Here is a 57,671-nt window from a genome sequence, read left to right as displayed (position 1 = left end):
TCAGCTTGGCATCGCAAAAGAAGTACTGTCAGAGTTGGGTCTTCTTAATGATACATTGCTCATCAGTGTGGCAAAAGGTGAGGGGCGCAAGGCCGGACTTGAAGTATTGCACTTTATCGATCATGAGCCGCTTGATTTGCCAATGGATAGCAAGGCGCTACATTTATTGATGCATATTCGTGATGAAGCGCACCGTTTTGCCATCACAGCGCACCGTAAGAAGCGTGATAAGCGCCGTTCATCGTCAGTGCTAGAGGTTATACCGGGGCTGGGTGAGAAGCGCCGTCGTGATTTGCTGAATCATTTTGGTGGACTGCAACAATTGCTTGGCGCCTCGCAACAAGAGCTGGCAGGCGTGCAAGGAATTGGTCCGGTATTAGCAAAAACGGTTTATAAAGTGCTGCATGAGTAAGTTGATTGATTATAAAAAGGCGGTCTTAGAAATGTCTAAGACCGCCTTTTTATCATTTTTTTGACGAAAGAAAAGAGTAATATTATTTAGCTTCTTTTTTTAAATAAGTCGCAAATCTAAAATCTAACCCACTTTTTTCATCATGTTCTTGAGCAGATTCTGCAGATATTTCAAAGTCGCTTGGTAGCTCAGGATAAAAAGCGTCACAGTCAGTGATTTCGATATCGACATAAGTCAGCTCAATACGATCGGTATACATGAATGCATCACTAAACACGCGCTCGCCGCCTATCACCCAAATCGTGTCAAGATGGGCACCGTGTGCAAGGCTCGCCGCTTGCGTCAGAGCATCATCTAAATTATGCACGACGTAAACATTATCTTTACCCACCAGCCCTTTTTTCTCAGCGTAATCTAGTTGCGTTGTAATGATAAAGCTGACACGCTTTGGCAATGGTTTGCTATTCATCGACTCGAAAGTCTTACGACCCATGATGACGATACCTTGAATAGCACCATCATTTGCTTTGGTCGTCATCCTTTTAAAATGCTGCAAATCTGCTGAGATATGCCACGGCAGCTCGTTATCCTTACCGATACAGCGATTGCTACCGATAGCGACGATTTGGGCAACTTCAGTATGGGCATAACTCATAACGTGTCCTTATTGTTTTCATCAAAATAAAGTAAAACCAGTTTTAGTATGGATAAACTATACCGCAACTTTTGCTTTGATAGTAGGATGGGATTCATAGCCATTGACAGTAATATCTTCGTATTTAAATGCAAAAATATCATCGACATCAGGGTTAAGCGTTAATGTTGGCAGCGTGTAAAGCTCACGTGACAGTTGCAGCTCGACTTGCTCGCGATGATTTTGGTAAATATGACAATCACCGCCCGTCCAGATGAACTCACCAACATCCAACCCACAAACTTGCGCGACCATATGAGTCAACAATGCATAGCTGGCGATATTAAACGGTACACCCAAAAACAAATCTGCTGAGCGCTGGTAGAGCTGGCATGACAGCTTATTATCGGCGACAAAGAACTGAAACAGCGTGTGACAAGGCGGCAGGGCTACTTGCTCCGCTTCACCTGGGTTCCAACCAGAGACGATTAGACGTCGAGAATTGGGATTGGTCTTTATTTGCTCTACGACTTGGGTAATTTGATCAACGCCATCGTTATTGTAGCCGCCTTCTTCGTTCTTTGTCGCGCTATAATTGCGCCATTGATGACCATAAACTGGCCCTAAATCGCCAGCAGGACGATTAAAGAGCGCTGTTTGTTCGCTCGTTGCCCATTCATTCCAAATACGTACGCCATTCTCTTGCAAGTAATCAACATGGGTACTACCGCTTAAAAACCATAATAGCTCATAGACGATTGATTTAAAGTGAACTTTTTTAGTGGTTAACAACGGAAATCCTGACGCCAAATCAAAACGCAGCTGCGCACCAAAATGACTTAACGTACCAGTACCAGTACGATCACCTTTTTCAGTACCATCAGCCAATACTAGTTTTAATAAATCAAGATAAGCCGCTTCGTTGTTAGTAGTAATCATGACTTTTTAGATTCCATAGTCTTTGGTTTTAATGTATATCAATTTTAATGTCTCTCAATTTCCATACGTCTTAATAAGCGGATTGACGACCCCAATCATAAATATCGCGCTTGTAAGCATAAATGATTAAGAAAATACCGATAAGAATCATTGGTGCGCTTAGTATCTGCCCTTTAGTGACCCAGCCCAATAAGATAAAGCCTTGATCAGCATCTGGCTGACGGAAGAACTCGACGATGAAGCGACTAAACCCATAACCCAGCATGAAGACGCCAGTGATTGCCATACGTGGACGCGGCTTGGACGAATACCACCACAATAACAAAAATAATAGCAGACCTTCAGTAAGCGCTTGATAAAGCTGTGAGGGGTGACGGGGCAGTAAGTACTGTCCATTTACTTCCATCATCAACTCTTGCAGCTGAGGGTTGGCTTGCAATTGCTGCATATCAAAGGCGGCGGCTTGTGGAAAATACGTCAGCCAATTATAGCCGCCATCAGATACACGTCCCCATAGCTCGCCATTAATGTAGTTGCCGATACGTCCAAATAACAGCCCTGTTGGCACACAAGGCACAATGAAGTCGAGCACTTGAAAAGGCGTCTTTTTATATTTACGGGCAAAATACAGCATACCAAGCCCAACACCGATCAGGCCGCCATGAAACGACATTCCGCCTTCCCAGACTTTAAAGAGATAGGCTGGGTTTTGTAGTAATTCACCGAACTGATAGAACAAGACGTAGCCGATACGGCCACCTAAAATAACCCCAAGCGCACCAAAAAACACTAAGTCTGAGACCATGTCACTTGACCAGCTATCACGCTTAGTACTGCGATACCAAGCCAAACCATAAGCGGCGGCAAAGGCCAATAAATACATTAGACCATACCAATGCACTTCTACTGGACCCAAGGACAGTGCCACGGGATCATACTGAGGATGAATCATCATAAGGGTGTCATATTTGTTGATAATAGAATGCTGGTCATAATAGCAAAAATAGCTACTTAGGCATACCAAATTACTGTCAGGTTAGGTTCATCGTAACAACTTATCTGCCGCTGGCAACATCTAGAAAGAAAGACAGAAAACCGCTAAGATATAAAGCTGGGTTTAGAATAAGTACCATCTAGAATACTGGATAAAAATACTGTACAACAATAATAAGCAGATCAATAAGTCATTTTATATAGCGTCAGATCACGTAAGCTTGCGCTAACCAGCGATATTAACGGATTAATATTATTTTTGAGGATTATTATGCGCGCTTACTTTTTAACAGCACCAGTTTTTACCGATCACAATGATTCAAAAAAACCGAGCAGGTTGGTATTAAAACGGTTCATGATACCGCTAAGTCTAGTTAGCCTAGCAGCTTTAAGTGTGTATCCTGCTCAAGCTGCCATGAGTAGCGTTGAACAAGTGACCATTTATCAAGGCTTAGCAAGTGTGACCCGTGCCTTGCCAATAAATGGTACCGGCGAGCAGACGCTGATATTTTCATGTTTATCGCCGTCTATTAATCAAGATAGTGTCAGCGTGCAGGCACTTGGCACTGTAAATGTCGGCGAAGTCAGTATTGAAACCTTGAGCGGTGAGCAAGCCGCGCAATGTCAGTACCAAGGTGATACAAAAGTACAAACGCAGCAGAATAATTTGGCTGATATTACGGCAGAGTTAGAAGCGGCACGCTTAGCCAAAGCGTACTTGCAAAATCTGACCAAAGTCACGCAAATAAGTACGGATGGTACATTGGCGAACAATGCGCGTGATTTAGAAACGCAAGCGGCAAGCATTAATAAAAGAATTTTGGATATTCAGCAGCGCCAAGCTCGCGCGCAAGATGCCCTTAATCAGCTGATGGCAGGCAGTGCGACCTCAACACGTAATAGCGTGACGCAAGTAAGTGTGCGTACGGCTAGCCGTTCCCCAAGCTCAGTGAAACTGCATTATCAAGTACGCGGCGCAGGTTGGGAGCCGACCTATCAAGCACGCCTAAATACTGAGAGTAAAGAGCTTAGCATCACAGCTTCTGCCGTCATCGCCCAACAAACGGGAGAGAACTGGTCAAATATACCCGTTACTTTGAGCACTGTTAATCCCAATCAAAATACTACTAGTCAGCTGCCAAAAGTACAGCGTTTGTCTTTATATGAAGCGCTGCAAGCTAAACGCGCTAGGTATGCGCCAGCTGCTATGGAAGCTGTCCCTGTGGTTGTCTCTGCAAGCGATAGCTATGGTGGCGCCGAGTCTGCTGCGAACATGGCGCCGCTGCCAAGCTTTACTGTTAGTAGCCAAAACAAAAATGGTATTACCGAGTATCGTTTGCCGCAGCGCGTCAGCATCCCAAGTGATGGAAGACGGGTACGGACGGTCATTGATGAGCAATCTGGTAATAGTAAGCTGTGGCTACGCAGCACACCAAGCGTCGAGCAAGCCGCTTATTGGTACGCATCAGCACCGTTTTTGACCCCAGCTTGGGTTGATGGCTCATTACAATTATATCGCGATGACAACTATGTCGGGCAGTCGCGCTATAGCTATCAATCGTTAAAAGAGCAGGGCATTGGTTTTGGGATTGATCCTAACGTGTTAGTAAAGCAGCTGACCGATGAAGACAAACAAGGCGATAAAGGCGTGTTCAATCGTTTGCAAACCTTGACGACCAAACAGGCCTATCAATTTACCAATCAGCACAATCGTAGCGTGCGTTTGCAAGTTTTAAGCGCTGAGCCTATCAGCCGCGATGAGGATATCAACGTTACAGCGACCCATACACCAGCAGTTACTGAGCAGGACTGGAATGACAATAAGGGCATGGTCGCTTGGGAGTTTGATTTGCCAAGTAAGCAATCGCGAGTGGTACAGTCTACTTATCAAATTAGCTACCCTGCCGATAAGAAGCTAAACGCTAATTAATTATTAAAAATATAAAATAACAGTCGCGCTAAATGACAGGCTTTTAGCAACTATAATTTTTAACATATAAAGGAATTTTATGTGCATCGTGGCCATCGCTTGGCAACTATTTGATGAGTTGCCATTAGTACTACTGTCTAATCGCGATGAGTTTTTGCAGCGTCCAACTGAGCCCCTGCATCAGTGGTCTGATAACTCTATCTATGCTGGACGGGATAGCCAAAGTGGTGGTACTTGGCTGGGTATTCATCAAGAACAGCATACCGGTTTTAATGAGCAAAATGGACGCTGGGCCGCCGTACTAAATTTTCGTGATGGTGTGCAGGGAAGCTTGGATGAACGCTCACGTGGTGCACTCGTCACAGATTTTTTGACCAGTAATATAAGTCCAATGGATTTTGCACGGCAAATCAGCTTGCAAGACTACGCGGGTTTTAACCTCATTATTGGTGATGCAGCGCAGGCTGTCATTGTTAATAATCGCGGGCATGCACCAACACCCTTATATGCAGGCTTGCATGTTCTCTCTAATGGTCAGCCAGAAGATAGCTGGTTTAAGACTGAGCGCTTGCGTGGTCGGCTACGACAAGAAGTACTGCCGCTAATTGCAGAGGATAACTCGTTTGAGTACTGGCGAGATGCTGCTTTTAATGTGTTGTCAGACAATACTCCAGCGCCAGCAGATAAACTACCAAATACTGGTATGACTGCAAAGATTGAGCAGATGCTATCTTCTGTTTATATCAAGCCTGTTGCTTTTGGTGATACAGAAAAAAATGTACCAACTTATGGGACTCGCACGCAAAGTATTTTGACGCTACGTAATGATGCCAAAAATACAAAAGTTACTGCGAATATTATTAGTCGCGAATTTGATTATCATTCACATCTGCAATAAGAAATGCTCACATGAATATCTAAATGTTCTAGATATTCATGTGAGCATCTGTAATGCGTTTTGGATTGAATGGTTCAATTATTCCATCAATAAATGATTATTTTGCTCAGGAATAATTAGCTCTTGTCTAAGGGGTAATTCGCGTGCCAGCTCTTGCAAAGCACGCCGATATACCCCGCGTTTAAAATGAATCACTTGTCCTAGTGGATACCAGTAACTGACCCACTGCCAGTGATCAAATTCAGGTTTACCCGCATCAAAGCGGATGTGTTGCGCGTTCGGCTCATCTAAGCGCAGCAAAAACCATTTTTGTTTTTGCCCAATACACAGTGGATATTGCCCATGGCGCACGTAGCGCTTTGGCAAACGGTAACGCAACCAATCTTGCGTTACTGCCAATAAATCTACGTGACGAGGATATAGACCGACCTCTTCCCAGAGCTCCCGATACATTGCATCCATCGGCGTCTCCCCGCGGTCGATACCGCCTTGAGGGAACTGCCAAGCGTTGTGACCAATACGTTTCGCCCACAGTACTTGCCCCTGTGTATTTGCCAGGATGATGCCGACATTGGCGCGAAAGCCGTCTGCATCTATCATGAACAAACCCTTAAAATTGTTTAAAAATAGCTTATCTCAATAGCATAAAAATATAGCAATCATAATTATTGTTAGGTGAACGGTATATTCATACTAGTAAAACAAGCTTTATTACCATCATTAAACCAAGAAATAGACCAAATGTGTAACAGTATTTTGCTATAAAATGTTTCGTGAATTTAAACGTTAAAAATCAGTCACTTAAACAAAGGGTTTTATAGGGTTTATAAAACCTTCAATTTTATGAACACAGAGGAAAAGTACAGTAAGATTTAGTGATATCGTTAAAGTAATAAAATGACTTGAGTTATATGACAGATCGTCTATAAAACCTTGTTTTATCCTATGCTAAACTAACCTTGTACTGTTAGTATTCTCAAATATAAAAATATCTAAGCGTTTTAACCAAAGTTTATGAAAGGATAGCAAACAATGGCAGAGTCAAAAGCGAGCGTTACCTGGCAAGAAAACAAAGCATTTATGGGTGTGTCGCCATCGGGGCATAACGTCCAAATTGATGCCGATAAAGAAAAAGGCGCCAGCCCAATGGAGTTGATATTATTGGGGTTAGGAGGTTGTGCCAGTTATGACGTTGTTGCAATTTTGCAAAAGTCTCGCCAAGACGTGACGGACGTGCGCTGTGAGTTGACGGCACAACGCGCTGAGACTGTACCAGCAGTATATACTGACATTCATATGCATTTTGTGGTCACGGGTCAAGATATCAAAGATAAGCAAGTTGAAAAGGCCATTCAATTGTCAGCAGAGAAGTACTGCTCTGCCAGTCGAATGTTGGTGCAGGGCGGGGTAAATGTTACTCATGATTTTGAAGTCATTGCAGGGTAAAGGTAGAGACAATTATGAGTGCATTATTTGGGTTAATACCTGATACCGCTGCCGCTGCAATTTGGGCAATGGTGGTTGCAAGTTTGCTTCCACTGGTCATGGCGCTGATAGCAAAAGCTGTTGGTGGCTTTAAATTGGCTGACAATGCACATCCACGTGATTTTTTGCAACGTACGACAGGAGCGGCAGCACGTGCCAATGCAGCACAGCAAAATAGCTATGAGACCTTACCTGTCTTTTTGGCAGCAGTCTTGGTTGCGATGTTATTCTTTGTGCCGCAATCGATTATCAATACCTTAGCATGGCTTTATGTGCTGATTCGTATTGGGTATGGCATGGCTTATATTGCCAATTTATCGATGTTTCGTTCAGTGCTTTGGGTATTGTCAATAATATGCTGTTTGATGTTGTTTTATCTTGCAATCCGGATTAGCATTTAATTTGTAGCCAATCTCTATTAGCTACGCAGTTATCTAAGCTGTTTTATCTTTGTAAAAAGTTATATAGTTATTGAACAGATAAATGGCTAATTATGACTGCGTACTCAACTGTAATGCAGCTATAATAGCCGCTTTACTTTTTTCTCGTTTAACCTTCTCCCACAGTATCTGCGCTTCACTATAGCCTTTAGTGAGCATACCAAGCCACTGCTTATAACGGCCAACTAATACAAGGTCGTTTTTGGCTTGACCTTTCAAAAACTGAATCTGATGCGTAATTAAATCTTCCCACAATAGGGTTGCGCTACTTTCTAGATTCTGCTGATGGCCATGATCAATCTGTGCAATCAGATCTGGGCGAGTAACAGCGCCGCGTCCTAACATAAGATGTGTTGTTCCTGACTGTACCATACAGCGTTGCGATTGTTCCACGTTCCAAATCTCGCCATTGGCAATGACTGGAATTTTAAGTTGATTAAATGTGTCAATCTTGTCCCAATAAGCAGGTGGCTTATAGCCTTGAGTTTTAGTACGCGCATGAATAGTAAGCCAATCTGCACCACTATCGCTAATTGCGCCGCGAATGTCATCCATGCGACTGGTATCGGTATAGCCTAGACGTATTTTGGCTGAGACAGGAATATGACTAGGGACCGCTTGACGCACAGCACTGATAATCTCATACATGATCTTAGGTTCATCTAACAATACTGAACCACCTCGATGATTATTAACCGTCTTGGCAGGACAACCAAAGTTGATATCGATAGCAGGTGCGCCAAGCGTGCAGGCAAACGCTGCATTTTCAGCCATCAGCTGTGCTTCACTACCTAATAGTTGTACATGGATAGGGGTACCCGAAGCGGTCTTGGCGTTATGATGCAATTCTGGCACGTATTTATAAAATACATGGGCTGGTAAGACAGTTTGAGTCACCCGAATAAACTCGCTGACTGACCAATCATAAGGACGCCCCAAATCTGACGCAATTTGAGTTAAAATTTGCCGCATTAACGGATCGGTCAGCCCTTCCATGGGGGCGAGAAGGCGGACGGGTTGTTTAAAAAATTGCTGCTTAATTTCCATAAATTACTTTTTTGCCAGTCTGTAATCCTGATATTAAATCTTGAATATTATGTACATCTAAGTTGGCCTGTGCGCGCGTACAAGCAACGTAAAGTAAACGCAATTCTTCAGGATTAATTTTCACGCCATTGGTTGTGACATCATAATAGAAGTCATCGTCAAGCTGAACGCGCGACCACTCAAGTCCCTTCGCTTTGTGCGCGGTTGAGATCACATAATCAGCATTTTCAATACTGGTCAAGCTATTGACTGCTTGGCTTAAAACATTGGTGCCGTGATCATCGACCAGTTTCACCAAAGTCTTAAGATCGCTACCTTCGTTGGTTTCAGAGTACTCTTGCACATCGCCCCAATGATAAAAATAAGCCAGTTCAGGGACACCATAAGCTGATTTACCGTTTTTTAGATTTTCGGCAGCTTGGCAGAACTTGAGCATACGGTCAGTATCCGCTTGTAGCGCAACGCGATGTCCGAGTTTAAGTCCCGTTAGTAGTTGCGCCATGGCGGCGGCGTTAGTCCGGCAAAGGATGGCATCTTTTTTACTGTGTACCATGCCTTTTTCAGTAGATGAGTGTTTGTCTGGGTTGCCCTTGAGAGGCACATCTTCTTGTAATGCCTTTAATAAGGTATTGGCCACTTCTGCAATCGGTTCACCAAAGCGAAAGGATTGAGTCAACAACGTTTGTGGCAGCGGTAGCTTTTTCATCGCATTGACTGCACCGCGCCACTCATAAATCTGCTGATGGGCGTCACCAACATAAATAACCTGCTTTGATTGCTGAGTCAAAATGCCCATCATCAATGGGTCGGCATCTTGCGCTTCATCGAATAAAATGAAGTCAGCAGGAATGCTGGGCTTAGACAACGCCCACAATTTTAGATAGATATCATGACCGATACCAGCAGGATGGCGCGCATCAATAGACTGTAACCAGCGTTGTTCGACAGCAGGGTAGAGCATCTCGCGCAGCTGCTCGGCGTCAGACTCATCAAGCCAGCTTGGAAATAAAATATGTCTTGGCGCCGGGTAGCTGGCATGAGTACTACAAAAATTGCTAATCGCGTCACTCACGAAACGCGCTAATCTGGCGGGCGTTAGTGTAATATATTTATTAATCCCATCCATCTGACGCCGTACCTGTACTGGCTGCAAGCCCAAATCGTCACCGAGGCGTTTGGGTGAAAAGCGCGGTAAAGATAGCTTGGCTGTTATATCACGAGCAACATGGCGATAAGCAAGCGAATGAAAGGTGCGGCAGTCCACATGACCTGGGAATTTTTGCCGTGCATCATTGGCAATGGCTTTATTGAATGCTAGGTATAAGCCGCGTCCCCGCAGGCGCTCACCGATAAGCTTTAACGTGGTGGTTTTACCAGCACCTGCATATGCGACTACTTTGAATGACTTGTGATCCATCGCCATATTAAGCGCGCTGAGCTGCTCATCAGTGGGATCGCTCATATAAGCTGGCATAGATGCGGACATAAAAAGGCTACCTAAAATGCAAAAAATGATTAAGAACAACTGGGGTAAAAAAAGCCACTGGATATTACCAATGGCTGGCTGGCAATTTAGTGATCATAACAAATGAAAAGAGCTACGTATGAAGGGAAAATGGATAACTGAGGTAGTGTCGGTTTAATTTAAGTCAGACACGCTGCCAGATTTACTCAGTTTGCTAACTGTCGTGTTTAAAGATGTATATTATCGTATTTAAAGACATCTGTTTTAAACGGTACGCCTTTAAAAATAAGACTGCCAAGCTAGTCATTATCAGATGTTAAAGCCACATTTTTGTCTTCTTTAATCAATATTTTGGCCAACAATAAACCAAGCTCAAACAGCAACCACATGGGGATTGCTAACATCAGCATAGACACCCCATCCGGCGGTGTTACTACTGCTGCAATGGCAAAGCAACCAACGATGATATAGCGGCGCTTATCTTCTAAACCCTGAATGGAGACAATGCCAACCAATATCAATAGTAAGGTGACTACAGGAATCTCAAACGTTAAGCCAAATACCATAAATAGTTTGAGCGCAAAACTCAAATAACTGTCGATATCAGTCATCGGTAATACGTTTTGCGGCGCAAACACGATAAAGAACTTCAAAACACCTTTAAGCACAATGAAATAAGAGAAGGCGACACCAGCATAAAATAAAAAGATAGACGATGTCAGCACTGGTATAGCGATTCTTTTCTCTTTTTTATACAAACCTGGAGCGACAAACGACCAAATTTGATAAAGAATATAAGGCATCGCTACGAAGGCGGCAACGAACACAGTTAGGCGTATCGGCGCCATAAAGTTGGAAGTAATGTCTGTCGCAATCATGGTCGAATTAACTGGTAGCTGCGCGACCAACGGATCTGATAGAAAGTTATATAGCTCGCGTGAAAACCCAACCAATGCCAAAAATATGACCAATATCGCCACACAGATTTTGATTAAATGGCGACGCAGCTCTATCAAATGCTCCGTAATGGGCATATCGACAAGCTTGCTCACTATATCATCAGGATTGTCATCGAGCGACTCATTTGGCTGATCTAATGAGCTGTCTTCAATTGCTGCTATTTTCTCTTTGCGACTCTTTTGTCGTTTAAACAAACTCATTTAGGTGCCTCGCGTTTTGATAACGAGAGGGGAGTAGTTGAACCGTCTTGATCTGTATTATGGGCAGAAGAGTTTTGTGACGCATGCCTCTCTGATTGCTCAAATTCATCCTCATCAAATTCAGACTCCCAATACTCATCAATAGGTGGCATTTTTTCATCTAAATCATGATGTGAAAAACTCGAATGTGAAAAGTCGTCATGCAACAGATGGTCTGCTTCATAGTTGGGCAGGTAGGGCGGTGCAGGTAGGCGACGTGACTGATCATAATCACTAAGACGAAACCACATTTTTTCCCATGGTCTGGTGATAAAGCGCGGCGGTGTATTGCTAGAAGCACCTAAGGAGTCTTTAGTGTTGTTAGCAGTCTGATCAAAGCTTCCATCAACCGACTCTGTAACTTTGTATGGATCAGATGAAGAAACATCAGATGAGTAGTTTGACAGTCGATCTTGCTCATAGTCATAAGCAAATTCAGCTGGCATGTCTGAGTCTGAGAACAAGCCTTCCTCCGACATATGCATCATATGTTCATCATAGTCGTCTTCGAAGGGCTCATCATTTGAGTTATAGCTATTTGGATTATTGATAGCATCCATGCTTTGGTGCTGCGAATATTCAAAATCTTGCATACTACCACGCAATTCTGCCATTTCGCGCTTCATGTCCGCTTCAGTTTGACGGATTTTAGCAAGTTCATCCTGCATTTGTTTGCGTGTCTCAGCCAAGTCAAGCTCAGCTTCAATTTCAGACTGCAAGGTTGAGACTGTACGGCGCAGCTTAGCGTACCATTGTCCAGCAGTACGTGCAGCCTGAGGTAACTTTTCAGGGCCAAGCACGATTAAGGCAATGACACCAAACAAGAGTAGTTCAGAAAATCCAATATCAAACATAATTGTCAAATATAGTCATAAATATACTATTCAATGACGTTATTTATAAATAACATCTCTTATACTTTATGTTCATCATTAGAGGTGGTAGGGCTGATTTCTACATCATCAACCTTAGTACCAGTCTGTGAATTTGCTGAAGTAGTCGATTGAGTATTTGAGCTGGCATCGTGATCGAGTACACGGCGTTTACGCGCATGTTCTGTCTCTTCGTCCTTGACAGCTTCTTTGAAGCCCTTTACTGCGCCGCCCAGATCTTTGCCAGCGTTTCTAAGCTTGGAGGTGCCAAAAACGACAACCACTACAACCAACAAAATTAGCCAATGGGTGATGGAAAAACTGCCCATAACGGTATCCTTATGTCTTAATGAGACCAATATATCTTGTATTGTCTTACATTTATTACTTGACAATAAACTGTTATTGCCAAATAAGAAGCAAGGTATTAAAGATACATTATAACGCGCACTGACAATAAAAAGTTGAAAACAACAATAATTACACAAGCTTATTTCAATTAAAGCTATCTTGCTGCTTTCTCATCAATACCCGAAAGTCCAAAACGTCGTCCCAGCTCGTTCAATACAGCATCAGATTCGATATCGAACCACGCCAGTCCTACTAATGTATGAAACCACACATCAGCCACTTCATAAATGAGCTCATGTCGCGCAGCGTTGTACTGTGTCTCATCTGTAAGCTGATCACAATTAGCGAAGTCCTTGGCAGCAATGATACTCTCAGTCGTCTCTTCACCCACTTTTTCTAGTATCTTGTTAAGTCCGCGAGCATATAAACTTGCTACATAAGAGCTGTCTGCAGATGCTTGTTTACGTTCAGCTAACACACGATCAAGCTGAGACAATATTGCAGTCTGAGTCTCTTGGCTTGATAAACCATTAATATTAGAAACAGTATTTTTATGAGCAGTGCTATTTACATTGCTATTAGTATTTTTATTTGCCTGATAAATATCAGCAGGATCCTTTAATACAGCATCGACTGTTTGCCAGACGGGCTCTGCACCTGTCATGTCTAAACGCTGATAAAAACAAGACTCACGTCCAGTATGACAAGCGATACCACCGATTTGAGTAACGCTTAACACGATGACATCGGCATCACAGTCCAAGCGAATATCGTGTACCTGCTGAGTATGCCCTGACGTTTCACCTTTGTGCCACAGCTGATTACGCGAGCGCGAAAAATAGACGGCAGTTTGCGTTTTTGCCGTCAGCTGTAAGGACTCAGCGTTCATCCACGCCATCATTAGGATGCGTCCTGTCTTGTAATCTTGAGCGATTGCAGGAATCAGGCCATCAGTATTGAATTTTATAGAGGTTAGCCAATTAGGTGTGGTCATAATCTATCTTCTTATAGTTATAGACGTTTAGGTTGATAGAGAAATGGCAAGCATAAGGGTTATAAGGATCACGTAATCGACGCCATTATAGCTCAAATGATGCTTGTTGGTTTAGTGCCTCTTTAATATCATTATTAAAAACTATACTTCTATTGGAGCGATAATCATATTGAACAAAAGATTTGCGGGCTTTTGCTACTAGTGAACCATCATACATACGTGTTACCTTGATAGCCATCTCGCCATCTTTATCAGATATGTGCTCTATACCGACTTCAAATAGTAGCTCTTCACGAGCGCGTACACGACTAATAACGTTCAGCTGTAAATTGCTAACAATCAAACCTTGGCATTCTGCATTGATCTCTTTGATACCTTTAGAGTACAAAAACCTCGCCCTTGCCTCGGCCAATAATGCAATGAGTGATTCTAACGTTAGATGCTGCCCAACATCAATCTCTGTGTTACGGACACGCATAACTGTCTCAAAGACGAATACTCTATCATCAAACTCTAACTCACGGTCTATCAACGTTATCTCCTACATAAGTTTTCATAACGTCTGAGACGCCATTGTCATCAATAAAACATAGCTTAAGCAGACATTCAATCAATTTAGGAATAAGCGGTAGTATTATTTTACTAACTGCTTTAATTATGAGCAAGATTGAACATTTAAAGGCCTTTTCACCAAAGCGATGCTTGACATCTTATGCTGGTCTTATAACGTTACTTATTGTTGCAAAGCTGATGGATCTATAAAGAGGTAACCTTTGCAAACGATAGGTTGAATCATGCTGTTAAAACTTTATTTGGCAAAATCGTGACACTTCTGCTAAAATAGCGCCTCCCACCTCGAGGCAAATAAAGGTTTAGTGGTTGTTTTTGAAACCATTACTTATAACCGACTATTTGACGACCAGGTTCTATTAAAGACAAAGAGGCAACTCATCATGAAAGTTAAGATGAAAACCAGAAGCGGTGCCGCTAAACGCTTCAAAAGAACAGCGAACGGCTTTAAGCGTAAGCAAGCCTTCAAAAGCCATATCTTGACCAAGAAATCAGCTAAGCGTATTCGCCAACTGCGTGGTCTAAAGATGGTGGACAAGTCTGACGAAGCAGCAGTTCGTCGTATGTGCCCATACATCTAATAGCCTATTGTCATCTGTTTTATTAAATATTTGACTTTGCAATTTGACAGCGATGTCTATCATTTATAGACATCGTGATTCGTTTAATAATGATTAAAATCTTGGAGTAATTTATGGCCCGTGTAAAACGTGGTGTACAGGCAAATCGCCGTCACAAAAAAATCTTAAAGCGTGCTAAAGGCTACTACGGTGCCCGTTCACGTGTTTATCGCGTAGCGGTACAAGCAGTGACCAAAGCTGGTCAATACGCTTATCGTGACCGTCGCAATAAAAAACGTACTTTCCGTCGTCTTTGGATTGCACGTATCAATGCTGGTGCACGCTTAAACGGTTTGAGCTATAGCCGTCTTATCAATGGCTTGAAAAAAGCAAACATCGCAATCGATCGTCGCGTACTTGCTGACATCGCTATGCATGATGCAGTCGCTTTCACAGCCTTGGTCGAAAAAGCAAAAGCGGAATTGGCCTAAGTATTAGTCATCCTTTAGATTTGACGCTTTTTTAAGCACATATCTATATGGATAGGACTAATATCAATTAATAGTACGATATTAATAAAAGCTACCGCTGGTCGGTGGCTTTTTTTATATTAACTATTTTAACTGTCTACATATTCAAGCCATTTATATAACGAGCCTTGGTATTGAAAATACTGGGTAAATGATTTGCAATATTTGGTCAAACCCCTACAATTACATACCATCAATAATCCGTTTAAATCAGGAATAATACGTCTTATGACTACCCCTGCTGCCACCAACGATTTGTCGGCGCTACCGACCTTGTCCTCAGAGCTTAGCGAGCTAAATGAGACTCAGCTACATGAGTTTACCAGTGCTGCTGAAGCCTTAATTCTACAAGTAACCGATGCGCGTACCTTACAAGACTTACGTGTTCAGCTAACGGGCAAAAAAAGCGCGCTGACAGGTTGGTCAAAGCAGATGGGTAAGCTTGGCCCCGATGACAAAAAAACCTATGGCGGCTGGTTACACAGCGTGCGTAGCCGTATCGGGCAAGCATTGACGGATCAGCAGCAGCAGTTAGAGGTGGCGGCGCTTAACGCTAAACTTGCAAGTGAAAGTATCGATATAACCTTGCCAGCACGTGGTGGTCAAAAAGGCCACCTGCATCCAGTGACGATGATTACCCAGCGCATGCAGCAGTATTTTGTGCAAGCAGGTTTTAACGTGGCGACCGGACCTGAAGTTGAGAGCGACTACTATAATTTTGAAGCGCTCAATATTCCATCACATCACCCAGCACGCGCCATGCACGATACCTTCTATTTTGATGCGCACTACTTACTGCGTACGCACACCAGCCCGGTACAGATACGTACTATGGAAAAAAACGAGCCGCCGATTCGTATTATCTGTCCAGGCCGCGTCTATCGTAATGACTCGGATCAAACGCACTCACCGATGTTTCATCAGCTAGAAGGTTTGATGGTCACAGAGTCGAGTACCTTTGCAGAGTTAAAAGGTTTGATTAGCGAGTTTTTAGAAGCATTTTTTGCCAAAGAGCTGACCGTGCGTTTTCGTCCATCGTTTTTCCCGTTTACCGAGCCGTCGGCTGAAGTAGACATCTTAGATGACAATGGCAAATGGTTAGAAGTCATGGGCTGCGGTATGGTGCATCCACAAGTGCTGACCAATTGCGGTATTGATAGCGATAAATATACTGGTTTTGCTTTTGGTATGGGTATTGAGCGCTTTGCGATGCTGTATTACGGTATCGATGATTTGCGTTTGTTTTTCCAAAATGACGTGCGCTTTTTAAAGCAATTTGGCTAGATTTGGATTGTAATAAAAATACGCCTACCTTTATTCTAAAATCTTTACTATGAAATTTTGATTCGAGATATTTATGAAAATTAGCGAACAGTGGCTACGTCAATGGGTGAACCCCAACAATACCAGTGAGCAATTGGCTGAACAGCTGACCATGGCAGGGCTTGAGATTGATGATCGTTTTGCAGTTGCGCGCGCCTTTAGTGGTGTGGTGGTTGGTGAAGTCATCAGTGTCGAGCAACATCCTGATGCCGACAAACTACGCGTCACACAGGTCAATATCGGTGAAGCTGAACCGTTACAAATCGTCTGCGGTGCGCCCAATGTCACAGTCGGTATGAAAGCGCCCGTGGCAACCGTTGGTGCTGTGTTACCTAGTGATGACTCAAAAGGCTTTAAAATTAAAAATGGCAACCTTCGCGGTGTTGCCTCAAACGGCATGCTTTGCGGTGCCTCCGAGATTGATTTGACTGATAGCATCGATGGTTTGCTTGAACTGCCAGCTGATGCACCAATCGGCACTGATATCCGCGACTATCTAGGTTTAGACAATCAAATACTAGATATCTCTATCACGCCAAACCGTGGCGATTGCTTTAGCGTACGCGGTATTGCCCGTGAGATATCAGTCATCAACGACTTGCCGATGCAGCAGCCAGAGATTGCGACCAACGCTGTAACTGATGATGGCGCAAACGTTGCGGCAAGTGTAGAAGCAGTAGAGGCTTGCCCGCGTTATTTATTGCAGGCGATTAGCAATATCGATCGCAATATTGACACGCCAAAGTGGATGCAGGATGCCTTGATTCAATCAGGCTTACGTTCGCATAACTTTCTGGTGGACGTTACCAACTATGTGTTGATGGAGCTTGGCCAGCCGCTACATGCATTTGATGCTGATACCATCAAAGGTGATATTGTAGTGCGTTTGGCACAGCCTAAAGAAACGCTGATATTGCTTAACGAGCAAACCATTACCTTAACGGGCGATGAGTTAGTCATTGCTGATGATGACGGCGTGCTGGCTCTTGCCGGCATTATGGGCGGTAAGCGTAGTAGTGTGACCGACAGCACAACCAATATCTTATTAGAGAGTGCGTTTTTTAATCCACTCGCCATCGCTGCCCGTGCGCGCCGTTTTGGCTTACATACCGATGCCTCACAGCGTTTTGAGCGCGGTGTAGACTTTGCGCTGCCAGAGTTGGCATTGGCCCGTGCTTGTGACTTACTTACCAGTGTCACAGGCTCGCAGGCCGGTCAAGTTATAAAAGCAGAAAGTAGCGATCATCTGCCCACTCGTGCACCTATTACGCTACCGCTGACAAAGGTTTTTGATGTCATCGGTATCGACATTGAACCTGCGGTAATGGTACGTATCTTAACTCAGTTAGGGTTTGGAGTAGAGCAGCAAGCAGAAGCACTTGTTTGTACGCCGCCATCGTATCGCTTCGATATGAGCATTAAAGAGGACCTCATCGAAGAGATCGCGCGTATCTATGGCTATGACAATATTCCAAGTGTCCTACCTCATTTGCAAGTCAGTATGGATTATGATGATACTGCCGATTTGACGCATGAGATGAAGCTAGCATTAGTCGATAATGGCTATATGGAAGCAATTAGCTTTAGCTTTAGCGATGCTAAGCTTGAGACGCTACTTGATGATGAGGCGTTAGGGGAGGTATTAGCACTGGCCAATCCCATCTCTAGTGATTTGGCAGTGATGCGCCGTACGTTGCTCTCAAGCTTGTTGCCTTGTGTGCAATATAACCTAAACCGTCAGCAGCCGCGTGTACGTTTTTTTGAGACAGGTCTTAGCTTTGTTGGGCAAAGCATCAATGACTTGGTGCAGACGCCAAGTATCGCTTTGGTAGCAGTCGGTGATATCTGGGATGAACAAGCCTACCAAAACCGCGCCTTAGACTTTTATGATCTCAAGCATGATATCGAACAGCTGTTACCAGCTCAGATTGATCCTGCGCGTGTTCGCTATGAGCGTAGCGCGCTTGCCTTTTTGCATCCAGGTCAAAGCGCCAAACTCTATATCGACGATATTTATATCGGCTGGTTGGGTCAGCTGCATCCTAGCACGGCTAAACAGTTAGACATGCCTATGACCTGGGTTGCACAATTATCGCTTGCACCATTGTTAGACTTGGCTCGTGAGCAGCAAGTTATCGCTACCCCAAGTAAATTTCCACAAGTGCGCCGTGATATTGCTATTTTGGTAGATAGTGACATCAGCTTGCAAACGCTAGAGTCGACAATACGTAAAGCTGCAGGTACGTTACTGACTAATCTATGGTTGTTTGATGTTTATCAAGGGGACAAAGTGCCAGCAGGTCAGCGTTCATTAGCCTTTGCTTTGGTATGGCAAGATAATATTCAGACTCTATCTGATGAAGTAGTAAAAACAGCAACGGATAAAGTTATTGAATCATTAGTTCAACAACATAGTGCTCAGTTACGCGATAGTTAACTATATTTAGCTAAGTGACTATTAATAAAGAGATTTATTTCAAGATTTATTAAAAATAGAGTAAAAATACTTTATAATACCTACACTTGAATTGAAGACTCGGTGATTTAATGATTGTAATCAGTGAGTCATTTATCTTTATATAGTAGTCATATCGCTAAACCATGATACCCGATATCTCGACATAGCATAGGAGTCGTACTTGTGAGTACCTTAACCAAATCTGACATGATCGAGCATTTGATGAATCATCTTAACTTGACAAGACAAGAAGGACGCTGTCTGGTTGAGAATTTTTTTGATGAGTTGTCAGATAGTTTGATTGAAGGCAAAGAAGTCAAGCTTTCAGGCTTTGGCAATTTTGAGCTTAAAGATAAAAACAGCCGTCCAGGTCGTAACCCTAAAACTGGAGAGCCTGTTGCAGTATCTGCGCGCCGTGTAGTGACGTTTAAAACTGGGCAAAAATTCCGTCAACAAGTTGATCAGCATCTGTTTGATCAATAATATTAAGTTTAATGACTGAGTTTGAGGATGATGAGTGAGAGAGTAGATAGTCACTTTTATGTGATCATACTGAAGGTTAAATATTTATAATTTTAATTAATTTATTATTGAAAAGTATAAATATCATACACAAAAAAAGAGAGCATCGGCTCTCTTTTTTTATTAGTATATTCTATTATATGAGTAGCAAAAATTACTGAGCTGGCTCTTCAACAACTACAACTTCGTCAGCAGCATCAACAGCAGCAGTATCAGTTTCGCTAGCTACGTCCATGCTAGTAGTATCGCCATCTACAGGAACTTCAGCGTCCATCTCGTCAGTAGCAGTTGCAGCTTGAGCTTCAGCGATATCAGCTTCAGCGTCAGCAGCGGCAGCTTCGGCATCAGCAGGAACAGCTTCGCCTTCAGCACCAGCTTCGTTAAGCTCTTCTTGTGCGTCTTGCACTTCTTCTTGTGCGTCAGATAGATCTTCAGCGGCGTTTTCTGTGCTGCTATCACAAGCAGTTAAGCCCATAGAAGCAGTCATGATACCAGCAAGAGCAAGTAATTTAAGTTTCATAAGATAATCTCCGTAAAATAAAATGAGCAGTAGCCACAACAAAAGGTTGAACGTTCGAATTATTTCGAAAGTCAACTAATACTAAGTACAGCTACTCAGCTTTCACGCATTCTATATGTTTTCTTTTCAAATGAGAAGAGAATGTACAATTAAGTAACAATAAAATAGTGAAGAAACTTGGGTAATGTCACTTTGATATAATTTTTAATACAACTTACGAAAGCGTTTTCCGTATAATCAATTGGAACATAGAATAATAAACAACTAATAGATAAATTTTGTAACTGAGGTTAAGGAGTCGTAAAATTCTTTGTTAGCGATAAAAGAATGTAACAGACTGGTTTTACATATATTATTTGTTGTTCGATTATTTAAGAAATGGGCAAACAAACAGTAAAAAAAATCATATCAAGAGAGAATGTTTTTAATAAAATCTATATTAATAATTAGATGATGATATTAATTGTCTAAAAGGTAGGTTTTGAAAGAAGTATACTTTTTGACTTATCAATAGTGATAGGTGTAACCATAACAATATTTGTCATAAATTTAGGGGATGTATTATGAAATGGCGAGGCAGACGAGGGAGCTCTAACGTTCGTACCAGTAGTGGCGGTGGAAAAATGATCGGTGGCGGTATTGGCGGCATCATTATAGCTGGTATCTTGTGGTTAGTCTTTGGCGTAAATCCAATGACTGCTCTACAGACTGGGCAAGTGATAACAGGTGGTGGTACCAGTACCTCAACTGAACCAGCCACAAGTGATGATCGTGATACACAGTTTGTTAAGGTAGTACTGGCTGACACAGAAGAGGTTTGGCATCAAGTGTTTAATGAAGGTGGTCAAACTTACCAAGAGCCTTCGCTTATCCTCTTTAATGGTCAAGTAAGCTCAGCTTGTGGTAGTGCTACTGCTGCTACAGGTCCTTTCTACTGCCCAAGCGACCAGACTGTCTATTTAGATACATCATTTTTTGCAGAAATGCGCCAAAATCTTGGCATCTCTGGAGATCAGCAAGGCTCAGGTGATGATGAAAACCAAGGTAGAGCTGGTGATTTTGCACAGGCTTATGTCATATCGCATGAAGTAGGTCATCACGTACAGACATTGCTTGGTATCACTCAGCAAGTCAATGAAGCAAGTCGTCAAGTGACTCGTACGCAGGCTAACAAGCTTTCTGTACTACAAGAATTGCAGGCCGATTGCTTTGCAGGGGTTTGGGCGCAGCGCAACCAACAGCGTGTACAATTTTTGGAGCCAGGTGATATTGATGAAGCAATCAACGCTGCAAGTCAAATCGGTGATGATCGTCTTGCACGTGCAAGCGGTCGTGCAGTGACACCAGATAGCTTTACTCATGGCACCAGTCAACAACGTGTACAATGGTTCACGCGCGGTTTGGAGAGTGGTAATGTACAATCATGTGATACCTTTAGTGGTGCTTTATAACTAATGACGATGTAAAAGCTTATTTATAATAGACAACAAATAATAAAAGGCCCGCAATATCAATTGCAGGCCTTTTATCAACTTAACTCATATCTTATAAATTAAATACATTTTAAATAAAAAACATTCAAAATATAAAATAGAGAAAATAACAACTTATTTATTATCTGCTGTTTTCAAGGATGTACGCACCAGCACCACCAACTGCCGCACCACCAAGTGCACCACGAGCGATATCTTTACTATCACCACCACTTCTAATAAGTGCACCAGCCGCAGCGCCTGCAGCTGCACCTTTAGCGGTATTACTGACACCGCTATTATATCCACCGTATCCACCAGTTGAGTTGCAACCAGTCATGATCAAAGCTGAACTTGCAATAGCAGTCATCGCGATAGATTTAGCAAATTTCATATTATCACCTATTAAATAATCAAAATTAAAATAAAAAAGTATATTATGTAAAGCTTATTTATACTGTAGTTAATACTATACTTATAATATTTATATAGTCGTAGTAGATTGGCTAAGCTTTGCAAACACTTTGTAATTTATGTTGCCTCACTGTGTCATTGGTAGTGCTTTTACTTATAATTCTTGTATTTATTAAACTATTAAGCTAACACTTTTGGACTTTTTTATCAGGTTAAAGATAATAAAACTCATTAAACTTTAACTATTAATATCTGATAGAACTATCTTGTAGAAAACAAATGAAACAATAGAAGTCAAATTGATAAATAATAATTACTTAGTTTTGAGATTTACGTTTCATTTGTTCAAAAAACTCATCGTTCGTTTTAGCTTCTTTTAAACGATCTAATAAAAACTCAGTTGCTTGAACACCATCCATTGGTTGTAATAACTTGCGTAATATCCAAACTTTACGTAGCTTATCTTCATCAAGAATACGCTCTTCACGGCGAGTACCTGACTTTTTGATATTGATGGCTGGAAAGACGCGTTTTTCGGCCAAATCACGTTCAAGAGTGATTTCTTGGTTACCAGTACCTTTAAACTCTTCAAAAATGACGCTGTCCATCTTGCTACCAGTATCGATAAGGGCACTAGCAATAATCGTTAAGCTCCCTCCTTCTTCAACGTTACGTGCTGCACCAAAAAAGCGTTTTGGGCGCTCAAGCGCAGTAGCATCAAGACCACCAGTCAATACTTTACCCGATGAGGGGATAACTGTGTTGTAAGCACGAGCAAGGCGCGTGATAGAGTCCAGCAGCACAACAACATCTTGTTTGTGTTCAACCAAACGCTTGGCTTTTTCGATGACCATTTCAGCGACTTGTACATGGCGCTGCGGCGGCTCATCAAACGTTGAGGCAACCACTTCACCGCGCACTGTGCGTACCATCTCTGTCACTTCTTCTGGACGCTCATCAATCAGTAAAACGATCAGATAACATTCAGGGTTGTTACGCGTAATGGACTGTGCAATCGTCTGTAACAGTACGGTTTTACCTGCTTTTGGTGGAGCGACAATAATAGAGCGTTGGCCCTTACCAATCGGCGCAATCAGATCAATGATACGTCCAGTTAAGTCTTCTGTCGTACCGTTGCCAAGCTCAAGCTTAAGGTGCTCGGTAGGAAATAGCGGGGTTAAATTCTCAAAAATGAGCTTATGACGCGAACGATCTGGCGTATCGAAGTTGACTTCACCTACTTTTAGTAAAGCAAAATAACGTTCAGAGTCTTTTGGTGGGCGAATGGTACCAGCGATACTATCGCCTGTCTTTAGGCTAAAGCGTCTGATTTGACTTGGGCTGACATAAATATCGTCAGGACCGGCCAGATAAGAGCCTTCTGATGAGCGTAAAAAGCCAAAACCATCTGGTAGGACTTCTAGTACGCCATCACCATAGATAGCTTCACCATTACGAGCATGCGTTTTTAATATGGCAAAGATTATGTCTTGTTTACGGCTACGTGCCATATTATCAAGACCCATTTCTTTAGCAATAGCCAATAGCTCAGTGATTGATTTTTTCTTTAATTCAGTTAAATTCATAGGTAGGTCATTAACGATTTATCGGGTGAGAACTGCCATTAGCAGCACAACCCACGACATTGATTAAAACAACGATAGTGTAGCGATAGGATGTGTGCACAGAGTTAAGATTTATATAGCATTGATTTTTATGTATCAGATTATCATCAGCTGCGCAAAACTGTGTCAGGATGACAAATGTGAATATAAAGAGGACTATATAAGAGTTTGGGATATAAAAGCTTGCAATGAAAGCTCTATATCAATAATTATAGTTAGTAGTTTCGTTCAGTATACAATTGTGTTTTGTGTTGATAAACACGAGGAGAATAGCGTTAAGACGCATCAGGAAATTTTATGTTTCTCTTGACAGCAGACTATACGGTTTTAAAGTCAGGCTTGTCAATTATTTTTGTTAAAAAATTTGCATAATTTGCTCTTTGTCCAGTAAAAATGCAAAAAAGCCATCATCTTGTACAGATAATGGCCAATTTTGATTATTTATTCAAACACTCGAGGGTGTTGATATACAATTTATAAATGCTTATCAAGTACGTTAGCAAGTTCAGATTTTGGCTGTAAACCCATTACTGAGTCTACTTTTTCGCCGTCTTTAAAGACGAATAAAGTTGGTATGTTACGGATACCAAAGCGGCTTGCTGCCTGTGGGTTGTTGTCTACATCGACTTTGACGATTTTTACTTTACCTTGATAGTCGTTGGCCAAATCTTCTAAGATAGGCGCTATCGATTTACAAGGACCACACCAGGTCGCCCAAAAGTCTACTAGGACTGGGACATCAGATTGTAGTACGTCTTGGTCGAAGTCTGCATCGGTGGTATTAATAATAAGGTCTGACATAATTATTCTCTCTTGTTGTATCATCTTTTGGCTAGTAATAGATAAAAATAGTTTGATAAATTGGGTGGAAACCTATATCTGCTATATGAGCCAGTCCTATTTATCTGTCTAACAAATTACCCAATTACAGCCTAAGAAGTATGGAATGAAAGTGAAAATGTGCCATTATATTAGCATGTTTGCCACGTCTTGACAGACAAAGGGTGGTTAAAATGCTTAACAACTAGTATTAGTACAATAAATCGAAACACAAATTAACACAGGCTACATCTTGGTAGTAGATTGTCCTTATAATTCGCCTGGTAAAAACGTATACAGAATCTACTATGCTTTTTTACCGTATTTAAACCCATTTACAGAAGTAGCTATTTTTTATGCCTTTTACCGATGAAGACATTGCTGCCATGAATTTACAAGAAACTCAGTATCCAGTAGAGTTTTTTCAAAAATTTGCGCGCGAGATTACCGTTTATGAAGATGACGATATTTGGGTAGTAGACAAACCTGCAGGATTGTTAAGTGTCGATGGTAAGACTTTAAAGGTTAGTCTATTGGCACGACTTGAACGCGCCAATCCTGACGTAAAACTCATTCATCGATTGGATATGGATACCTCAGGCCTGCTTATCTTTGCAAAAAATGCAGCCGCTCAGACCAATATCAGTAAACAATTCATCGACAGATTGCCGCAAAAGACTTATCAAGCACGGGTTTTTGGTACTTGGGAGACAATAGGAGCCACGGGGAAAATATCTGTGCCCGTAAGATATGAGCCGACAACCAAGCCGCGGCATATCGTTGATCATGATTGGAGTAAGAACGCCTTGACCTTGTATGAGGTGCTCGCTTATGAACAATGTAATGGTCAAGCAGTCACTCGTATTGCGCTAAAACCGGTGACAGGACGTAGCCATCAGTTGCGCGTACATATGGTGCATGCAGGACACGTCATTATCGGTGACCCCATTTATGCAGAAGGACCGGCACTACAAATTGCACCGCGTCTAAATTTGCATGCCCAGCAGTTACGTCTAAAGCATCCTGTACTTGGCGCTTGGATGGATTGGGAAAGCGCGGTACCGTTTTAGACGTGGCACATTTTAAAAATAACAAACCAAGCTTAATGCCTAAATTTAGTCGTGTAGAGAGTAGCAGCTATACAAACGAAGTATAAATCAAGGGTAATCAGTTACTAACATAGGGTGAGATGATGATCGGTGTTGATTCTATAAAAAATATAACCAAAGCTCGCCTGATGCGCTCAAAATCTCAACCGAACGTGACGGCGGATTATGAGGTCTTAATCATTGGTGCTGGTATCTCTGGAATTGGTATGGCGTGTCGCTTGCAGCAAAACCATCAAAAGCTGTTCAATCGTCATTTGAAGGCAAAGAAGCGAGATAAGCGCAATAAAGATAAAGCTACCAAGCCATTTACTATATTAGAGAAGCGTGCAGACTTGGGCGGTACATGGGATTTGTTTACTTACCCTGGTATTCGTTCGGACTCTGATGCTTTGACTTTTGGTTATAGTTTTCGTCCATGGTTAGATCATAAGATGTTAGCTAAAGGTGATGACATCAAAAGCTATATAGCAGCGACTGCGCGTGAGTTTGGGGTTGAAAAACATATACGCTATCAACATGACGTGCAGCAGCTATCTTGGTCGAGTATTGCTAAACAATGGACCGTCATGGTCAAAAACCGTGCCAGCGGTGAAGTATATACGGTGACAGCGAAATTTATCGTTGGTGCAACTGGTTATTATGACTATGATGCAGGATATCGACCATATTTTGAGAATGAAGAGCAATTCCAAGGTGATATCGTGCATCCACAGTATTGGCAAGATGTGGATTATAATGATAAAAATATTGTGGTGATCGGTAGTGGTGCGACTGCGATGACCTTAGTACCAGCGCTAGTCGATGAAAATGGTGAGCAATGTGCGCGTCACGTAACCATGCTACAGCGCTCACCGACTTATGTAGCCAGTGTGCCGGGCGATGATTATGCACTTGACTGGCTAGCGGGTAAGTTTTCACCTTTATCAAAGCATCAAGCATATACCTTACTACGTACACGCAATGTTTTGATGCAACAAGGTCTGTATCAATTTGCCACCCATGCGCCCAATGTCCTAAAAGCAGCATTAAAATATGGCGTCAAAAAAGAGCTAAAAGGCAGCGGTGTCGATGTTGCTCATTTTATGCCTACTTATAATCCGTGGGATGAGCGTTTATGTGCGGTACCTGATAGCGACTTATTTACTGCATTGCATGGCAACAGAGCAGAGGTTGTGACCGATCAAATCAGTCATTTTACCAAGACTGGTATCGCCTTAACCTCTGGCAAGCATATAGAAGCAGATATCATTGTGACTGCAACAGGGCTTAAGCTCCAGATACTAGGCGGAGCTGCGCTATATGTCGATGGTGAGCTTATCGATGTCGGTGCGCGCATGACTTATAAAGCTGTGATGCTTGAGGGCGTACCCAATATCGCGATGATGTTTGGCTACACCAATGCTTCATGGACGCTAAAAATAGATTTGGCGTGTCAATATGTGGTCAGAGTACTCAAACATATGAAAAAACACCATTATAATGTCGTCTGTCCGCAGGCTATAACCGATAAAGAGCAGGTGCAAGTGCAGCCAGATACGGTACTTGGCGCGCTATCAGCAGGCTATGTACGCCGTGCAAAAGATAAGCTACCTAAGCAGGGCGATCGCTATCCATGGCGTGTGACGAACAATTACCTAAGTGACCGTATTATGCTCAAATACCGTAAAATAGAAGACAACTGGCTACATTTTACCCGCTAGATATTTATTGAGAATCGTTGACGAAATCTGCTACTTGTTCACTTAACATTTGCCAGAGAGTCTCTTGTGCGCTCTTACTACCCCAAGCATTATGCGGGCTAAATATTACGCGTGGATGGTGGCTCAAGCTCAATAGGGGGTCATCTGCTGTGATAGGTTCTTGTTCAAAGACATCCGTCGCATAACCAAGGATTTGTTCATTATGGATAGCATCTGCCAGGGCTTGACTATCGACAACACCGCCGCGAGCGACATTCACCAGTAAAGGTTGTTTGCTCATTTTGGCTAAGGTGTCTTGATTGATAAGATGCTGAGTCTGCTCATTTAATGGACAGTGCAAGCTTATAACATCAGATCGATCAAGTACCTCATCAAAGGCAGTATAGTCATCGTTACGGGGCGTACGACCTTGATGATCCGCCCACAATACCGTCATACCGAACGCACGAGCTATCTCGGTCACACGCTTACCGATAGTACCGACACCAATGATACCTAGGGTCTTATCTTCTAAATCTACAAGAGACGTATCAAGCAGACAAAAGTTGCCGTTGTCTCGCCATGTGCCATCGGCCACCTTTTGATGATAATAAATGCCAGCACGCATTGCATTTAGCATTAGCATAAAGGTATGTTCAGGCACGCTTTTGACCGCGTAACCTGCCACGTTATATAAAGCAACGTTGTGCGTCTTGCAAGCTTCTTGATCGACGTTGTTCATACCAGTGGCGGTCAGTTGAATAAGTTTGAGCTTAGGTAGCTTGGCAATCACCTCAGCGCTAATCTGAACTTTATTGGTAAATATAATGTCAGCTTCTTGGCAGCGCTCAATAATAAGGTCGGAATCTGCGGGTGTATCATCGTAAGTGATATAGTCAGTCACGCCTTCAGGTGCTGGCAAATCTACGCCATCAGAAAATGTTCCTTTATCTAAAAAAACCGCTTGCATAATTAATCCTTATTTATAAAAATTTTGATTTAGAAAGTTTTTATCTGGTTTTTATTAAGGTAAGTAAAATAGATGCTTGGACGTTTTTTCATAAAACGAAGCATACTATTTTGGACATCAAGTTTGGTTTGAGCAACAAGTTTGGTTTGGGCAATAAGTTTGGGTATCAAGCCAGCTGTTTGCTGTTCTTGCTAGTATCGACTCAATGTAGCATGCTTTGAGCAAAAATTGAAAAATACGTCAGTAAGCCTAAAGATATTAGTTGCTCTAATAGTTACAGATACTACCAACTATTGGCAATTTATTACTTTAGGTATGGTCTTCACTATAAGTTTCATAAAACGCCGCTCATTTTATTATCTGTATTCCTCATCGATCTGCTCTTGAAAAACCAACTTATTGCACGCATTTAGCCGGTAACGTTATATAATAGTGCACTTGACTGGTTTTGCTAAAAAGTCGCTTGACTAAGTTAATATATGCATCTTTAAACGATAGTGCTGACTATCGTAACAACTTCATTGTGCTTTATTTAAGAGTAGTACGATGTTGTTGTCGCCCATTTTCTTATCATCTGAGTACAAAAGACATCGCCTTATGACTATCTCCATCGCCTCATTGCATAGTACCGAATTCGCCGTTGGTCAACGCCATTTATCTGACACCGAGTCCGAGCTTGGCTTGGGTGTGGTTATCGATGTGGACGACCGCTGTGTACATATTTTATTCCCGCAAAGCGAAGAGACGCGAGTGTATGCAAAAAACTCTGCACCGTTGTCACGTGTCGTGTTTAAGGTTGGTGATAGTATCAGTGACCAACAAGGAAATAGCTATACGGTCACTGCGGTTGATGAGGTGATGGGCGTGCTCAAATATAGTGTCGATGAGCACGAAAAAGGCATTATGGAAACGCGTCTTGCGGCAAATATTACCTTGGCAAAGCCGCTTGAAAGACTGTTGGCGGGTCGTATCGAACGCGGAGACTGGTACGAGCTGCGTCAAGATATATTGCGTATGCAATCAGCGCTGGCAGGACATCCATTAAAGGGTCTCATGGGAGCGCGTGTCGATATCATCGAGCATCAGCTGTATATTGCCCACGAAGTTGGCAAACGTATTGCGCCGCGTGTACTGCTTGCCGATGAAGTCGGCCTTGGTAAAACCATCGAGGCGGGTCTTATTATTCATCAGCAGCTCTTAACTGGTAAAGCTGAGCGCGTCTTAGTATTGGTGCCTGATAGTTTGCAATATCAATGGATGGTTGAGTTACGTCGCCGCTTTAACCTAAACTTTGCTTTGTTTGATCTGGTCCGTACTGCGGCAATTAAAGAGCATGATCCTGAGCAAAATGTGTTTGCTACTGAGCAATGTATCATCGCTGGTATGGATCTGCTACTTGACCATCCTGACTTATATGATCAAGCGATAGAAGCAGGGTTTGATTTGTTAGTCGTCGATGAGGCGCATCATTTGCATTGGGATGAAGCAGCGGGCGGCAACGAAAAATATGACTTAGTGGCTGACTTCGCTGAAGAGACGCCTGGGGTAATGTTACTAACGGCTACGCCTGAACAACTGGGTGTTCAAAGCCATTTTGCGCGCTTGCGTTTGCTCGACTCCGACCGCTTTGATGATTTGGATGAGTTTATTGCCGGTCAAGAAGCTTTTGCGGAAACTGCGGCCGTGGCTGGTGTATTGATAGAAGATAAGCCGTTAAATGACGGACAAATCGCTGCTCTAACTGCTCTGTTGAATTTGAATGACGATGAGCTGGCAACGATTAATGAAGATGACAAACTACGTACGTATGCTCTTAATGAGCTATTGGATCGTCATGGCACAGGGCGGGTGTTATTCCGTAATACCCGTGAGAGTGTTCAGGGGTTCTATGGACGTAGCAGTCAGGCGTATCCATTGCCATTACCTGAAGCGTGGCAGGACAGCTATCAAACCAAGGGCAAGCTTCGCGAACAGCTGTGGGGCGAGGAAAATCAGCCAGATGGCGGCTGGTTAGAAGATGATCCACGTGTGCCATGGTTGATTGATATCTTAAAAAGTGAGCTCAAACAAGAAAAAGTCTTACTGATCGCTCGTAGTGGGGCAACTGTAGAGAGTTTAGAGGCGGTACTGCGTCTACATGCTGGTATTAAGACTGCCATTTTTACTGAGCAGATGACTCTACTTGAACGTGACCAAGCAGCCGCATTCTTCGCCGATAGTGAAGGCGCGCAGATATTGCTATGTTCAGAAATTGGCTCTGAGGGTCGTAATTTTCAGTTTGCAAGTCAGCTGATACTGTGGGATCTGCCGGCCAATCCAGATACGCTAGAGCAGCGTATCGGTCGTCTAGATCGTATTGGGCAGACGCAGCAAATCACACTGCATGTCCCTTATGTACAAAAGACCGCGCAAGAACGCCTATATCACTGGTATAACAGCGCCCTAAATATGTTCAATCAGATATCTCCCACGGCCCAAAGTGTGCAAGAACAGTATATTCAAACGCTCAAACCGCTACTTGAAGGTGCCGATACTGCAGAGAATCGCGATGAATTAAAAGCTCTCATCGCTGAGGCGTTACAAATGCGCTTGGCGCTAGAAGCACAGCTGCAAGAAGGACGTGATCGTCTACTTGAATACAACTCATGCCGTCCACGCGTCGCTGGGCGTATTGCAGATGCGATGCGTGATTTTGATGATAATAATGTGCTACCGCCTTTTATTGAGCGCTTTTTGGCATCAGCGAATGTCGATTACAGTATCCAGCGTGATGGTTCTTGGGTGCTTGCGCCACTCGATAGTACTGAAGTTAGTGAGTATATCGAGGGGCTGCCGCTTGGTGATGAAGAAGGTATGACGTTAACCTTTGATCGTGAGCTTGCACTGCAGCGTGAAGACATCGATTTTGTCACCCATGAACATCCATTGATGCGATCGATCTACGAGCTTGCCAGCACGAGTACTTTTGGTAATACGACGGTGGCAATGCTCAAGAGCAATGCCATTCCTCAAGGTATGATTATGCTTGAGGTTCATTTTAGAGTTGAAGCGATTGCGCCAAAGCTACTTAACCTACCAGCCACTCTACCGACTCAGAACATTCGTGTCTTTATCAGTGAGCAAGGAAGTGATTTATCCGAACGTATCAGTAGCGAGATGATTATGCCGCATATTGACCGTTTGGATAAAACCCGCGCGCGCCAAGTCGTTAAAGTACGCAGTGATGTGATTGAGAGCCGTTATTATGAAGCTGAAGAGATCGCACGAGCACAGTTAGCGGAGATTGGTGAGCAAGCAAGTGCGCGCTTTAATCAGCAATGGTCACGTGAAATCAAACGTCTCAAGCACCTGCAAACCATTAACCCTAATGTGCGTCCCGAAGAGGTCGAGCGCCTAGAGCAGTTGCAAGCGCAAGGTGAACAAGCGCTAGCGAACTTATCGCTAGTACCGGATTCTATTCGTGTGCTAGTTACTGTAAAGCCATAACTGTCATAAGTATCGTCGAAAGAGGTGTCGAGTAGCACCTCTTTTTTTACACAATTAATCAATTGGTCGTTTAAGTTTAAAACGATATTTGGTTATTTCTATATTCGTATAAATAAAATCTAACCTAAGTAGTCAAGTTAATGCGGGCAAGTAAGTCTGTAGCAACTGGTCAAAGCTTACAATATTGGTTAAGATGTTTTCTATTTTAAAGATCTAGTATCATTTTTAGGTGCCAAACAAACGGTTTTAAGCGTTATCGCATTAGTACGGCTTTTCAGTAATAGTCGCTCAAAAATAAGGAAAATTACTGCCATGTCTGATTATCCACAACTGATTGATGAGCTACTCGCTACGGTGGCACTTATTGAAGTCAGTCCTGATGTATTTGAAGGCAAAAGCCATGATTACGTTGGTAAGCGTATATTTGGCGGGCAAGTACTGGCTCAAGCTATGATGGCTGCCGCTCATACACTGGATACAGATAAGCCTTGTCACTCGCTACATGGTTATTTTTTGCGCGGTGGCGATATCAATCAACCGGTGATCTATCAAGTAAGGCGTTTACGGGACGGTCGTAGTTTGTCAGCACGCGAAGTGACAGCGATTCAGTATAAACAAGTCCGTGGTAAGCCGCCTGTTGAACAAGTGATATTTTCGATGATTGCCTCATTTGCACCGATGGAAGAGGGTTTAGAATATCAAGAAAATATGCCTGTTTATCCGCCACCTGAAGATTTACAGACTGAGCAAGACCTAAAAGAGAGCTACGTGGGTAAAGTACCAGATGCACTTAAGGGTCGTTTTATGCGTCGTCGTCATGTGGAGATTAAGCCTGTCAAACCGCGCGATCCTATACATCCAGAGCCAACGAAACCGAAGCAAGCCAATTGGTTACGCATTCGTGAACTGGGCTCGCAGCCAGTTGCGATTCAGCAAGCGCTCTTGGCGTTTTCTTCTGATTTTTATTTAGTAGGAACGGGGCTTATGTCTCATGGCATTAGCTTTATGACCAGTGGCCTACAAGCGGCTAGCATTGATCATTCCATGCATTTTCATCGTAGTTTTGATATAAATGATTGGCTGTTATACGACATGTGGAGTGATACGACATCCAATGCGATGGGGCTAAACCATGGACAGTTCTGGCAAGATGGCAAGCTGGTTGCCACCGTGCAGCAAGAGGGCTTGATGCGTCTGCGCGTGCCAAAGTCTTAGCTCTATATGCCTTCGTTATAATCATCAAAAAAAGCGACTCATGATTAATTGTGAGTCGCTTTTTTTATGGCATATGTAGTTTTTTAAACAGTCAAGTATGAAAGTTTATTCTAGAACTTTGATCATCGCTCGTGGCAATCCAAGCGTTGCCTGAGCTTCATCAGCATTTAACCAAATAATATTAATATCAGCTGCTTGTAAGGCTTTGCTTATTTCAGCCGTTTGTTTGGCGTCTAAAGTCAATGAATGCGGCTGCAAATACCAATGAAAGTGCGTCAGCGAATGTTTAATCGGTGCGTCAGTCAGTAAAGAATTGCTGACTGTTTCTGTTACCAAGTTATTCTTTGCTAACCATTCATTAATAATCTGCTCAGCGGTGGTAAATTCCGCTTCGTATACTTTCTCATTGCTACGTACGTCGATTGGTACATTTGATTGCTTACCATTGTTCGCAGCTTGTTTTTTACCAGTCGTCTTAACACTGGCGTTGCCGTTAATTTTCTCTACAAACTGCAAAGGCAAACTCCACAATCCACCCCAAATGCCATTATCAGGACGCTGTAACCACAGTATGTCACCCTCTATACTGTGAATAAGTAGAGCATTGCTAAACTTGCTTGGTTTGGGCTGTTTTTTTGCTTTGACTGGATAATCCGTTTCGCGACCTTGCGCATGTGCTAAGCAATCATCTTGTAGTGGACACAATAAGCAAGCAGGCTTGCTACGCGTACATAAGGTTGCGCCCATATCCATCATCGCTTGTGCAAACAGCCCTGAACTCTCTCTAGGGGTCAAACGTTCAGCCAATGCCCATAGCTCTTTAGTCGTCGCAGATTTGGTAATATCACCATCAATCGCTGCCCAGCGTGTCAGCACCCGTTTGACGTTACCATCACAGATGACGCCATATCGATGCAGTCCCATTGCCATAATCGCCCCAGCGGTAGAAGGGCCAACGCCAGATATAGCCTCCCAACCTGCTAAGGTCTGCAGAAACTCGCCCGTCTCATTAATGATATCGACCAACTGCTTTGCGCCTTTATGCAAATTACGCGCGCGTGCATAGTAGCCTAGTCCTGCCCAATGCTCGGCTACGGTATCCCAGTCTGCTGCGGCCAAGTCTTGCACCGTCGGAAACGACTTCATAAAACGCGCAAAGTAGGGCAGTACAGTGGTCACTTGCGTTTGCTGGAGCATGACTTCCGATAACCAAACGATATAAGGGTTGGGTGTATCGGTCTGATGCTGTTGCCAAGGCAGGTCATGGCGACCATTGGTTTCGAACCAAGTTAGTAGGCGCGGGGCGAAGGTGTTTAAAGATGAATCAGGTTGAGAAAAATGAGTAGGCAAGCGTATTCCTTGTAAATCAAAAAATGAATATAGAATTTATGATTAAGGTGATTTATGGGGTGTGATGGGGATTGATGCAAGGATTTAATGAGTCTTTATCGGTGCGCTGGGCGCACCCTACTCAAGCTAATAGACTATAGCGAATTTTAATTAAGATAGGTTACCTGAATATCACTAATCACTCATTTTTTAATAAATTTAAAATCTGTTTTACCTGCTAGCAACCAATGTTCAAGACTTTCTTTTTTCTCATCTTCATTGATAGCTGCATAAAGTATTTCATCTAAATTATTCAAGTACTCTATTGCTGATTGAGTTGTCTGAGTAAAGAAATTAAGGAATCTCTGACAGTCAGGTGGATAAGTTAAATCTGTGTCTGAGTGAAATACTTTATGTTTGCCGTCTAAGTCAACAAAACTATTAATGGCGGTTTCTAATACCCATATATTGTATAAAAACATAACATTAGGATCGTTAGTCTCATGAAGTAGATATCTAAGTTCAGGCTTCCATTCAATAGTTTTGGTCAGTAAATCTATTTTAATATGCCCAATAAACTTATTTCTTATATATTTAGCGAACTCATATTCATTATACTTTTTATTGAAAATAGCTGATAGTGCTTTATGTTTATGATAAATAGGTCGTATAGTACGTTCAAAATCTACAAGGTTAGCAATAGATACTAATGCTTGCTTAACTAGGATTATGCTAGACATATCCTTTAGGCTATAGTTTTGAAACTGACTATTAATCTCTATCAAATCTGATTTTATCAGTCTAGCTTTTATAATATATTCCATATCAAGAACCTTAGTATTATTAGCGTACTTTGTCCATTGGAAAGTTATAGAATCAAACCTAAGCTAGTGCCTCAACCAGACTGGGAGATAGTAGTGAAAATCAGGAGTAGCTACTTTGTCGAAGTTACCCTATAAACCTACTTCCGATTCTTTCTTGCCCGTTTTTTGCGTAAGCGCTTTTCTTCTAACTTAGCCTCTTTTTTGGCTTCCGCTTGTGCGCGTATCTCTTCTACCAATAATAGCTCCGCTTCCCGCATCTTTGGCGTCTCAAGCGTAATGCGCCCTAGGATGCCACTGCGCAGCTCATTAACTAAAATCTCAGACATACGGTAAGTATCAACGATGCCGCCTCTTTTTAGCAGGCCTCGGTTACGTCCAGCAACTTCGAAAAGCTCCCAATCAGTTTGGGGCAAGTCTTCAATTTTATAGCGTTCTTTAAGCAGCTCAGGATAGGCCTCAATCAGATATTCAGCGGTGTAACCAGCCACATCAGCAAAATCAAAAGCCGTGTCTTTGATACCACCTGTGGCTGCCAAGCGATAGCCTGAATTTGGATTTTCAATCTTTGGCCAAAGCATACCAGGGGTATCATAAAGCATGATGTCGTTATCAATTTTGATCAGCTGCTGAGATTTAGTCACGGCAGGTTCATCGCCTGTTTTAGCGATGCTACGTCCAGCCAAACTGTTAATCAATGTTGATTTGCCAACGTTTGGTATGCCCATGATAAGCACTTTGATCTGGCGTCCCGTACCGACTTTATTGGGGATTAGCCGCTTACACAGCTCGACAATTTTATGTACGTCGTTGGATTTGTTGTCATCAAAAGCGATGGCTTTTACTTGATTCTGACTTTCTAAATACTCAATCCACGCTTGCGTTTGGTCAGAGTCGGCAAGGTCTGCTTTATTGAGTATTTTGATGACGGGTTTTTGTCCACGTAGCGCTGCGACCATAGGGTTTTCGCTACTGTATGGAATGCGTGCATCGATGACTTCGATGACCACATCCATCTCTGGCATGATCTCTTTGATTTCATTACGGGCTTTATTCATATGTCCAGGGAACCACTGGATACTAGCGTTACTCATTGATATAACAACCTTCTTTAAATGGAGTGCCAAAAGTAGAATGATAAATTTTTACTTTTGTGATGAGGTCAAGTTTACTACACAATGAGGGGTTGAATGCGCTTAAAGTAGATTGCTCGCTTTATTTTAATTTGCCCAAACGTATTATTGCAAAAGTGCGTCTTAAAAAAGGCCTTGATCAGGTAAGAATTTACACGCTTAATAAAAGGTTTTTTATACAAAAAAAGCGCAGCATGAATATCATGCTCCGCTTTGAATTTTATGATCACTGTAATCAGTTGAGACTGTTAAATAATTACCCTAAATTTGCTTTCATAAACTCAAGCATATTTTCCCAGCTTTGCTTAGCTGCGCTTTCGTTGTAGCCTAAATCGATATCATTTTTGGCAGCACGCTCATCTGCATTTGGATTGGTAAAGCCGTGTTTGGCGTTATCATAGACATCAACCGTATAGTCTACGTCAGCTGCGTCCAGCTCAGATTTTAGATCTTCTATTGCATCCATTGATACCATAGAATCATCACGACCATGGGCAACCAGTACTTTGGCTTTAAAGTTACTGTCTGCAGGTTGTTTTGCTGCTGGGTTACCGTGGAAAGTAGCGACTGCCTTTAATGGCATGCCCTCGCGTGCCATATCAAGAACGACTTTACCACCGAAGCAATAACCAATCGCGCCTAGATTATCGCCATTGACTGCCAGTTGGCTACTAAAGTCATTGAGGATTAAGCGGCAGCGTGCCATCAGCATGTCTTGGTCTGCAAGCACTTGTTCCATCCACATATTGGCCATAGCAGCATCTGCAGTCAGTTTGCCTTCACCGTAGACGTCCATTGCCACCGCTGCATAGCCAGCCTTGGCCAAATTTTCGGTGATGGTCTTAGGATGGTCAACCACACCCCACCACTCTGGTGCGACCATAATACCAGGCGCTGGATTGGTATCAGAAGCGTCTTCTGGCAGTGCAATATAGCTAATAAGCTCAACGCCATTGTCTGTCGTGCTGACTAATTCATAAGTTTGAATAGACATATTATTATCCTTTTTTATATTGTGAGTTTTATTTAGGGGGTTTGTACATGTTCAATTGTTTGACTCGTCCTACCTTAACGCCCACGACCAACAAAAACAGCTATAATACTGTAACGCTCTTTATCAAAATGATACTGTGACTTTATAAAACCCTACTATGACTCCATGAGGCCAAACTTGTTAGATCCATCACGTTCATTTTCAACAAAAGTATCTGATAAAACATCCAGTACAAAGCCCGACGAGGCCGATAGTGCAACGCTACGTCCACAGTTTTGGACCCGATTTAATCTAGATGAATTAAATTATAGCGAATGGGAAGCACTATGTGATGGTTGTGGCAGTTGTTGTTTGATTAAATATATGGACGATGATGATGAGGAAGAACTGGTCGAATATACGGATGTGACCTGTCAGCTGATGGACTGTGCGACAGGCTATTGTAGACATTATGATACGCGCCAAGAGTACGTACCTGATTGTATTCAACTGACGATTGAGAATTTGCCCAATATGATGTGGCTACCAGCGCACTGCGCGTACAAACGTTTGTATAAAGGTCAATCGCTACCGGACTGGCATCTACTATTAACACAAAATGCCGTCATAACGCAGCAGCAAATGCGCGCGGCCAATGTCGGGGTAGCAGGGCGCTGCGTCTCTGAGATTGGTATCTCTGATGAGGAGATGGAGACGCGAGTGGTCAACTGGGTTACGCCTTAGTTGGCTTACAGTCTTGTTCAATGAGATTTTCAGTCACTAAAAATACTAATCATTAGAAGCCTTGGCAGCAGACTTGGCTTCTGCATCGGCTTTGGCTTGCGAGTCTGCCAGCGGCGGTATGGGAATACCTTGGCGAATCTGAGCTGAAAACCTGCTGCCATTAGCCTGATTGTCAAAACCTCTGACCTTCGGGTTGATATGGGCACGTTCATACCAGGTATCCATCGACCAAGGCTGACCACTGTTGTTAGGATTGGCATCTAACATGCCGACATCATATAGATAGTTTGGTAGCCAACCTGATACCCAAATTCGATAATCCCATGGCAGACGTTCGCCGCTAACGATGCGCGCCATATAAAAAATAATATTGGTACAATTGCTGGTTAAGGTATTATACCAAGCAGGCTTGGCATTGAGCTCATCGGCTGCAATCAAGTACGACTCAAACAATGATCTGACTTCCGACTGCTGCAGATGACTAACAGGCAACAAATACACTTGCTCACCGCGTGCATTGCTACGAGTATAAATAATATCGCGCTCTTCAGAGGCAATGAGGCTAAGCTCGTAACGTCTAAAAAAGCCCGCTAGTGCTGAAAACGATTCACCATCTTCTTTACGAATCTCAAAAGAAAAGGCAAGCGGGCGATCCTCTTCAAAACGAAAACTGACTAAGGTATGAGCAATGAGAGGTCCCATCCAATAAGAGTTAATGACATCGACTCCGGACAATTTAGACATATCAACTGTACGCGTCTCCCAGTGCGCAGTCGCGTCCTCGTCAGTATGCCAATCAAAATTACGCACATTGATAAAGGTAATCAAATCAGGATTGGCCGCATCGCGCTTATAGGCGACCCTTTGACTAACCTCAGGCATCCAGTCGCGGTTTTGTTTGGCTTCAATAGAAAAAAACCACCCAAGACCCAGCAGCCAGACAGCCGCATACAGTCCACCTAGCCAAGTAACGATGGTTCTTTGTTTAAAGGATCGATGAAACGTGTTGTTAATAATTTTACTTGCTAGTTTTGGTTTGGTTTTTACAAGCAGTAGCGATGTAAGCAAACCGATAACTAACGCATACGCCAGCCAAGTTATGGGATTATATGCGCCAAGCTGATACCAGATTAACATCAGCAACCATAATGCTGATAACAACAGACCAAGAATGACCAAAAAAGAAACAAGATAGTATCGCCAGTCGTTTGTCTGACGCGCAGGGTTGTGCTTGTCTTTAAAAGCGTCAAGAGGGGTTTTTCGTGATGATCGAAGTCGAGAAAAAACAGAGCGAAGCGACATAAGTGTGGGCTAGGTAAGTAAAGTCGTTGACGATAGCAAAGTTTATAACACACTGACAATACAATTTGGATAAATTTGTCGTTGAATGTCTGATTGGCTTGCGATAAAGTGAAGCTAATTTAGACTGGTCTATCTATCCTTAATCATTAATGTCACCTACGATGAGTGATATTTGTGACTAACGATACTTGTAATTAATGATACTTTTAATTAATGATACTTTTAATTGATGATATTTGGGCTTGTTTATTTTACTCTTCACGACGCAATTTATTAATATATTAATTATACTAAACTAAAGAGGTTAACTCATATCGCCATGTCTGACGATGCTCCAAGCCCGAGTAGTTGGTCGATGCGCGGCTTAAAACGCTGGCTATCGACCGCCCCTGAAACCCGTGATGAATTATTTCGTTTGGTACAAGACTCCCGTCAGTTCTTAGAGCCAGATACAGTTGATATGCTCGAAGGTGTACTGGACTTGCCAGCCACACAAGTGCGTGAAATCATGACACCGCGTCCGCAAGTGATTGGCTTGCACGAAAGCAACAACCTTGCTGATGTGATGGACATTATCCTTGATACCACGCATTCACGCTATCCTGTCTTTGACAGTCAAGACGATGATGCCGTTATTGGTATTTTACTTGCCAAAGATTTGATTCCTATTCTTGTTCATATGGTGCGCGATCAAGAAGATAAAATCGACAGCAAACGTCTAAAAGACTTGGTACGTCAACCTCTCTATATTAGTGAAACTGCGCGCTCTGATACGTTACTGCGCTCATTACAGCGCACTCAAGTACACATGGCGATTGTGGTCGATGAGTTTGGAAATTTTGCAGGCGTAGTCACGATGGAGGACTTGTTAGAAGAAATCGTCGGTGACATCGTCGATGAACACGATGACTTTGATGAAGACAGTGATATTAATAATATTATCGCCGATCCTGAAAAGCCTAACACTTGGCGAGTACAAGCGTCTACGGTGATTGAAGACTGTAACGATGAGCTGGGCAGCCATTTTGATGATACCGATGTCGATACGATGGGCGGTCTTGTCATGCAAACGCTTGGCTATGTGGGTGATCTAGAAGGTGAGAGCGTACAAATAGATGATTGGGAAATCAAAGTAATCGATGCAGAAGGACGCTTTATTCAAAATCTAGAGCTGACCAAGACCACCGACACTCAGCGCTTGTTAATAGGTAGCCATTAGTGTATCGATGATAGTATGGTGATGAGATAGACGTTTATTAAGGTAGACGACTATTAGATAGTCAATATAATATCTGATATCTGATAAACGCCATGAGCATTTATATTGAGCTTATATAACAACAGCACGACTTCGGTCGTGTTTTTTGCTTTTTAGCCTATGCTTTTTTCGCTACGCAAATTTACCCATTAATGAATACAGACTGGTATCATGGGCGCATTTAATGTTAAGCACTTTTAATTTTGAGAATTGACAGCCAACCACTGTCAAAAACAGCCGCTGTCGGACAAATAATCTCAGATTTAACGTTTTGAATAATAAGGTTTCGGATAATAGCTATGCGCCTGTCTACTGTTGATTTACAAAAGCGTTTGAACCCCACTAAGCCCAAGCAACTATCGCTTGGGTTGTCTATTTTGATAGCTTGGCTTGCAGGTGCGATATTTATATTTGCACTCGCACCTTATGATATTTGGCCACTAGCGCTAGTGTCACCTGCTATCTTATATGGTCTATTGTTACCAGCGATGACTGGCAAACGTGCGTTTATTATCGGTCAAGCGTATGGTACGGGACTGTGGTGCGTCGGTGCGTTTTGGCTGTATACCTCCATTCATGTTTATGGAGCGACGCCTGCATGGCTTGCACTGATTATGATTGCGCTTATGGGCCTAGGCATGGGGCTATTTCACGGTTTTTTAGCGTTGTTGTTTAATCGGGTGGTTGGTAAGCAGCCGTTGTCTTTTGCCGCGCTTTGGGTACTACAAGAATGGACGAAAACATGGCTATTTACAGGGTTTCCGTGGTTGTTCGTCGGCTATGCCTTTACTGAACAGTATTGGTTGTCGTCACTTGCGCCCATCGCTGGGGTATTTGCCATCTCCTTTGTCGCCATCCTATTGGCAGCAAGTATCGTTGAGCTGCTGCGCCGTCGCGGCGGTTATATGGTGGTTGCCATCGCCTTGTTAATCATCAGTACGTCATTGTGGCTGATTAACCCGCAGTGGACCAAGCCTAAAGGTACGCCTGATTTATCCGTATCATTAATTCAAGGCAACATTCCGCAAGATCTCAAATGGTTGACCGAATATCAGGTAGAAACGCTTAATATTTATGCCAAATTAACCAGCACGGAATGGGGACGCGATCTTATCCTTTGGCCTGAATCATCGATTCCAATGTTTCAGACAGAGGCGGTTGGTTTTATCAACGAAATGGTAAAAATGGCCAAAGCCACTGACACTACGTGGGTGACAGGAATTCCTTATAAAGATGAGGCGGCGTTTGATGCAACTCAGGATAAGTACCCACCATTTTATAATAGTGTCGTTGCGTTGGGTGCGGATGCAGAAGGCTTGTATAAAAAACAGCGTTTAGTGCCGTTTGGTGAGTATATTCCATTTGAGGGGTTATTAGATATACTACCCAATTTGGCAGGTAGCCAAGACATCATGAGCTATAGTCGCGGTAGTGATAAGCAATTACCGTTACAGGTACGCGGACACAATCTAGGCGCGGCGGTTTGTTACGAGGTTGCTTACCCTGATACCACTCGTAAAAACGCCATCAGTACCGACTTTTTATTGACCATCTCAAACGATGCTTGGTTTGGTACGTCGGCAGGTCCACTGCAGCATCTACAAATGGTACAAATGCGGGCGTTAGAAAATGGCCGCTGGTTTATGCGAGCCACCAACACAGGTGTGACGGCTATCATCGATCATAAAGGCCGTATCGTTGAGCGCGCACCGCAGTTTGAGCGCACCGTATTACGAGGTGATGTGCAAGCGCGGGTTGGCAATACACCATTTATGCGTTTTGGTAACTATCCAATTTTATTCATTATTACGCTATTATTATTGCTGAGCTATCTTGGCAAACGCGCTACCGCTCGTGCTCGTCTTGGTAAATAAAAAGGACATCGTCAATGGCTTATAAGCAGGTACTAAATAATAATTCCTTCAAATAGTTAAGGGTTTTAACACATTGGTACAAATTGCGATATAATAGGCTAAAATTTCAAATATTTTGCGCAAGGTGGATAAGGTATGTCAGAAGATATCGTCAACAACAATCCAAAAAAAGAGTTTATATATGCTTTGGGCGGCATTGCCTTGTTCTTGGGTATTGTCTTACTTATTGGTGTCTCAGCATTCTTGCGTCCAGCAGGTGAGCACATCACAGCTGAAACGACTGAAGCCTCGGCAGCGGCTGATGAAGCAGAAGCGATCGCTGTTGAAGAGCCAGTAGCGACTGATACTGCTGCTGCTACTGCAGAAGCTGCGTCAGCAGACACTGATACCGATGCGGCAGTAGGTGCTGGCGAGAGTGCGACTGAAGCTGCCGCTGATGCTACGGTTACGCCTGCTGAAGACACAAGCGGTGCAGTGGTTAGCGCTGAAGCTGGTACAGCCACTGCTTCTGGCACAGTGAGCCAAGCTGCGGTTGAAGATACCGAACTCACCGCAGAACAAGCTGACGGTGATCTGGAGGCTGGTACAACTGAAGATACGACTACTGCTCAATAATCTAATGAGACTGTTTGATAAAATGGTTAAATACTATCGTTAGTATTTTATGATAGATAGTTAAGTAGTAGCGTTTATAAAAAGCACCGAGCTATTAAAAATAATAGCTCGGTGCTTTTTTGTCTCATGTTTAGTAAGTGACTGTTCAATTAATGAACATTCTTTTCCTTTACATATTTGTAATCTGATGAAACAATAACGCGCATTTATGACCGTCTGTCTTACTAGTGATGGACTTGGTCATCTTTATCGTAGTATCGCAAAGGAATAAACTTATGAGCACGGAAGTAAAATCAGAGGTTAGTGCTACTGAGCTAGAAGCACTAGATAATGGGTTTATGGGCCATCCTAAACCACTGCGCCCTTTATTCTTTACTGAGATGTGGGAGCGGTTTTCTTACTATAGTATCCGTCCGCTGTTGGTATTATTTATGGTGGCGACGGTTGGAAGCGGTGGCTTTGGTTTCGATGAAGTTACCGCTTCTGCTATCTATGGTATTTTTGCAGGCTCTTTGTACTTGGCAGCGGTACCAGGTGGCTGGCTTGCTGATAACTGGCTTGGTCAAGAGCGTGCATTATGGTGGGGCAGTATTATTATCGCGCTTGGCCATTTATGTATCGCGCTCTCTGCAATGTTCGGTATGACATTATTCTTCGTTGGTCTCATCTGTATCGTGTTGGGGTCGGGATTATTTAAAACCTGTATTTCGGTGATGGTTGGGGCGTTATACTCTAAGGGTGATGTGCGCCGTGACAGTGGCTTTACTCTATTTTATATGGGTATCAATATCGGCGCTTTATTGGCCGCCCTTATCGTTGGGGTGTTTAAAGAGCAAGGTATGTGGCATGTCGGCTTTGGGGTTGGTGGACTTGGTATGTTGGTCTCGCTACTCATCTATCGTTTTTCTGCTCAAAAGACACTGACACGCTATGCACAAGCAAAAGGCATCGCTGCTGAGTGGGAGCGCTCAAATGACCGTTTTAACAACATCGGTCGCTGGGTCATAGGATTTGTGGCTTTACTGGTCGCAGTCGTTGTGCTGGTCGCGTCTGGTATCATGCCGTTTGAGCCGCAAATGGTGGCAGAGTATATGACCTATATCATCGCAAGTGTGGTAATACTGTATTTTGCGATTATGTTTATTTCACCAAGGCTAGATAAAACCGATAAGCTGCGTTTGCTGATTTGCTTTATTTTGATTATCGGCTCAACGCTGTTTTGGTCAAGTTTTGAGCAGCAGCCAACATCATTTAATCTATTTGCTGATCGCTATACGGATCTAAACGTTTTGGGTTTTGAGATTCCAAGCATTTGGTTCCAGTCACTTAACCCTTTATTTATTCTTCTTTTAGCACCCATCATTAGTATTGTTTGGGTCAAGCTTGGTAACCGAGGCCTTGAGCCAAGTAGTATGGTGAAGTTTGCCCTTGGGATGTTGCTCGCTGCGGCAGGCTTTGGTCTGATGATTATCGCCTCAAAAAGTATTTTGACCAATGATACGGGCCTAGCATCGCCTTTATGGCTAGTTGGTAGCTTACTGCTCTTGACACTTGGCGAGTTGGCGCTTAGTCCTGTGGGTTTGTCGTCAATGACAAAACTTGCACCAAAGGGCATGCAAGGACAGATGATGGGGCTTTTCTTTGCATCTTTAGCGATGGGTAACTTGGTTGCGGCATTCTTCGGTGGCAATGTGTCAGCCGATAAGATTGAAGGTCTACCAACATTATTTACCACAATGACCGTCTTTTTGGTGGTGACTGCTGCCGTCCTATTGGTATTAGCAAAGCCTATCAATAATATGCTCAAAAAGAGCGAGCATGCTGATAAGGCTGTCCAGTAAATAATGCTTTAACGTTACTATTGTACAGGCTATACGCTCAATAAAAGACAAATTTAAGACGTGTTACCAGTTGTGGGAACGCGTCTTATTGGTTTACTTGTTAAGATATCTGTCTGAGCTATTGAAAGCCTGCGCTGTGCCCAAACATCTAATGATGTTCTACTAAAATACTATACTGCTCTTGGTAGCAGTTAGCCTCGTTTATTTGAATTTTTATAAAAACTTAGTGCTAGATATACATGATCTAAATACTGATCGTTCACTTAATGCTCAAGATTTACCCGCTCGAATAAGACGACTAACCATAGTCGCCTCACGATAAAACCTCTCTAAAATCAATAAGGAAACATTCGATGAATAAACAAGCCATACATGATCGTATCGACAGCTTACGCAAAACTTTAGTCGCACAAGACCTTACCGCCATTATCGTACCATCAGCCGATCCGCATTTATCTGAGTATTTACCAGAATATTGGCAAGCGCGGTTATGGTTGTCAGGGTTTACAGGCTCAGTTGGTACACTCGTTGTCACGGCTGATTTTGCAGGTCTATGGACTGATAGTCGCTATTGGGTACACGCCGCTGACCAGCTAGAAGGTACTGGTATTAGCTTAGAAAAGCTTGCTCCTGGTCAGCCAAACCATATCGACTGGTTAGCTACGCATTTGGCAGAGGGTGATAGCGTGGCCGTGGATGGCAATGTGCTGTCTATCGCTGAGCAAGATAAGCTATTAAATGCATTTGATGCTAACGACATTACCTTAATCACCGAGCGTGATGTGTTGACAGAGATATGGACAGATCGTCCAGCGCTACCATCAGCAAAGTTATATCAGCATGATGCGCAGTTCGTTGCACAGTCCGCTAGCGCAAAACTTGCTGCCGTGCGCGCAGGTATGGCTGATGCAGGCGCGACGCATCATCTGCTATCAAGTTTGGATGACATTGCTTGGCTCACCAATCTGCGCGGCGCTGATGTCGATTATAACCCTGTGTTTTTAGCGCATATGCTCATCAGTAAGGATAAGGCAACGCTATTCGTTGATAATAATAAAGTCAGCTCTGATATTGCAAAAGATCTACAAGACAGCGGTATCACCCTTGCTGATTATGATGCCGTACAAGACGCATTGAGCGAGATGACACCAGAAGACTTACTGTTGTTAGATCCAAGCAAAGTTGCTGTGGGTACGCTATCAAAAATGGCGGACGATGTGGGCTTTATCGAGCAAATGGCGCCTAGTACATTACTCAAATCTGTTAAGTCTGTTGCTGATATTGAGCATGTACGTGAGGCAATGCGTCAAGATGGCGCAGCATTGAGTGAGTTTTTTGCTGCTTTTGAGCAGCGTCTAGCAGACGGTGAACGTTTAAGTGAGCTGGACGTGGATAGCATGCTGATTGAGGTACGTAGTCAGCAGCCGCATTATGTCTCGCCAAGCTTTCCAACGATTGCAGGCTTCAATGAAAATGGTGCACTGCCGCATTACCGTGCGACGCCAGAGAAGTTTAGCTACCTTGATGTAAGTGAGGGCGAGGGCGGCTTACTACTGATTGATTCAGGCGCCCAGTACCAAAACGGTACTACTGATATCACTCGCGTGGTCGGCATTGGTACAGTCACCAATGAGCACAAACGCGACTTTACTACGGTGCTCAAAGCCCATATTGCTTTGGCGCGTGCAAGCTTCCCTGATGGTATTGCCTCGCCACTCATTGATGCAATCTGCCGTGCACCATTATGGCAGGCACAAATGGACTACGGTCATGGTACTGGTCACGGCGTTGGTTACTTCTTAAACGTCCACGAAGGCCCGCAAGTCATCGCTTATAGTGCCACTACGCCAAAAGAGCGCGCGATGAAAGAGGGGATGATTTCTAGTAATGAGCCAGGATTATACCGTGAAGGTAAGTGGGGCATTCGTATTGAAAACTTGGTAGTCAATATGCCAGTGGCAAATGCTACTGAGACTGAGTTTGGTGAATTTTTAAACTTTGAAACTATTACCTATTGCCCGATTGATACCCGTTTGCTCGATACAACTTTGCTCAACCAAGTAGAGGTCGATTGGCTCAATGATTATCATAGCCAAGTCTATGCTGAGCTAAAGGATCGTGTTGAAGGTGCAGCGCTTGAATGGCTGACCGAACGTACACAAGCTATTTAATATAAAGACTGGTTAATGCTTGATTGAAATACAAAAAGCCCCGTAAAAATATTTACGGGGCTTTTTTAATGGAGCTCTTTAACGGATATCTAAAAGCTGTCGATAAATCAGTTAATAGACTAGTGTTTTTTAGCCATATTTTCTTGAACAATATCTTCAACCGCTTGGTTTTTTTCTGTGATTCCGGCAAGCTGCTGACCCACTTCTGCTCGTAACCATGATTTTAAGTCCTCAGATATTTGCATCATTTGCTCACTCAGATAGTCATCTACATGCATCTCTAGCTCTTGAATTAAGCTCTCATGGGCGGCAGTCAGTTCTGGATTTTTAAAAGACAAATCAATTGCTGCGCCTTTTTGAGGTTTTACGATAGTGTTTTCAGTCTGATTGACCGTATGAGAGTGATCATTGACATCGTTTTTTTCGTTGTTGGTAGGACTGTGTGCATCGCTCGTAGTTTGCTTGTCTCTCGTAGCGGCTTCGATATCGCTCTTCTCTTGCTCAGCACGGCTTTGTTCATCCGATTCTTTTTGAGCTTGTTCTGCTTGTTGTTTTTCTTTTTTAGCTTCTTCTTCAATTCTTGCAGCATCACGTGCTTTTTCTTCTTCAAGCTTTTTTTCTTCAGCTAAGCGTTGTTGTTCCGCAGCGTCACGTTGTTCTGCTTGCTTATCAGCAAGCGCTTTTGCAGCAACTTGCTCAGCTTTATGCGCACTATATAGCTCATCAAGGTGTGCATCTAAGTCTGGCAAACTAAAGGTAAAGCTTTCGTAGGGAGTGTCTGTTTGCAGCAGAGTTGTGATATCCGTTAACTCTTGGACAATGGCGGCCCGTATCTGCTCTGGGGCGCGCGTCCAACGCTGATAAAATTGATGCGAAAACGAATAGCTTGACATAGACTCTTCCATAAATTTTCTAAAAATTACCCCTTATCATACGCAACTATGATAAGGGGTTGCAAGCGGGCAAACGTAGCAAAACTGCTACCGATGTTACATCGATGGCCCTATTCGCTTTTATAGCTTATGTATGATTCAATTGAAACGTAATCATTATAATAGCTATAATAATTATGACCAACGTGCAAAAATCACTGAGCCATTGGTACCGCCAAAGCCAAAGCTATTGGATACTGCATAATTGAGATTATCAACCTTACGTGATTGATTGGCTACGTAGTCTAGATTACAGTTATCCTCGACATTATCTAAATTAATCGTTGGCGGTACGTGCTGATTTTGCAAAGCCAATATCGTAAAGATAGCTTCAACACCACCAGCTGCGCCCAGTAAGTGTCCAGTCATAGATTTGGTGGAGCTGACCAAGATGCTGTCTTTAACGGGTGCAAAAACAGTTTCAATAGCGATCGATTCAGCGACGTCACCAGCAGGAGTGCTGGTACCGTGAGCATTGACGTAACCAACGCTTGATGGTTCGATACCAGCATCATCAAGGGCACTTTGCATGGCGCGAGCAGCACCATTACCATCTTCAGGAGGTGCCGTAATGTGGCTGGCATCGTCACTCATACCGAAGCCGACGACTTCAGCAAGGATAGTTGCACCGCGTTCTTTAGCGTGGGCAAGGCTTTCAAGTACCAATACGCCTGCGCCATCACCCATCACAAAACCATCACGATCTTTATCAAAAGGGCGTGATGCTTTAGTAGGCTCATCATTACGGGTAGAGAGCGCATGCATTGCTGCAAAACCTGCCATACCTAATGGGCTTGAACCCCTCTCGCTACCGCCAGCAATCATGACATCAGCATCGCCGTAAGCGATTAGACGTGCAGCCAAACCGATAGCGTGCGTCCCTGTAGTACACGCAGTTGCAGTAGCAAGATTGGGACCTTTAAGTTTGTGCTTGATAGCTACCAGTCCAGCTGCCATATTGGCAATAGAACCCGGTACGATAAATGGTGATACTTTTTTAGCGCCTTTTTCAGTTAGCATAGCGCAGCTGTCTTCAATCGTCTGAATACCACCGATGCCAGAGCCTAATATGACACCGAAACGCTCCTGATCGACATTTTGTACTGGCGCATCATTAGCGCTAACTTCTTCAATAAAGCCTGCCTCTTTTAATGCCATTGCAGTAGCCGCGACACCATAGTGCATAAATGCATCATAGCGGCGTGCATCTTTAGAACTCATATATGGTTTCGTATCAAAGTCTTTGATCACACCTGCGATTTGGGCACGGTAATCAGTCGCATCAAAGTGTGAGATGGTTGAAATACCACTTTCGCCATTAAGTAATCGTGTCCATGTACTTTCAACATCCAAACCTAGCGGGGTAACAGCGCCCATACCAGTAACGACGACACGCATCTCATCAGGACGCTCATGATGAGGAGGCTTACGACGCCGTTTTGATTCAGCGTTGGTATGTTGCGGTATCGGTGAACTGCTGTTTTGGCTCATGTGATATATCCTGTACTTGCGATCCTAAAGGGGTGAGACTACTTGTTTTATTGTAAATATTCTAAAATTACGCAATATTATTTATAGCGTTATCCTGCTACTTTAGCAACTATTATAAAGCACATAAGTGCACGTCTGTAAACTTAATAATTCATAAATGATGACGCAAGAGTAAGATAAAACAAAAAGTTAGTACAATATTGTTATATTACTAATCATTGCGCGTTTAAATCTTCTTTAAATCTAACAACTTATTTACTTATTAGGCAAAACATACTTGCCCCAGTACTACGCTTTTACTTGCGCCTGTTACTGCTGGCAAGTTACCTGTTTCACCTATCAAAGTTTGACGCGCCAGCCAAGCAAAGGCCACAGACTCTACCCAAGCGGGCTTGAGTCCCAAACTTGCCGTAGTCTCTACAGTGCAGTGAGGTAGGTGTGCTTGCAAGCGGGTCATTAAGTAATTATTCAATGCACCGCCCCCGCAGACATACACTGAGCTATTTACTTTTGCATTAATAAACATATTGATTTGTGCACTAGCACTCATCGCCGTAAGCTCCGTCAAGGTCGCTTGTACATCTGCTGATGAGTAGCGAGTAGAGGCAGAAATCTGACCAAAATGTTGTAGCTCGCTTTGTAGCCACTCTAGATTGAAATCCTCACGTCCAGTGCTTTTAGGATAAGGTTTTGCAAAAAATGGATGTTCTAATAATTGATTAAGTAGCGGTTCAATGACTTGTCCAGACTGCGCCCATGCGCCGCTCGCGTCATAGCTGTGATCGGTATGTAGCGCGGTCCACGCATCAAGTAATAAATTGGCAGGGCCTGTATCATAACCAACAACAGGACTATCACCAGCTGGCAAGACCGTTATATTGGCAATACCGCCCAAATTTAATAATGCGCGTGTGCTATCAGGTGCGGCAAATAACGCCTGATGAAAAGCAGGAACCAAAGGTGCACCTTGACCACCGACCGCCATATCACGACGACGAAAGTCGCTGACGACGCTAATGCCCGTGCGCTCAGCGATGATATTGGCATCGAGTAGTTGTAAGCTAAAGCCCAATTGCGGACGATGACGTACCGTCTGCCCATGACAGCCAATCGCTAGCACCGACTCACTATCGGTATTCGACTGCTGTAATAAATTATTGACCACAATGCTGGCAAACTCACCATAAGTTTTACTTGCCCAGCCAAACCAGTCCAATTCGCTGTTTGGTTCACTATTTGGCTCATCGGCTGTTGGCATTAATTCTTGGATACCATTAGGTTGGCACAACGCCAAGAGCACCTCACGCAGTCGCGGCGGGAAATCTTGGCTATAAGTGGCTAATAGTTGCATCGGTGGTTGAGTATTGTCTGCATTATTAAACTGACAAAGCACTGCATCCATACCGTCCAAGCTAGTGCCTGACATCATACCGATATATAGACCGTCATCAAAGCTTTCAAACACTGTTTGCTCCAGCGCCTCAGTCAGTGCAGCGTAGTTTGTATCGTCGTCACTACCTACTGAATCAGATGAGTCAGCTAAAAATTCGGTGTTTTCAGGATCATTCGTGGTCTGAGCAGGGTTGGTCATGGCAATTTACCTTAAAAAACGCTAGTATATCCGTCAAATTCTAACATCTTTTACAGGCTACGAAGTCCTAAATAGCCCAAACGCGTTACCCTTTTAATAAAGACAATAAAGAGAGCATCATGACAGACCATTCATACACCCTAGAAGAACAAATTGCCCTTGTGCAACGCGGTACGCAAGAAATCTTATCAGAAGAGGATTTGGTTGCGAAACTCAAACTGGGCCGTCCGCTACGCATCAAAGCAGGCTTTGATCCTACCGCGCCTGACCTGCATTTGGGTCATACGGTATTGATTAATAAGCTTAAGCATTTTCAAGATTTGGGTCATGAGATTTACTTTTTGATCGGTGATTATACGGCCAAGATTGGCGATCCTTCTGGCAAGAACAGCACGCGCCCGCCATTGACTGATGAGCAAATCAAAGCCAATGCTCAGACCTATGCCGAACAAGTCTTTAAAATCTTGGATAAAGAAAAAACCAAGATTGTTTTTAACTCTGAATGGTTTAAAGATATGTCAGCAGGAGATATGATTCAGCTGTCAAGCCAGCTTACCGTCTCGCGGATGCTTGAGCGTGATGATTTCTCTAAACGTTATGCAGCCCAAACGCCCATCGCTATTCATGAGTTTTTATACCCATTGGTACAAGGCTATGATTCTATCGCGCTTAAAGCTGACATTGAGCTTGGCGGTACTGATCAGACCTTTAATATCCTCATGGGGCGTACTTTGCAAGGTCGTTATGGACAAGAGCCGCAAGTTTGTATCACCGTGCCAATCTTAGAAGGATTAGACGGCGTTAATAAAATGTCTAAATCCTTGAACAATTACGTCGGTATTTATGATGCACCGGGCACCATGTACCAAAAACTGCTATCCATGCCAGACACTTTAATTCGTCGCTACTTTGAGTTTTTAAGCTTTAAGCCGATGGAAGAAGTCGAAGCATTGATGGCAGAGATGGAAAACGGTCGCAATCCACAAGAAATCAAACGTATCTTAGCTGAAGAGTTGATTGAACGTTTCCATGATGCTGATGCGGCAGCTAATGCGCATAAATCCGCGGGTAACGTGTTGGCTGATGGCGAATTACCAGTCGACCTGCCAGAAATTATGCTAGATCTAGAAGGGCAGGACGCACTATTTATTACTCAAATATTGAACCAAGCAGCGCTTGCCAAAAACAATTCTGCAGCTAAAGATATGGTAAAACGTGGCGCGGTAAAAGTAGATGGCGACGTGGTCGATGCTAGCTTTAGCTTAACATCCGGTCAGACAGTGGTTATTCAAGCGGGTAAAAAGGCCTATGCAAAAGTGACGGTAGGATAATAGGGCTTTTAATATCAAGAGCATAAATAAGGTCGATATTGATTGTCGGCCTTATCTATTTCTATTATTTGAACATAACGAGACAGTATTCAGCTCATACATTTATAGGGAAGGCCAGGAGTTACTTATGAACCAATCTATTCCCCAAGGCATCTACCGCCACTACAAAGGTAACCTATACCAAGTTTTGCATACTGCGCACCATTCTGAGACCGAAGAAATGCTAGTGGTTTATCGCTGTCTATATGGTGAGTATGGCGTATGGGTACGACCACTGTCGATGTTTAGCGAGACAGTCACGCGTGACGGTAAAGAAGTGCCTAGATTTGAATTGATTAAAGCGCTCACTGATTAGTTTGAAGCTTATTAGTTGGAAATGCAAAGCCCGTCTAGAAACTTAAGGGACGCTGTCGTAGGCTGGGTTTTTAACCCAGCTTTTTACCATATCATCTATCGTTCATTTCCCACAAACTCTTTTAACACTTTATAAAAGGCAATCGGCTCATCCATCGGCACCGCATGACCAGAGCGCGGCAAAACGATCTCAGTTGCATTAGGTAGCATACGGGTCACTTCTTGCTGCCACTTAGAATCATAGAGCGTTGAGCGACCTCCAACTAAGTTCACCACTGGAATGGTAACTTTTTCTATAACGGCTCGAAAATCGTACTCTAACTTTAAATACGCTTGTAAGCAGCGCATCTTATGTTGCCAAGTACTGTGGTTATAAAACACAAGCTTATGATCATTTTGATGCGTTAAAAGCTGGACGATGGCTTTTGAGCGTGTACGATTTACTGATAGTAAAGAAAATAGCCGCTCAATATCTGTGACCTGGCGTTTAATCGTAAATGGTAGGTGCGTAAAGCTGTCAACATTAGCATAAGGCAGTGTCATATCTACCACTTCATGAAATATATCAAACACTTCTTGCTGCCGCTCACCAAATAAGCCGCCTTGCCAATCAGCCTGATTATGAATCGCAGGACTTTGGTCGATATTCATATAACGGCTGACCCGTGACATACCAAAACGCTCAAAATACCCCCACATTACTTGCGCACCCATAGAGATAGCAGCAACTGGTAGAGATTCTATTTTAAGGTCGTGACAAATTTGCTCAATCACGGTGTTGATATCGTCAGCATACTGGCGTACAAAATCAAATTGTGTCAAATGAATAGACTTCGCTTCTCCAAAGCCTCTAAAATGCGGAAGATAAAACCTGTATTTGCCAGTAAGCGGCAATATAAAAGGTAAAAACTCGCGCGCATCCATGCCATACGCATGGAGCAAAATGACAGGTCTGCCTTTGCCAATCACAGAGACAGGAATAATGGTATCGTCAATCTTGATGATGCTCAAAGTCTGTAATTGGTATTGTGACGGTATTTTTAGCCAGTCTTTTATCATGGGCGGCAGCTTCTTATTTTCATTTCATTTATGGAGGTTCATTTTATAATTTTAATATTAAAATGCTCAGCACAAAACATTTTTATATTAGTAAGGCGTGTTATAGTAAAAAAAGCCTATTTAACAATAATATAAGTATAAAAATATCTATTAGAGCCATGTCGCCAAAATAATAATTCAATGTAAGAAGGAAATAAAAATTTATGAGTAGAGCGACATTAACCAGTCTTGATAGTAGCCTTTATCCTCAGGTCTGGGGCCAGCTGACTTTTACGGATCCACATGGTTTATTAATGGCGCTTTTGAAGAGTGATCTGGCGTTAGTACCCAACGACTTTACCAAACGATTACTGGCAAATGATACGTATCAAGATTGGATTAATGCTACCGTATTTGGGCGCTACATCCAGCGTAGTTTTGAAGCGTTTTATCGTCAAACTGAAGACAGCTTTAATATGGATATGCCAGCACTGTTTCGCGCTGAGCTGCTGCGTCATGCGCAGTATCTACCGTTAGAGCAAGTATTATTTGTCGCAGGTACTATGCCAAAAAGCGCACGACTCGATAAGTTATTTACCACCACTGTTAATCCTGCTACTGCCGCCTTAAATGCTCAGAAAGCCAAGCAGAATGCGCTAAAGTTAGGACAACAAGACAGTCAAACCTTGATCATAAATCAGATAACAGTCGTTGGTAAGCAAGTGGTCGGGTTTCCAATACGTCATAATAAGCGTACCAGTGAGCGTACTCGTAATGAAGTACTTATCCTGGATTTTAATGATTTGCGTTTGGTCAATGAGCAGGTTTTAGATAATGAGACGCCAACTACTAATACGGCGATGCCAAATGACACCGCCGTAGTGCTGCGTTATTATGAATTGCGTTGATGGTTTATATATAAAACTTTATAGACTAAGAGTTTTGCTTAGCTATCGTTAAACCATTAAAAGTTTGCGCGACTGGCATGACTTCTAAACGGTTGATATTGATATGCGCAGGCGACTCAATCAGCCACAGTAAGATATCGCCAATATCTTCACCCGTCATGGTTGTAAAGCCATTATAGACCTTGGCCGCTTTCTCATCATCGCCATGATAGCGGACGTTTGAAAACTCTGTACCTGCCACATTGCCTGGTTCAAGATTGGTCACGCGTACTTGGGTGCCAATCAGATCCGCGCGCAGGTTTAAGCTGAACTGTTTTACAAACGCTTTGGTCGCGCCGTAGACGTTCCCACCAAGGTAAGGCCAGCTACCAGCGATAGAGCCGACGTTGATAATGTATCCACTATCGCGTGCGACCATTGTTGGCAACACCGCATGGGTCAAAGCTATTAATCCTTTAACATTGGTATCGACCATTCTCATCCAATCATCAAGGTTGGCACTTTGGGCAGGCGCTGTACCAAGTGCTAGACCTGCATTATTGACTAATACATCTAGCTGATTAAAACCATCGGGTAAGTCTGCAATAATTTTTGGAATAGAGACCGTATCATTGACATCCATCACGACCGGTAAAAACAAATCGCCCAACGTTTCAGCCATTGCAGTTAGTTTATCAAGTCGTCTGGCACAGCCAATTACGCGATGACCTTCGGCAACCAAACGTTCAGCCAGCGCTTTGCCAAAACCAGCACTTGCACCTGTAATCAATACGTTCATTTTATATCCTTATCATTGCTGTCGTAAGCTGTAGTCACGATTCTTATAACGACTACTTTTTGGATTATTTGTTAAATAACTGCTTACCAAAGATTTTATCGCCTGCATCACCAAGACCTGGGATGATATAACCATGTTCATCCAAATGACTGTCCAATGCAGCCGTATAAATAGTCACGTCGGGATGCGCTTCATTCACCAAACGTACGCCTTCAGGTGCCGCAACCAATACGAGAGCCTTGATACTCTTACAGCCATTTCTTTTTAACATATCAATAGTAGCAACCATCGAACCGCCAGTAGCAAGCATGGGATCAACGATAAGCGCTGGGCGTTTGTCCATATGGCTGACGAACTTTTCAAAGAATGGCACTGGTTGTAAGGTCTCTTCATCGCGCTGTAAACCTACGACAGAGATTTTTGCAGTCGGGATTAAGTCGAGTACCCCATCAAGCATGCCAATACCAGCACGTAATATAGGAACGATGGTTGCCGTTTTGCCGATGATTTGCTCACCCTCTATCTCACCGCACCAACCCTGCATAGGAAAAGTTTCAATCTCAAAATCGCGACTTGCCTCATAAGCCATTAAACGAGCAAGCTCTTTGGTCAATGTACGAAATTTATAAGTACTACAGTCTTTTTCACGCATTAGGCTGAGTTTATGACGGACTAACGGATGATCAATTACAGTAATTTTTAAGTCACTCATAAATACTCTCTTGGTTGTAGGCTGATGCACACGCAGTTACTGCGATTGCTATTAGTATAAAAGATACAAACACTTACCGCACTTAACGCTATACCAAGCACAGAAATAGTAAGATTGAGGCTTAAATAACCAGTTTTAAGCCAAACCCATTCGGCTATATAGCGCTATGGCAAGTGAAGTCGTGTTTAGGCTTGTTATGATAGCAAAAAAACCACTTTTCTGATGAAGAATCTTATGACCAAACAACCATCTGATATCCAAAACCAGTCAAATCCTAGCTCAATATCGACGAAATCAATAGCGGCACCGATAGAAACTCACCCTTTCGAGCCTGTCTTGCCACCCAATGCTACGGTCATGATGATGGGAACCTTTCCGCCTACCGCTGACAAATGGGCGATGCGCTTTCATTATCCCAACTTCTATAATGATATGTGGCGCATTTATGGTGGCGTATTTTTTGACGATGTAAACTATTTTAGAGTAGGGGATGAAAAGCGTTTTGATCCTGAGCGTATTCGCAACTTTTTATTTGAACGTGGCATTGCTTCGTGCCCAACGGTCAAGCAAGCGATTCGAGAAACGGGTAATGCTTCTGACAAAAATTTAACCGTCGTCACTCCCGTTAATTTAGATGACATTTTGCCAAGAGTTCCTAAAGTGCAGGCGCTGTTTACAACAGGTGGTAAAGCCACAGAAGTTTTAATTGATTTACTGGACAGCTCATTACCAAAGTCGAAACATCCAAAGACCAATCAAAGTATGGCTTACCCTTATAAGGGGCAAAGCGAGGATTCTGATCTAACAGCGACTTCAGTGGATGACTTAACCTTATATCGACTACCTTCTACTTCACGCGCTTATCCATTAGCATTAAATAAAAAAATTGCTGCCTATAAAGCGTTTTTTGAAAAGGTAGGTAAAATATAGAATGCTCTATTAAGAGGGTTGTAAGAAGAATATCTTTTGATAAAATCGTATGTAAAGTAGAATGAAAAATTTTTTATCGCTAACTTGTTGATAAGAATCAGATATTGGTTGTATTATCGAATAATAATAAAAACAACATATAATCTTCTTGACCCCTTATCAAAAGCGCGTATAATGCCACCCAGTCGAAAGGGAAGGGGTGATTGGGAAGTGGTTTACCGCTGAACACATCAATCCTTAGTTTGGAGTATTTATTTAGCTAAATAAAATCTGTCAAACTAAATAAAATAAACCCTTGACACTGACAAAAAAGGGTCTATAATACGCCCCTCATTAGCACAAACTGGCCGTAACGGATAGCATACTTACCCAATACCAACCCAGCTAACTAATTGAAACAAAACGAAATAAAAGCTTGACAAACATAATTAACATGATATGATGGTCAGCTCGCTAATAACGATAAGCACATTGCTTGATTATTAGCTGAATAACTCTTTAACTGGACGACAGTAAAGAGACACTATTTAAAAGCATAACTAAAGAACAACTTGTGTGGATTTTTGCTGAGTTAGGATGCTAAAAATAAAGTTGCTTATCTTTTCTTTTCGGGA

52 protein-coding genes (1 of these 52 running past the window's edge) are annotated in these 57,671 nt (G+C 42.9%); 25 read left to right on the top strand and 27 right to left on the bottom strand.

Annotated elements, in window-relative coordinates:
- Window positions 1-412, top strand: the end of a protein-coding gene (gene uvrC, locus Q0890_RS11455; RefSeq protein WP_299221038.1) for an excinuclease ABC subunit UvrC. The gene continues 1,433 nt to the left of window position 1, outside the view; only the last 412 of its 1,845 coding nucleotides appear in the window; the start codon falls outside the window, past its left edge; its stop codon occupies window positions 410-412.
- Between the two features lie 82 nt (window positions 413-494).
- Here the strand turns inward: uvrC and Q0890_RS11450 are convergent, their stop codons facing one another.
- From Q0890_RS11450 to lgt, 3 genes are all read right to left on the bottom strand, one after another.
- A complete protein-coding gene (locus tag Q0890_RS11450) occupies window positions 495-1,067 on the bottom strand; it encodes a dihydrofolate reductase (protein ID WP_299221035.1) in 573 nt (190 codons plus the stop codon).
- 57 nt (window positions 1,068-1,124) lie between these two features.
- Window positions 1,125-1,985 carry a thymidylate synthase gene (locus Q0890_RS11445; RefSeq protein WP_299221032.1) on the bottom strand — a complete coding sequence of 287 codons (861 nt, stop codon included), beginning with the start codon at window positions 1,983-1,985 and terminating at the stop codon, window positions 1,125-1,127.
- Between the two features lie 70 nt (window positions 1,986-2,055).
- Entirely contained in the window at window positions 2,056-2,940 is an 885-nt protein-coding gene (lgt, locus tag Q0890_RS11440) for a prolipoprotein diacylglyceryl transferase (protein WP_299221029.1), read from the bottom strand.
- A gap of 309 nt (window positions 2,941-3,249) precedes the next feature.
- Here lgt and Q0890_RS11435 point away from each other — a divergent pair, with 309 nt between their 5' ends.
- Together Q0890_RS11435 and Q0890_RS11430 are read left to right on the top strand one after the other, a co-directional pair.
- Window positions 3,250-4,908 (top strand): DUF4139 domain-containing protein, encoded by a 1,659-nt coding sequence (locus Q0890_RS11435; protein WP_299221026.1) that lies wholly within the window; start codon window positions 3,250-3,252, stop codon window positions 4,906-4,908.
- A gap of 79 nt (window positions 4,909-4,987) precedes the next feature.
- Window positions 4,988-5,806, top strand: a complete 819-nt coding sequence (locus Q0890_RS11430) for an NRDE family protein (protein WP_299221024.1) — start codon at window positions 4,988-4,990, stop codon at window positions 5,804-5,806.
- A 78-nt stretch (window positions 5,807-5,884) separates the two neighbouring features.
- Here the strand turns inward: Q0890_RS11430 and Q0890_RS11425 are convergent, their stop codons facing one another.
- Entirely contained in the window at window positions 5,885-6,406 is a 522-nt protein-coding gene (locus Q0890_RS11425) for an RNA pyrophosphohydrolase (RefSeq protein ID WP_299221022.1), read from the bottom strand.
- 432 nt (window positions 6,407-6,838) lie between these two features.
- Here Q0890_RS11425 and Q0890_RS11420 point away from each other — a divergent pair, with 432 nt between their 5' ends.
- Entirely contained in the window at window positions 6,839-7,252 is a 414-nt protein-coding gene (locus Q0890_RS11420) for an OsmC family protein (protein ID WP_299221020.1), read from the top strand.
- Window positions 7,253-7,266: 14 nt separating this feature from the next.
- Window positions 7,267-7,692 carry an MAPEG family protein gene (locus tag Q0890_RS11415; protein ID WP_299221017.1) on the top strand — a complete coding sequence of 142 codons (426 nt, stop codon included), beginning with the start codon at window positions 7,267-7,269 and terminating at the stop codon, window positions 7,690-7,692.
- A 90-nt stretch (window positions 7,693-7,782) separates the two neighbouring features.
- Here Q0890_RS11415 and Q0890_RS11410 read toward each other — a convergent pair whose 3' ends face one another.
- The 7 genes from Q0890_RS11410 to Q0890_RS11380 form a co-directional block, all read right to left on the bottom strand.
- On the bottom strand, window positions 7,783-8,778 hold the full coding sequence (locus Q0890_RS11410) for a tRNA-dihydrouridine synthase (RefSeq protein WP_299221014.1): 996 nt from the start codon (window positions 8,776-8,778) through the stop codon (window positions 7,783-7,785).
- Entirely contained in the window at window positions 8,768-10,264 is a 1,497-nt protein-coding gene (locus tag Q0890_RS11405) for a UvrD-helicase domain-containing protein (protein WP_299221011.1), read from the bottom strand. Before Q0890_RS11405 ends, Q0890_RS11410 begins: the two co-directional genes overlap by 11 nt.
- 278 nt (window positions 10,265-10,542) lie before the next feature.
- Entirely contained in the window at window positions 10,543-11,403 is an 861-nt protein-coding gene (tatC, locus tag Q0890_RS11400; protein ID WP_299221008.1) for a twin-arginine translocase subunit TatC, read from the bottom strand.
- Window positions 11,400-12,296 carry a Sec-independent protein translocase protein TatB gene (gene tatB / locus Q0890_RS11395; RefSeq protein ID WP_299221005.1) on the bottom strand — a complete coding sequence of 299 codons (897 nt, stop codon included), beginning with the start codon at window positions 12,294-12,296 and terminating at the stop codon, window positions 11,400-11,402. Before tatB ends, tatC begins: the two co-directional genes overlap by 4 nt.
- Before the next feature lie 59 nt (window positions 12,297-12,355).
- Window positions 12,356-12,643, bottom strand: coding sequence for a Sec-independent protein translocase subunit TatA (gene tatA, locus Q0890_RS11390; protein WP_299221004.1), 288 nt, complete (start codon window positions 12,641-12,643; stop codon window positions 12,356-12,358).
- A 176-nt stretch (window positions 12,644-12,819) separates the two neighbouring features.
- Entirely contained in the window at window positions 12,820-13,659 is an 840-nt protein-coding gene (hisI, locus tag Q0890_RS11385; protein WP_299221001.1) for a phosphoribosyl-AMP cyclohydrolase, read from the bottom strand.
- A gap of 85 nt (window positions 13,660-13,744) precedes the next feature.
- Window positions 13,745-14,191, bottom strand: coding sequence for a thioesterase family protein (locus Q0890_RS11380; protein WP_299220998.1), 447 nt, complete (start codon window positions 14,189-14,191; stop codon window positions 13,745-13,747).
- 421 nt (window positions 14,192-14,612) lie between these two features.
- Here Q0890_RS11380 and rpmI point away from each other — a divergent pair, with 421 nt between their 5' ends.
- From rpmI to Q0890_RS11355, 5 genes are all read left to right on the top strand, one after another.
- On the top strand, window positions 14,613-14,810 hold the full coding sequence (gene rpmI, locus Q0890_RS11375; RefSeq protein ID WP_058369592.1) for a 50S ribosomal protein L35: 198 nt from the start codon (window positions 14,613-14,615) through the stop codon (window positions 14,808-14,810).
- A gap of 113 nt (window positions 14,811-14,923) precedes the next feature.
- Complete coding sequence (gene rplT / locus Q0890_RS11370; RefSeq protein WP_299220996.1) at window positions 14,924-15,280, top strand: 50S ribosomal protein L20; 357 nt, start codon at window positions 14,924-14,926, stop codon at window positions 15,278-15,280.
- A 267-nt stretch (window positions 15,281-15,547) separates the two neighbouring features.
- Complete coding sequence (pheS, locus tag Q0890_RS11365) at window positions 15,548-16,603, top strand: phenylalanine--tRNA ligase subunit alpha (protein ID WP_299220993.1); 1,056 nt, start codon at window positions 15,548-15,550, stop codon at window positions 16,601-16,603.
- A 73-nt stretch (window positions 16,604-16,676) separates the two neighbouring features.
- Window positions 16,677-19,079 carry a phenylalanine--tRNA ligase subunit beta gene (gene pheT / locus Q0890_RS11360; RefSeq protein WP_299220990.1) on the top strand — a complete coding sequence of 801 codons (2,403 nt, stop codon included), beginning with the start codon at window positions 16,677-16,679 and terminating at the stop codon, window positions 19,077-19,079.
- 204 nt (window positions 19,080-19,283) lie between these two features.
- On the top strand, window positions 19,284-19,583 hold the full coding sequence (locus tag Q0890_RS11355; protein ID WP_299220987.1) for an integration host factor subunit alpha: 300 nt from the start codon (window positions 19,284-19,286) through the stop codon (window positions 19,581-19,583).
- A gap of 193 nt (window positions 19,584-19,776) precedes the next feature.
- Here Q0890_RS11355 and Q0890_RS11350 read toward each other — a convergent pair whose 3' ends face one another.
- Window positions 19,777-20,142, bottom strand: a complete 366-nt coding sequence (locus Q0890_RS11350; protein ID WP_299220985.1) for a hypothetical protein — start codon at window positions 20,140-20,142, stop codon at window positions 19,777-19,779.
- A 563-nt stretch (window positions 20,143-20,705) separates the two neighbouring features.
- On the opposite strand from Q0890_RS11350, the gene Q0890_RS11345 reads away from it, so the two are divergent.
- Window positions 20,706-21,593, top strand: coding sequence for a neutral zinc metallopeptidase (locus tag Q0890_RS11345; RefSeq protein WP_299220982.1), 888 nt, complete (start codon window positions 20,706-20,708; stop codon window positions 21,591-21,593).
- 163 nt (window positions 21,594-21,756) lie between these two features.
- On the opposite strand, the gene Q0890_RS11340 is transcribed toward Q0890_RS11345, so the two are convergent.
- From Q0890_RS11340 to trxA, 3 genes are all read right to left on the bottom strand, one after another.
- On the bottom strand, window positions 21,757-22,008 hold the full coding sequence (locus Q0890_RS11340) for a hypothetical protein (RefSeq protein ID WP_299220979.1): 252 nt from the start codon (window positions 22,006-22,008) through the stop codon (window positions 21,757-21,759).
- A 337-nt stretch (window positions 22,009-22,345) separates the two neighbouring features.
- Window positions 22,346-23,614, bottom strand: coding sequence for a transcription termination factor Rho (rho, locus tag Q0890_RS11335; RefSeq protein WP_075103494.1), 1,269 nt, complete (start codon window positions 23,612-23,614; stop codon window positions 22,346-22,348).
- Window positions 23,615-24,127: 513 nt separating this feature from the next.
- Window positions 24,128-24,454, bottom strand: coding sequence for a thioredoxin (trxA, locus tag Q0890_RS11330; protein ID WP_299220976.1), 327 nt, complete (start codon window positions 24,452-24,454; stop codon window positions 24,128-24,130).
- A 374-nt stretch (window positions 24,455-24,828) separates the two neighbouring features.
- On the opposite strand from trxA, the gene Q0890_RS11325 reads away from it, so the two are divergent.
- Together Q0890_RS11325 and Q0890_RS11320 are read left to right on the top strand one after the other, a co-directional pair.
- Window positions 24,829-25,542 (top strand): RluA family pseudouridine synthase, encoded by a 714-nt coding sequence (locus Q0890_RS11325; RefSeq protein WP_299220974.1) that lies wholly within the window; start codon window positions 24,829-24,831, stop codon window positions 25,540-25,542.
- A gap of 167 nt (window positions 25,543-25,709) precedes the next feature.
- Entirely contained in the window at window positions 25,710-27,281 is a 1,572-nt protein-coding gene (locus Q0890_RS11320) for an NAD(P)/FAD-dependent oxidoreductase (RefSeq protein WP_299220972.1), read from the top strand.
- A 4-nt stretch (window positions 27,282-27,285) separates the two neighbouring features.
- Here Q0890_RS11320 and Q0890_RS11315 read toward each other — a convergent pair whose 3' ends face one another.
- Window positions 27,286-28,230 (bottom strand): D-2-hydroxyacid dehydrogenase, encoded by a 945-nt coding sequence (locus tag Q0890_RS11315; protein ID WP_299220970.1) that lies wholly within the window; start codon window positions 28,228-28,230, stop codon window positions 27,286-27,288.
- 597 nt (window positions 28,231-28,827) lie between these two features.
- Between Q0890_RS11315 and rapA the strand changes: the two genes are divergently transcribed.
- Together rapA and Q0890_RS11305 are read left to right on the top strand one after the other, a co-directional pair.
- The gene (gene rapA, locus Q0890_RS11310; protein WP_299220968.1) at window positions 28,828-31,716 is read left to right on the top strand and encodes an RNA polymerase-associated protein RapA; all 2,889 of its coding nucleotides are present in this window, start codon (window positions 28,828-28,830) and stop codon (window positions 31,714-31,716) included.
- Window positions 31,717-32,028: 312 nt separating this feature from the next.
- Entirely contained in the window at window positions 32,029-32,931 is a 903-nt protein-coding gene (locus Q0890_RS11305) for an acyl-CoA thioesterase II (RefSeq protein WP_299220966.1), read from the top strand.
- 105 nt (window positions 32,932-33,036) lie between these two features.
- Here the strand turns inward: Q0890_RS11305 and mutY are convergent, their stop codons facing one another.
- From mutY to Q0890_RS11285, 4 genes are all read right to left on the bottom strand, one after another.
- Entirely contained in the window at window positions 33,037-34,281 is a 1,245-nt protein-coding gene (gene mutY, locus Q0890_RS11300) for an A/G-specific adenine glycosylase (RefSeq protein WP_299220964.1), read from the bottom strand.
- A 182-nt stretch (window positions 34,282-34,463) separates the two neighbouring features.
- The gene (locus tag Q0890_RS11295; RefSeq protein WP_299220962.1) at window positions 34,464-35,084 is read right to left on the bottom strand and encodes a hypothetical protein; all 621 of its coding nucleotides are present in this window, start codon (window positions 35,082-35,084) and stop codon (window positions 34,464-34,466) included.
- A 137-nt stretch (window positions 35,085-35,221) separates the two neighbouring features.
- Window positions 35,222-36,175 (bottom strand): ribosome biogenesis GTPase YlqF, encoded by a 954-nt coding sequence (ylqF, locus tag Q0890_RS11290; protein WP_299220960.1) that lies wholly within the window; start codon window positions 36,173-36,175, stop codon window positions 35,222-35,224.
- A 295-nt stretch (window positions 36,176-36,470) separates the two neighbouring features.
- Window positions 36,471-37,208 carry a dienelactone hydrolase family protein gene (locus Q0890_RS11285; protein ID WP_299220958.1) on the bottom strand — a complete coding sequence of 246 codons (738 nt, stop codon included), beginning with the start codon at window positions 37,206-37,208 and terminating at the stop codon, window positions 36,471-36,473.
- 165 nt (window positions 37,209-37,373) lie between these two features.
- On the opposite strand from Q0890_RS11285, the gene Q0890_RS11280 reads away from it, so the two are divergent.
- Complete coding sequence (locus tag Q0890_RS11280; protein WP_299220956.1) at window positions 37,374-37,931, top strand: YcgN family cysteine cluster protein; 558 nt, start codon at window positions 37,374-37,376, stop codon at window positions 37,929-37,931.
- 45 nt (window positions 37,932-37,976) lie between these two features.
- Here the strand turns inward: Q0890_RS11280 and Q0890_RS11275 are convergent, their stop codons facing one another.
- Complete coding sequence (locus Q0890_RS11275; protein WP_299220954.1) at window positions 37,977-39,233, bottom strand: DUF4105 domain-containing protein; 1,257 nt, start codon at window positions 39,231-39,233, stop codon at window positions 37,977-37,979.
- Between the two features lie 319 nt (window positions 39,234-39,552).
- Between Q0890_RS11275 and Q0890_RS11270 the strand changes: the two genes are divergently transcribed.
- From Q0890_RS11270 to Q0890_RS11250, 5 genes are all read left to right on the top strand, one after another.
- Entirely contained in the window at window positions 39,553-40,452 is a 900-nt protein-coding gene (locus Q0890_RS11270; RefSeq protein WP_299220952.1) for a CBS domain-containing protein, read from the top strand.
- Between the two features lie 338 nt (window positions 40,453-40,790).
- Window positions 40,791-42,365, top strand: coding sequence for an apolipoprotein N-acyltransferase (gene lnt, locus Q0890_RS11265; RefSeq protein WP_299220950.1), 1,575 nt, complete (start codon window positions 40,791-40,793; stop codon window positions 42,363-42,365).
- Between the two features lie 135 nt (window positions 42,366-42,500).
- Window positions 42,501-42,980: a hypothetical protein gene (locus Q0890_RS11260; RefSeq protein WP_299220948.1), complete on the top strand. Its 480-nt coding sequence runs from the start codon at window positions 42,501-42,503 to the stop codon at window positions 42,978-42,980.
- Between the two features lie 275 nt (window positions 42,981-43,255).
- A complete protein-coding gene (locus Q0890_RS11255; RefSeq protein ID WP_299220945.1) occupies window positions 43,256-44,821 on the top strand; it encodes a peptide MFS transporter in 1,566 nt (521 codons plus the stop codon).
- Between the two features lie 353 nt (window positions 44,822-45,174).
- Window positions 45,175-46,992 carry an aminopeptidase P family protein gene (locus Q0890_RS11250; protein WP_299220943.1) on the top strand — a complete coding sequence of 606 codons (1,818 nt, stop codon included), beginning with the start codon at window positions 45,175-45,177 and terminating at the stop codon, window positions 46,990-46,992.
- Window positions 46,993-47,111: 119 nt separating this feature from the next.
- Here Q0890_RS11250 and Q0890_RS11245 read toward each other — a convergent pair whose 3' ends face one another.
- The 3 genes from Q0890_RS11245 to Q0890_RS11235 all read right to left on the bottom strand — a co-directional run bounded on the left by Q0890_RS11245 (window position 47,112) and on the right by Q0890_RS11235 (window position 51,006).
- Window positions 47,112-47,885, bottom strand: a complete 774-nt coding sequence (locus Q0890_RS11245; RefSeq protein WP_299220940.1) for a hypothetical protein — start codon at window positions 47,883-47,885, stop codon at window positions 47,112-47,114.
- Between the two features lie 174 nt (window positions 47,886-48,059).
- Window positions 48,060-49,322, bottom strand: a complete 1,263-nt coding sequence (gene fabF / locus Q0890_RS11240) for a beta-ketoacyl-ACP synthase II (RefSeq protein WP_299221310.1) — start codon at window positions 49,320-49,322, stop codon at window positions 48,060-48,062.
- A gap of 355 nt (window positions 49,323-49,677) precedes the next feature.
- Window positions 49,678-51,006 (bottom strand): anhydro-N-acetylmuramic acid kinase, encoded by a 1,329-nt coding sequence (locus Q0890_RS11235; RefSeq protein WP_299220937.1) that lies wholly within the window; start codon window positions 51,004-51,006, stop codon window positions 49,678-49,680.
- A 119-nt stretch (window positions 51,007-51,125) separates the two neighbouring features.
- Here Q0890_RS11235 and tyrS point away from each other — a divergent pair, with 119 nt between their 5' ends.
- Both tyrS and Q0890_RS11225 read left to right on the top strand, forming a co-directional pair.
- Entirely contained in the window at window positions 51,126-52,337 is a 1,212-nt protein-coding gene (gene tyrS, locus Q0890_RS11230; protein ID WP_299220933.1) for a tyrosine--tRNA ligase, read from the top strand.
- Between the two features lie 127 nt (window positions 52,338-52,464).
- Window positions 52,465-52,692: a DUF1653 domain-containing protein gene (locus Q0890_RS11225; RefSeq protein WP_299220930.1), complete on the top strand. Its 228-nt coding sequence runs from the start codon at window positions 52,465-52,467 to the stop codon at window positions 52,690-52,692.
- Between the two features lie 95 nt (window positions 52,693-52,787).
- On the opposite strand, the gene Q0890_RS11220 is transcribed toward Q0890_RS11225, so the two are convergent.
- Entirely contained in the window at window positions 52,788-53,750 is a 963-nt protein-coding gene (locus Q0890_RS11220) for an alpha/beta hydrolase (protein WP_299220928.1), read from the bottom strand.
- Between the two features lie 203 nt (window positions 53,751-53,953).
- Between Q0890_RS11220 and Q0890_RS11215 the strand changes: the two genes are divergently transcribed.
- Window positions 53,954-54,637: a hypothetical protein gene (locus tag Q0890_RS11215; RefSeq protein ID WP_299220924.1), complete on the top strand. Its 684-nt coding sequence runs from the start codon at window positions 53,954-53,956 to the stop codon at window positions 54,635-54,637.
- A gap of 25 nt (window positions 54,638-54,662) precedes the next feature.
- On the opposite strand, the gene Q0890_RS11210 is transcribed toward Q0890_RS11215, so the two are convergent.
- Together Q0890_RS11210 and upp are read right to left on the bottom strand one after the other, a co-directional pair.
- On the bottom strand, window positions 54,663-55,415 hold the full coding sequence (locus Q0890_RS11210; protein ID WP_299220921.1) for an SDR family NAD(P)-dependent oxidoreductase: 753 nt from the start codon (window positions 55,413-55,415) through the stop codon (window positions 54,663-54,665).
- Between the two features lie 64 nt (window positions 55,416-55,479).
- Window positions 55,480-56,127 (bottom strand): uracil phosphoribosyltransferase, encoded by a 648-nt coding sequence (upp, locus tag Q0890_RS11205; protein ID WP_299220918.1) that lies wholly within the window; start codon window positions 56,125-56,127, stop codon window positions 55,480-55,482.
- Between the two features lie 234 nt (window positions 56,128-56,361).
- On the opposite strand from upp, the gene Q0890_RS11200 reads away from it, so the two are divergent.
- Window positions 56,362-57,057, top strand: coding sequence for a DNA glycosylase (locus Q0890_RS11200; RefSeq protein ID WP_299220915.1), 696 nt, complete (start codon window positions 56,362-56,364; stop codon window positions 57,055-57,057).
- Window positions 57,058-57,671 lie beyond the last annotated feature (614 nt).

The organism is uncultured Psychrobacter sp. (assembly GCF_947488565.1).
GTDB classification, from domain to species: Bacteria; Pseudomonadota; Gammaproteobacteria; order Pseudomonadales; family Moraxellaceae; genus Psychrobacter; species Psychrobacter saeujeotis.
The sequence above is the reverse complement of the archived record's forward strand: the minus strand, read 5'-3'. Positions and strand labels throughout refer to the sequence as shown.

Bases quoted from the DNA above. Each gene is read 5' to 3' on its own strand.
- Q0890_RS11450 (WP_299221035.1), bottom strand. From the start codon at position 1,067: ATGAGTTATGCCCATACTGAAGTTGCCCAAATCGTCGCTATCGGTAGC.
- Q0890_RS11445 (WP_299221032.1), bottom strand. From the start codon at position 1,985: ATGATTACTACTAACAACGAAGCGGCTTATCTTGATTTATTAAAACTA.
- lgt (WP_299221029.1), bottom strand. From the start codon at position 2,940: ATGATGATTCATCCTCAGTATGATCCCGTGGCACTGTCCTTGGGTCCA.
- Q0890_RS11435 (WP_299221026.1), top strand. From the start codon at position 3,250: ATGCGCGCTTACTTTTTAACAGCACCAGTTTTTACCGATCACAATGAT.
- Q0890_RS11430 (WP_299221024.1), top strand. From the start codon at position 4,988: ATGTGCATCGTGGCCATCGCTTGGCAACTATTTGATGAGTTGCCATTA.
- Q0890_RS11425 (WP_299221022.1), bottom strand. From the start codon at position 6,406: ATGATAGATGCAGACGGCTTTCGCGCCAATGTCGGCATCATCCTGGCA.
- Q0890_RS11420 (WP_299221020.1), top strand. From the start codon at position 6,839: ATGGCAGAGTCAAAAGCGAGCGTTACCTGGCAAGAAAACAAAGCATTT.
- Q0890_RS11415 (WP_299221017.1), top strand. From the start codon at position 7,267: ATGAGTGCATTATTTGGGTTAATACCTGATACCGCTGCCGCTGCAATT.
- Q0890_RS11410 (WP_299221014.1), bottom strand. From the start codon at position 8,778: ATGGAAATTAAGCAGCAATTTTTTAAACAACCCGTCCGCCTTCTCGCC.
- Q0890_RS11405 (WP_299221011.1), bottom strand. From the start codon at position 10,264: ATGTCCGCATCTATGCCAGCTTATATGAGCGATCCCACTGATGAGCAG.
- tatC (WP_299221008.1), bottom strand. From the start codon at position 11,403: ATGAGTTTGTTTAAACGACAAAAGAGTCGCAAAGAGAAAATAGCAGCA.
- tatB (WP_299221005.1), bottom strand. From the start codon at position 12,296: ATGTTTGATATTGGATTTTCTGAACTACTCTTGTTTGGTGTCATTGCC.
- tatA (WP_299221004.1), bottom strand. From the start codon at position 12,643: ATGGGCAGTTTTTCCATCACCCATTGGCTAATTTTGTTGGTTGTAGTG.
- hisI (WP_299221001.1), bottom strand. From the start codon at position 13,659: ATGACCACACCTAATTGGCTAACCTCTATAAAATTCAATACTGATGGC.
- rpmI (WP_058369592.1), top strand. From the start codon at position 14,613: ATGAAAGTTAAGATGAAAACCAGAAGCGGTGCCGCTAAACGCTTCAAA.
- rplT (WP_299220996.1), top strand. From the start codon at position 14,924: ATGGCCCGTGTAAAACGTGGTGTACAGGCAAATCGCCGTCACAAAAAA.
- pheS (WP_299220993.1), top strand. From the start codon at position 15,548: ATGACTACCCCTGCTGCCACCAACGATTTGTCGGCGCTACCGACCTTG.
- pheT (WP_299220990.1), top strand. From the start codon at position 16,677: ATGAAAATTAGCGAACAGTGGCTACGTCAATGGGTGAACCCCAACAAT.
- Q0890_RS11350 (WP_299220985.1), bottom strand. From the start codon at position 20,142: ATGAAACTTAAATTACTTGCTCTTGCTGGTATCATGACTGCTTCTATG.
- Q0890_RS11345 (WP_299220982.1), top strand. From the start codon at position 20,706: ATGAAATGGCGAGGCAGACGAGGGAGCTCTAACGTTCGTACCAGTAGT.
- Q0890_RS11340 (WP_299220979.1), bottom strand. From the start codon at position 22,008: ATGAAATTTGCTAAATCTATCGCGATGACTGCTATTGCAAGTTCAGCT.
- rho (WP_075103494.1), bottom strand. From the start codon at position 23,614: ATGAATTTAACTGAATTAAAGAAAAAATCAATCACTGAGCTATTGGCT.
- trxA (WP_299220976.1), bottom strand. From the start codon at position 24,454: ATGTCAGACCTTATTATTAATACCACCGATGCAGACTTCGACCAAGAC.
- Q0890_RS11325 (WP_299220974.1), top strand. From the start codon at position 24,829: ATGCCTTTTACCGATGAAGACATTGCTGCCATGAATTTACAAGAAACT.
- Q0890_RS11320 (WP_299220972.1), top strand. From the start codon at position 25,710: ATGCGCTCAAAATCTCAACCGAACGTGACGGCGGATTATGAGGTCTTA.
- Q0890_RS11315 (WP_299220970.1), bottom strand. From the start codon at position 28,230: ATGCAAGCGGTTTTTTTAGATAAAGGAACATTTTCTGATGGCGTAGAT.
- rapA (WP_299220968.1), top strand. From the start codon at position 28,828: ATGACTATCTCCATCGCCTCATTGCATAGTACCGAATTCGCCGTTGGT.
- Q0890_RS11305 (WP_299220966.1), top strand. From the start codon at position 32,029: ATGTCTGATTATCCACAACTGATTGATGAGCTACTCGCTACGGTGGCA.
- Q0890_RS11295 (WP_299220962.1), bottom strand. From the start codon at position 35,084: ATGGAATATATTATAAAAGCTAGACTGATAAAATCAGATTTGATAGAG.
- ylqF (WP_299220960.1), bottom strand. From the start codon at position 36,175: ATGAGTAACGCTAGTATCCAGTGGTTCCCTGGACATATGAATAAAGCC.
- Q0890_RS11285 (WP_299220958.1), bottom strand. From the start codon at position 37,208: ATGTCTATTCAAACTTATGAATTAGTCAGCACGACAGACAATGGCGTT.
- Q0890_RS11280 (WP_299220956.1), top strand. From the start codon at position 37,374: ATGAGGCCAAACTTGTTAGATCCATCACGTTCATTTTCAACAAAAGTA.
- Q0890_RS11275 (WP_299220954.1), bottom strand. From the start codon at position 39,233: ATGTCGCTTCGCTCTGTTTTTTCTCGACTTCGATCATCACGAAAAACC.
- Q0890_RS11270 (WP_299220952.1), top strand. From the start codon at position 39,553: ATGTCTGACGATGCTCCAAGCCCGAGTAGTTGGTCGATGCGCGGCTTA.
- lnt (WP_299220950.1), top strand. From the start codon at position 40,791: ATGCGCCTGTCTACTGTTGATTTACAAAAGCGTTTGAACCCCACTAAG.
- Q0890_RS11260 (WP_299220948.1), top strand. From the start codon at position 42,501: ATGTCAGAAGATATCGTCAACAACAATCCAAAAAAAGAGTTTATATAT.
- Q0890_RS11255 (WP_299220945.1), top strand. From the start codon at position 43,256: ATGAGCACGGAAGTAAAATCAGAGGTTAGTGCTACTGAGCTAGAAGCA.
- Q0890_RS11250 (WP_299220943.1), top strand. From the start codon at position 45,175: ATGAATAAACAAGCCATACATGATCGTATCGACAGCTTACGCAAAACT.
- Q0890_RS11245 (WP_299220940.1), bottom strand. From the start codon at position 47,885: ATGTCAAGCTATTCGTTTTCGCATCAATTTTATCAGCGTTGGACGCGC.
- fabF (WP_299221310.1), bottom strand. From the start codon at position 49,322: ATGCGTGTCGTCGTTACTGGTATGGGCGCTGTTACCCCGCTAGGTTTG.
- Q0890_RS11235 (WP_299220937.1), bottom strand. From the start codon at position 51,006: ATGACCAACCCTGCTCAGACCACGAATGATCCTGAAAACACCGAATTT.
- tyrS (WP_299220933.1), top strand. From the start codon at position 51,126: ATGACAGACCATTCATACACCCTAGAAGAACAAATTGCCCTTGTGCAA.
- Q0890_RS11225 (WP_299220930.1), top strand. From the start codon at position 52,465: ATGAACCAATCTATTCCCCAAGGCATCTACCGCCACTACAAAGGTAAC.
- Q0890_RS11220 (WP_299220928.1), bottom strand. From the start codon at position 53,750: ATGATAAAAGACTGGCTAAAAATACCGTCACAATACCAATTACAGACT.
- Q0890_RS11215 (WP_299220924.1), top strand. From the start codon at position 53,954: ATGAGTAGAGCGACATTAACCAGTCTTGATAGTAGCCTTTATCCTCAG.
- Q0890_RS11210 (WP_299220921.1), bottom strand. From the start codon at position 55,415: ATGAACGTATTGATTACAGGTGCAAGTGCTGGTTTTGGCAAAGCGCTG.
- upp (WP_299220918.1), bottom strand. From the start codon at position 56,127: ATGAGTGACTTAAAAATTACTGTAATTGATCATCCGTTAGTCCGTCAT.
- Q0890_RS11200 (WP_299220915.1), top strand. From the start codon at position 56,362: ATGACCAAACAACCATCTGATATCCAAAACCAGTCAAATCCTAGCTCA.